This window comes from Sulfitobacter sp. 1A13679 (assembly GCF_043557115.1).
In the GTDB taxonomy this organism is placed as follows: domain Bacteria; phylum Pseudomonadota; class Alphaproteobacteria; order Rhodobacterales; family Rhodobacteraceae; genus Sulfitobacter; species Sulfitobacter faviae.
Window position 1 is genome coordinate 1 of the sequence record NZ_JBIFFO010000027.1, and the last position, 49,498, is coordinate 49,498.

Sequence of the window (49,498 nt, forward strand, 5' to 3'; positions counted from 1 at the left end):
GGAAGTGTGTTCACATGGGTCAATTCTCAGTGACAATTTATGGGGCTACCGGGTCAGTTCTCAGTGACAATCAACACAATTGGGTCAGGATGAAGGCCGGGGTAAGGTTCAGTTTGATCACGCGTGCGAAAGAGAACAGCACGTCATCCACGGTCACCGGGTTGCCGGAGGCGAATGCCGCGCCGTCGCGCAGGGTGAAGGTGATCGTCTTGGCCTCGGCATCGGCTTTCCATTCCGCGGCAAGCCCCGGCGCCAGAACCGTGGTGTCCTCGGCGTCATATTGCACCAGACGGTCATAGAGGTTGGTGACCAATTCACCGGAAGTGAACTCATAGGCCTGCGCGGGGTCAAGCGCCACGATATCGTCGATGTTCTGCGCCACGACAAGCACGCCTTCGGGCGTGTCGGCCAGGGCCAGCGGCGCGGCCAAGGCCAGCGCCAGCGCGCTCGCCAATAGGGTTGATCTAAGTGTTTTCATGGTTGTCTCCTTGTTGGATCGTTGAAGTTGGAATGTCATTTGCCCAGCGCGCCTAGGCTTTCTTGATCAGTTCAGGCAGCTCGATGGCCCCTGCCCGGTTCAGCACCGTCAAGGTGCCGGTCCAGAGGATGCGCGCAGTCGTGTCGGTTCGGTTTGCCCAAGCATGGGGAAGCTGGCCGCTGTAATGCAGACAGTCGCCCGCGCTCATGCGGAATTTCTGCCCGTCGAGGGTCTGCTCGATCTCTCCCTCAAGGACAAAGACCATCTCTTCGCCCTCATGGCTCACCGTCTCGGATTCGTAGCCAGGCGGGACGTGAAGCAGATAGCTCGACAGTTCTGCGCCCGGGAAAGTGGCGGCAAGGCTTTCATAGGTGAGTGATGAATTGGCCAGCGCGAACTGCGTGCGCTCATTGCCACGGGTCAGCCCGTCCGAGGGTTTGGGCGCGGCGATGAAATATTCCAAAGCCACATCCAACCCATCGGCGATCTGCGCCAGCGTGCCGAGCGACGGCGTGGCATTGCCCCGCTCCACCTGACTAAGATAGCCCATCGACACGCCGGATTTGTCGCAGAGCATTTGCAGCGTCATCTGCATCTGCTTACGCCTTTTGCGGATCGCGGCACCGAGGTTCGGCTCGGGCTTGGCTTTGTCGCGCGGCATCTTGGTCATCTCCCCTGTTCTGTGCCGACGTTACAAAAAATTATTTTGTCTGGCAAAAAAATTTTTGCAAATGGCGAAATTTGTTTTATGCACAAAGCATCCAGAACGGTGCCACCGCACCCTGAGGCCGCATGTCGGCGCAGGAAATGGCTTGCTGATCAATGGCACCGGCGAAGGAAGGGAGGGCGTGGCCCGTGAATACGAATATGACAAAAGCCCGCAGGCTGGCGCAGGGGGTCTCCTCTCTCGGCGGTTTTGCGGTGGTGACCCTGCTCACCTTCATCGGGCTGATGGCGATCACATTTTTCATCGGGCGGGTCATTCCGATTGATCCGGTGCTGGCCGTGGTCGGCGACCGTGCGACCCAAGAACAATATGACGCCGCCCGCGTGGCGATGGGGCTGGACCGGCCCCTGATCATGCAATTCTTCTCCTATGTCGGCGATGTGTTCCAAGGCGACCTCGGGCATTCCGTCTCGACCAACCGGCCCGTGGCGCAGGACCTCGCCAAGGTCTTTCCCGCCACGTTGGAGATGGCGACACTGGGCATCCTGATCGGCATCGGCCTTGGCGTGCCCTGCGGTGTCTGGGCCGCCGCGCGACAGGGCACTTGGGTGGATCAGATCATCCGCGTCTTCGCGCTGCTGGGCTACTCGGTGCCCGCCTTCTGGCTGGGGCTTGTCGGACTTGTCATCTTCTACGCCAATCTGGGTTGGGTCGCGGGGCCGGGCCGTGTCGATATCTTTTACGAAGGCATGGTAGCGCCGCGCAGCGGGCTGATGCTGGTGGATTCGGCCCTTGCTGGTGAATGGGACATCTTTTGGAATGCGCTGGATCACCTGATCCTGCCTGCCGCGATCCTCGGGTTTTTCTCGCTCGCCTATATCGCGCGGATGACCCGCAGCTTCATGCTGGATCAACTGGGGCAAGAATTCATCACCACCGCGCGGGTCAAGGGCGTGGCCGAATGGCGGGTGCTTTGGGTGCATGGGTTCCGCCCGATCCGCGTGCCGCTGATCACCGTGATCGGCCTGTCCTATGCCGCCCTGCTCGAAGGGTCGGTGATGATCGAGACGGTCTTTAGCTGGCCGGGCATCGGCAATTACCTGACCGTGGCGCTGCTCAACGCCGATATGAACGCCGTGCTGGGGGCGACGCTGGTGATCGGCGCGGTCTTCATCCTGATCAACAAACTCTCGGATGTGCTCTACCGCATCCTTGACCCCCGCAGCCGCTAGGAGGCCGTCATGACCACCGCAAGAAACTGGCTTTTGGACGACTCCCCCGCCTCGAAATTGCAGGCGAATATGGGCAACGCCTATCGCATGCTGCTGCAATTGCTGCGCAATCCGCTAGCGGTGGTGGGGGCGGTGATCCTGCTGATGCTGATCCTCGCCGCGCTGTTTGCCCCTTGGATCGCGCCGCAGAATCCGCTGGGGCAGAACCTCGACGCCCGCCTGTTGCCCCCTTCGGCGGCGCACTGGATGGGCACGGATGAGTTGGGGCGCGACATTTTCAGCCGCGTGATCTATGGCGCGCGGATCACCCTGATGATCGTGGCCTTGGTCGCCATCATCGCCGCCCCGCTGGGGCTACTGATCGGCGCGATTTCGGGCTATTTCGGCGGCTGGACCGACAGGGTCTTGATGGGGGTGACGGATGTGTTTCTGTCCATGCCCAAGCTGATCCTCGCGCTGGCCTTCGTCGCCGCCCTCGGGCCGGGGATCGAGAATGCCATCATCGCCATCGCCATCACCTCATGGCCCGCCTATGCGCGGATCGCACGGGCCGAGACGCTGACCTTCCGCAATTCCGAGTTCATCTCCGCCATGCGCCTGCTCGGCGCGTCGCACGGGCGGATTATCACGCGGCACGTGCTGCCGCTGTGCACCTCGTCGATGATCGTGCGGGTGACGCTGGACATGGCGGGGATCATCTTGACCGCCGCGGGCCTTGGCTTTCTGGGCCTTGGCGCGCAGCCGCCGCTGCCGGAATGGGGCGCGATGATCTCGCGCGGGCGGGCCTTCATCTTGGATCAATGGTGGGTGGCGACGATGCCCGGCTTTGCGATCATCCTTGTCTCGCTCGGCTTTTGCTTTTTGGGCGACGGGCTGCGCGACGTGCTCGACCCCAAACAAGGAGGCAAATCATGACCGCGCCCCTGCTGGAACTTGAAAACCTCTCCGTCAGCTTCCCTACCCCCAAGGGCCGGGTCGAGGTGGTCAAGGGGCTGTCCTTCACCCTCGGCCGTGAACGGCTTGGCATCGTGGGCGAAAGCGGCTCAGGCAAATCCATGACCGGGCGCGCGATCCTGCGGCTCGTCCGTCACCCGGGGCGGCAGCAAGCCGATGTCATGCGCTTTGACGGGATCGACCTGCAAAGCCAGTCGGAAAGACAAATGCGCCACCTGCGCGGGGCGCGGATTTCGATGATCATGCAGGACCCAAAGTTCTCGCTGAACCCGGTGATGACCGTGGGTGCGCAGATTGCCGAAGCCCTGCTGACCCACGAACGCCTCGCCCGGCGCGATGTGAAAGCGCGGGTGCTGGAGATGCTGGAATCGGTGCGGATCAATGAGCCTGAGCGGGTGATCGACCTCTACCCTCACGAAGTCTCTGGCGGCATGGGCCAGCGCATCATGATCGCCATGATGCTGATCCCGCGCCCCGATCTGCTGATCGCGGATGAGCCGACCTCGGCGCTGGATGTGAGCGTGCAGGCGCAAGTGCTCGACCTCATCGACGAGCTGGTGCGCGACCACGGCATGGGGCTGATCTTGATCTCCCATGACCTCAACCTCGTGGCGCGCTATTGCGACCGGATCCTTGTGATGCACGCAGGTCAGGTGGTGGAAAGCTGCGCCGCCGCCGACCTGCACAAGGCCAGCCATCCCTATACCAAGGGCCTTTTGGCGGCGGTTCCGAAAATGGAAGAGACGCGCGATGAACTGCCCGTCCTCGACCGCAGCGCATGGAGCGGCACATGAGCGCGATTACACTCAAGAACCTCGACATCTCCTATGGGCAAACCAAGGTGGTCAGCGGGGTGAATATCGACGTGGCCGAGGGCGAAAGCTTTGCGCTGGTGGGCGAAAGCGGCTCGGGCAAGTCCACGGTGCTCAAGGCCATCGCGGGGCTAGCCCCCGATTGGACCGGTGAGATTTCCGTGCTCGGCCAGCCGCGCGGTCACAGGGTCGACCGCGCCTTTGCCGGGCAATGCCAGATGGTATTTCAAGACCCCTATGCCTCTCTCCATCCGCGCAAGACGGTGGACGGCGTGCTGTCCGAGCCGCTGATGATCCACGGCCTCGGCAATCGCAGCGCCCGCGTGGTGGAGATGTTGCAGGCCGTCGGCCTCGACAAACGTTTCCGCTTCCGCTTTCCGCATCAGCTCTCCGGCGGGCAGCGACAACGGGTCGCCATCGCGCGCGCGCTAATGCTTGAGCCCAAGGTGATGCTGCTGGATGAGCCGACCTCGGCGCTGGATGTCTCGGTTCAGGCGGAGATCCTCAACCTGCTGAAACGGCTGCGTCGCGAACAGGGGCTGACCTATCTGATGGTCACCCACAATCTCCCCGTCGTCAGTTTCATGTGCGACCGCATGGCGGTGATGAACAAAGGCCGCGTGGTTGAGATCGCCCCGGCCAGCGCGCTGCATGACGGCAGCTTTACCGATCCCTATACCCAAGCCCTCTACGCCGCCTCGGGCGGCAATCCAGACCGCAAGGAAGCCCCATGACCGATACCACCGACGCAATGCAACGCTTTCAGACAGCGCTTGAGCAGGCGACCACCGAAACACAGGCCTTCGACGCGCTCTGCGCGCTGACCAAGGCCACCGTGGGGGCCAAACTCTTTACCGTGATGACCGCGGATATGGACGCGATGCTGGCGCGGCGGGTCTATACCGACGACGCCGAGAATTACCCAACCTCCGGCACCAAAGAGATCACCATCGACACTTGGTTCGAACAGGTCCACGGGCGGCAGGAATGCTTTGTCGCCAACACCTTGGCCGATATCGACGCGGTCTTTCCCGATGCGGAACTGATTGGCCGTTTGGGCTGCGCCTCAGTCGTGAACCTGCCGATCATCATCGGCGGCAAGATGGTCGCCACGGTCAACATCCTGCACGAAGAGGGCTACTACACCCCCACCCGCGTGGAACAGGTCAAAGCGCTGCTGACCCTGCCCGCCATCGCCACCATGGCCGTGGTGCGGCAGATGGGCTGACGCCCGGAGCGGGCACTGCCGAAAGAAGGTCGTCGCAGAAATGCGGCGGCCTTTTTGACTTGCGGCCCCGGCCAAAGGCCGCCACCATCCCGGTCAAGACGGAACCCATCGGGCATAGCTAAGGTTAACCTTATGAACATGCCCTAGGAGGAATGGCTCATGTGGACTTACGAACTCTTGATCCTGATCATGGCCGCAGTGGCGGCACTGGCATTCATGGCCAAGCAACGCCCCCAGCCTCGAAAGGTCCGCGCAATCGCCCCCCGCCCCCGCGCGAACAGATTGCATAACCGCCGGTATTGAGGCGTCAGCGCGGCTAGAAACGCCCCGCTACGGGCACCCCCGCGATTCCGCACTCGGCTTTCGGCCCCCGTCCTTGTCTCCCCGTCGGTTTCCGCCATGATGCTGGCAAAACCGGAGGGAGCCGACCTTGGACACCATTGAATATTTCTATTCCGCCCATTCCGCCTACGCCTATCTGGGGCATCGCAAGCTCTTGGAGATTTGCACGGCCCGCGGTGCGCGGCTGGTGCATCGCCCCTTTGACCTCACCCCCGTGATCGCCTCAGGCCGTGTGGACCACTTCCGCGGCTTCACGCCCCATTACATAGACTATTTCTTCGGCCGAGAGATTGAGCGTTGGGCGCAGTATCGCGGGCTGGAGATTCTCAACCACCGCCCGACCCACCATGACAACCCGCTGAACCTTGCAAACGGCTACCTGATCGCCGCCGCTCAGGCGGGGCGGGATGTCGACGCGCTTTCCTTTGCGATTCTTCAGGCCCATTGGCGCGATGATATCGATCTCGCGAATCCCGAGCATCTGCGCCGCGCGACTGAAACGGTCGATCCCGATTGCGACGGGCTGATCGCACGGGCGATGGAAGAGGATGTGCAGGCAATCCACGCCCAAAACACTGAAGAGGCCATTGCCCGCGGCATCTTTGGCTCGCCCAGCTATTTTCTGAATGGTGACATGTATTACGGCCAAGACCATCTGGAACTAATGGACCACGCCTTTGACCAGCCCTACCGCGACACGGGCTTCTACAACCCGCCGCGAGACGGATAAGACGCCCCAAAAGCGCCGTGCTCTTCAATTTTGGGTAGTGGCGGACCGAGGAGGATTCGAACCCCCGACCCCCTGATTCGTAGTCAGGTACTCTATCCAGCTGAGCTATCGGTCCACTGAGCGGGGGTTTAGTCTTAGCCCCGGGGAGTTGCAAGCCCTCGTTTCAAGGAAATGCAATTTTCTTTGAAATTCTATAGTGCGCCATCCCCCTTGGGCAGCGTTATGTCAAAAACCGTGCCCTCCGGCCCGCTGTTGCGCAGCGCGAGGCTGCCACCGTGGCCGCGCACCAGTTCGGAGGCGATCACCAGCCCCAAACCTGAGCCACCCTTGCGCGCCCCGCCCTGAAAGGCGGTGAAGAGATGCTCCCGCGCCTTGGGCGGCAGGCCGGGGCCGGTATCGCTAACGGTGATGCACCATGCCTCGCCCATATCCTCGGCCCGCAGGTAGACGTCGCCCGGTTTGCCGGTGGCGGTGATCGCCTGCCGGGCGTTACGCATGAGATTTGCCAGCACGCGGTACATTTGTTCAGGATCCGCACGCACGGTGAGATTCGCGGGAATATCAGCGGCAAAGCGCACGATGCTTTCGGGATCGGCCAGACGCTCGCCGTCTATAACCTCTTCCACCAGTTCTTCGAGCGGCATGAGCGTCAGCGTCGGCCCCGGCTCTTCGGCCTTGCCGAAGGCCAGCGTCGATTCGCATAGGTGCACCGCCCGGGTGATCGAGCCGACAAGTTTAGGGGCCATGCGCTTCACGGTCGGGTCTTCGGACATCTCGATCCGGTCGGTGAACAGCTGGGCAGAGGTGAGGATGTTGCGCAAATCGTGGCTGATCTTGCTGACGGCACTGCCCAACTGGGCCAAACGCTCTTTCTGTTTGAGCGCCTGCGTGAGGTCGGTTTGCAACTTCTGAAGCGCCTCTTCGGCCTCGCGCAATTCGGTCACGCTGGCGGAGGGTTCAATGATCCGCCGCGCATCTTCGGGTGCGGCGGCATAGCGCTGCATATGCCCCGCCACCCGTTTGATCGGTTTCAGCAGCAAGGCCCGCATGGCAAAGAACAAAAGCACCGCCGTGATGACCGAGATCACCGCCGAAAGGATGAGGATGCGAATCCCGTAGTCGAGCATGGCGACACGCATGGGCGCTGTCTCCATCGTGACCTCAATCAGCAGCCCCGCTTCGCGCACCGGCGCGCCGATCACGCGGACCACCTCATTCCCCGGGCGGAACAGCCGCAGCATCGCATCGCGGATCAAGGTCGTCGCCGAGGCATCGCGCAAATCATAGGTCTGCGACACCATGCGCGGCATGGGCGACGCCAGCACCAATTGCCGCGCCTCATCCCGGCGCAGCACCACGTTGAACACCTCGGCGTTGCGCAGCAGCTCCTCTTCCAGCTCCGGGTCGAGCATGTCGTCGGCCAAAAGCGCCAGCGAGGCGATCTGCGCCCGCTCCAACCGCGTCAGCATATATTCCTCGCGGAACCGCGCGATGGAGGGGACAAAGATCAGCACTTCGGCCAGCATCACGAAGATGGTGGTGAGGATCAGCAGGCGGCCAGAAAGCGAGTGGATCATGGGCGATCTCAGGGCAAGAGGCGCTGCACGGCGCGCACCACCGTTTTGACCAGAGCGCTTTCGAACAGGCGCGGGCTGAAATAGGCCCCCGCCGCGCGTTTGTTAATCTCCGAGATCGTGGGGTAAGGGGCAACCATAGCAGCAATCTGGCTCATCTTCATCTTATTGACCAGCGCAAGCGACCACAGGGTGATCAATTCGCCCGCCTGATGGCCGACGATACTGGCCCCAACCGGGCGGCCCTTGACCACCATGACTTTGATGAACCCTTTGGTCTGACGCTCGGCAATCGCGCGGTCGTTGTGGTTGTAATGGAACCGCACGACCTCCAGCTTGTCGCCATGCTCTTCGCGCGCCTGCGCTTCGGTCAGCCCCACCTGCGCCAGTTCCGGCGCGGCATAGGTGACCCATGGAATATGGTGTAGCTTCGTCTTGCTCGGCAGGCCAAAGAGGATCGAGCGGATCACCACTCCGGCGTGATAGCCTGCCACATGGGTAAATTGCAGCCCGCCCGCCACATCGCCAATGGCATAGACCCGGCGGTTGCTGCTGCGCAGGCTGTCGTCGACCTTGATGCCTGCCTTGGTGGTCTCCACCCCGGCCTTATCCAGATCGAGCCGGTCGATGTTGCTCTTGCGCCCCACGGCCATCAGCAGATGCGAGCCCTTGATCACGCGGCCATCCTTGGTCTCGACCGTGATCGCCTCCGCCGCACCGCTGACCTTGGCCGCATCGCTGCCTTCCTCGAAAACCACCCCCTCGTCCCGCATGGTCTGCAACACCACCTCGGACAATTCGGGGTCATCCTTGCCAAGCGCGCGGCTGCCTTCGATCACGGTGACCTTGCAGCCCATCCGCACATGGGCCTGCGCCATCTCGATCCCGATCGGGCCGCCACCGATGATGATCAGATGCTCGGGCTTTTCGCGCAGATCAAAGAGGGTCTCATTCGTCTCATAGGGCACATCCTCCAGCCCCGGAATCGGCGGCACCAGCGGGGAGGAGCCGGTGGCCACGACGATGCGCCGCGCGGCGATGATGGTGTCGCCCGCCTGCACCTCTTTATCGGAAATGAAACGCCCGTATTCGCGGATCACCCGCACGCCCAAGCCCTCGAACCGCTCAACCGAATCGACCGGCGCGATTTGCGAGATGACATCGGCCACGTGATCCTTGGCAGCGGCGTAGTCGACCACCCCGGCGGCGGCCTCCACCCCGTATTGCGCGCTGTGTTGCTGGGTATAGGCGGTCTTGCCGGTCTTGATCAGCGCCTTGGAGGGCACGCAGCCATAGTTCAGGCAATCGCCGCCCATCTTGTGCCCTTCCAGCAGGGTCACATCCGCGCCCATCTGCACGGCCCCCGCTGCCACCGATAACCCGCCAGAGCCTGCGCCGATGATCAGAACGTCGGTCTTGATACGGTTGGTCATTTCAGCAGATCCTTCCTACCGGTAAATGTCTTGATCGCCACGGGCAGCAGCGACAGCACGCAAAGGCCCAGAATGGGCAATAGAATATGCGGCTCGAAAATAATCCCAAGGTCGGGCGACTCACCCCGGGCGAAAACCGCACCTAGCCCTGCGCCCACCGAGGTAAAGACCAAGGCCCCCGGCATGATTCCGAAAAACGTCGAGATCACGAAGCGAAACAGCGGCACACCGAGAAAGGCCGGCAGCAGATTCGCGACAAAGAAGGGCACCACCGGCACCAGCCGGATAAAGAAGAGCATCGACCACTGGTTGTCGTCGATCCCCGCCTTGATCTTGCGCACCATGCCCTCAGAGGCGTCCATCCGGTCTTTCAACCGTGCGCCAAGGCCCCATTGCGCGGCCAGAAAGATCACCACCGCGCCCAAGGTCGCAGCACTGACGTTATAAAGCACGCCCGGAAACAGCCCGAAGAGGAAGCCGCCCGTCAAAGTGGCCACCGTGGCCCCCGGCAGGGAAAAGGCCACGATCACCACATAGGCGGCGACAAAGACCAGCGCGGTCAGCAGGTAGTTGCTGTCGCGAAAGGCGATCAGCGCCTCGCGATTGTCACGCAGCGCGTCAAAACTCAGGTAATCGCGCAGGGTAAAGGCCCCGATGGCTGCGATGACGGCGATCAGCGCAAGGGGCAGATAGCGCATCAGCGCGGGTTTACTTTGGTCATTGCGGCTCATTTTCACACTTCCTTGGGCCTACATCAGACCAATTTCGCTTTCCTCAATGATGGCGTGAAGCGGGGCGCGGGAACAGGCTCCTCACGCGCGCTTGATGGGACTTGTGCGGGAAAGGGCGATTTTGCAAAGTTACGGGGTGAACTGAAACAATTCCGTCCCCGCAAACCGGCATTTTGTTGCAAAGCGCGGTTTTTCCCTGTCAGGGGGTTTGACTTGCGCGCCCCGCCGCATTAGAGGACGGGCTTGAATTGACGCTGGCCGCGGTGGAACCTTCAAGTGATTCCGTGCCCAGCCAGCTTTAGATGGAGACGGAGCGATGAAACGCACCTTTCAACCCTCGAACCTCGTGCGCAAGCGGCGCCATGGTTTCCGCGCGCGCATGGCCACCAAAGCCGGCCGTAAGATCATCAATGCACGCCGCGCACAGGGCCGGAAATCGCTGAGCGCATAAGCGCCCTCGATCTTCGGAACCAGAATATGACACCGCCGGAGGCACCCTTGAATGGCACTTGCGCCACGAAGGGGAACCCTGCCCCGGCGGTTTCTCTGCGTCTGGAAACCCTGACCAAACGGGCGGATTTCCAACGCGCCAGCCGCGCCAAACGCGTGGCCACCCCCGGCTTCATTCTGCAAATGCGACACCGCCGGGAGGATGAGCCCAGCGCGGCGCCCATTCGCGTGGGTTTCACCTGTTCCAAGAAGGTCGGCAATGCCGTGGCCCGCAACCGCGCCAAGCGCCGCCTGCGCGAGATCGCGCGGCTCACCCTGCCGCAGGCGGGGCGCGCGGGCATGGACTATGTCTTTGTCGGGCGGCGCGAGGCGACAGCCACCCTGCCCTTTGATCAATTGCTCGCCGATCTGGCCCGCGCGCTGGATATTCTGCACGGGGTCCGAAAATGACTCCCCTGGCCGCGCTTCTTGCCCTGCCGGTGCGCGGCTATCGGCTGATCTTCAGCCCATGGGTCGGGCATAATTGCCGCTATCAGCCCACCTGCAGCGCCTATGCGCTGGAAGCCTTGCAAAAACACGGCGGGCTGCGCGGCGGATGGCTGGCCGCCCGCCGGATCGCGCGCTGCCACCCTTGGGGGCAAAGCGGGATCGACAACGTTCCCGATTAGCGCCGCGCTTGCGGCAAAGGGGCAAAATGCCCTAGGTGAAGCCAAGCTGATAGTGAGAGACCGACGATGCTGGACGAAACCGACGAGATTCACCCCCTCTTTGCCGGTGCACCGCAAAGCACCGAGTTCAAGAAACTGCGCAAACGCATCGTCCGCATGACCCGCGAGGCGATCGATCAATACGGCATGGTTGAGCCGACCGCCCAAGGCGCACCCAAGCCGAAATGGCTGGTCTGCCTGTCAGGCGGCAAAGACAGCTATACCCTGCTTGCGGTTCTGCACGAGCTGCAATGGCGCGGCCTGCTGCCGGTCGAGCTTTTGGCCTGCAACCTCGATCAGGGGCAGCCAAATTTCCCGGCGACCGTGCTGCCGGAATTCCTTGAAAAGATGGGCGTGCCGCATCGCATCGAATATCAAGACACCTATTCGATCGTGATGGACAAGGTCCCCGCCGGGCGCACCTTCTGCGCGCTTTGCTCCCGCCTGCGCCGGGGCAATCTCTACCGGATCGCACGGGAGGAGGGCTGCTCTGCCGTGGTATTGGGGCATCACCGGGATGACATCCTCGAAACCTTTTTCATGAACCTTTTCCACGGCGGACGACTGGCGACCATGCCGCCCAAATTGGTTAACGAGGAAGGCGATCTTTTTGTCTACCGCCCCCTCGCCCATGTCGCGGAAAGCGATTGCGAGCGTTTTGCCACGGCGATGAACTACCCGATCATTCCCTGCGATCTCTGCGGCTCGCAGGACGGGCTTCAGCGGCAGCAGGTGAAAGCGATTCTCGACGGGTGGGAGGCCAATAGCCCCGGTCGTCGGCAGGTCATGTTCCGCGCGCTGATGAACGCCCGCCCCTCGCATCTGCTGGATCCCAAGCTTTTTGACTTCGCCGGGCTCATGCGGAACGTTGAAGGTACGGAGCAAGAACAATTTTAGATAACAATCCGCAAAAAGGCGGGTTCTGTTAACCCACAGCACACCCTAAAGGCGATATCCCTCCCCCGTCAGCGCAGGCATTGCGCGTATTGGGAAGGGATATCGCGATGGCAATTCACCGGCTTTCCGGGCTCACGCAACTGCGCCAGTCGTTCGCCGTTTTGCTCAGCGGTCAGGCCGCTTTGGCCTTCCTCCCCGCGCTGACGTTGCTGGCCTTTTGGATCGGCGGCGAAATGGCTCTGATCGCCGCCTCCGCTGCGCTGCCGCTTCTTTTCCTTGCGGGGCAGCGCTTTGGCGGGAATTCTCAGGCACCCCAAGACGCGCTCGGCGGCATCCTACAACGCAGCGCTTTTGAGGAGTTCGCCGAACAAGTTTTTCAAACCGCCCATTCGCGGGGGCGTTTGTCGGCCACATGTTTCATTGCGCTCGAAGGGCTTGACCAAATCATCGAACGCCACGGTCAAACCGCCGCCGACACGGTCCTGCGGCAAAGCGGCGAACGATTGCAGGGCGCCCTGCGCGACGATGATCTCATCGGCAAGATGGGAGAGGCGCGGTTCGCCGTCTGCACCGCCCCGGTCCGACAACTCGATCTTGAGCTTTGCATTCAACTGGCGGGGCGGCTGCAATCCGCCTTGGAAGAACCGTTTTTCGTCGATGGGGTTACGATCTACCTTACGGCCTCCGTCGGCTTTTGCCTTAACACCCGCACCCCGGGCGGGGATGGCGCCGCATGGCTCGCCGCCGCTGCCACCGCCCTGCGCAGCGCGCAGCGGCGCGGCCCATCCTCCATTCGCGCCTTTTCCGACCAGATGCGCCGGGAAACCGAAAGCCGCGCCGAACTGCGCGAAGAGGTCGCGCAGGCTTTGGACAGCGGCCAAATTCAACCATGGTTCCAGCCGCAAATCTCAACCGACACAGGCCAGATCACCGGTTTTGAAGCCTTGGCGCGCTGGAACCATCCGGTACAGGGCATGATCCCCCCTTCGGATTTCCTGCCCGCCGTCGAAGAGGCAGGCCTGTTGGAGCGTTTGGCCGAAGTCATGATGTACCACGCCTTCGCCGCCCTCAAAGCCTGGGATGGGTCCGGCACCGTGGTGCCGCAGATCGGGGTGAACTTCGCCGGGGGTGAACTTGCCAACCCCCGGCTCATCGACAAAATCACTTGGGAGTTGGACCGGTTCGACCTGTCCCCCGACCGGCTCGCCATCGAAGTGCTGGAAACCGTCGTCGCCTCAACTGCAGACGATGTGATCACCCGCAATATCAACGCCCTGCGCAAACTCGGATGCCGCATTGATCTTGACGACTTCGGCACGGGCCATGCCTCCATCGCATCCATCCGCCGCTTTTCCGTCAGCCGGATCAAGATCGACCGCTCTTTCGTCATGAAAGCCGACCGCGACCCCGACCAACAGCGCATGATCAGCGCCATTCTCACCATGGCCGAACGACTGGGCATTGAGACCCTCGCCGAAGGGGTGGAAACAGTGGGGGAGCATGTCTTGCTCGCCCAACTCGGCTGCGACCATGTGCAGGGATTCGGCATCGCCCGCCCCATGCCGTTTGAGCAAACACTCGATTGGATCGCCCGCCACAACGCGAAACTGCAAGACGTGCCGCGCATCATGAATGGGCGTGCCACCTAGCGGGCTCTGTGCTTAGCACCGGCCCGGGGCATTAAGCGACGGTGGTCGCGACGGCCGAAGGGTCTGAGGCAGAGGAGAACACCCTGCACCCCGAAGTACGGTCACACCCTTCGCGCCCGCCTCGCTCAATGCCGGGGCCGCCGCTCCCCCGCAACCGCCCCCGGCGAAACTTCGCAAAACCCATGCCAGATGGACCAAAACCACCCTGCATCCCCCTTCATCCCGCCCGATTCCACTTGACCTTTGGCCCCGCACTCTGTTGAACCCCCGTGATATTCAAAGACATCAGGTGGCGGTCCCCATGGACGAACAGAACAAGAATCTCATCCTTGCCACGGCGCTCAGCTTTGCCGTCATCCTCGTGTGGTTCCTTCTGTTCCCGCCCCCCGAAGCCGACCCGGCATTGGAACCCGGCAGTGAGATCAGCGAGACTGTCGAAGGCACTTCGGTTCCCGCCTCCACCGCCGATACCGCGGCCGCGCCCGGCACGGAAGATGGCGAAGGCGCCGCCCCCGAAGGCCGCCGCGCGGCACTGGCGGCAGCGCCTCGCGTGGCAATCGCGACAGAGAAGGTCAGCGGCTCCATCTCGCTCATGGGCGGTCGGATCGACGATCTGAAATTGAACGATTACCAAACCACGCTCGACGCGGATGCCGAAATCGTGACCCTGCTCTCCCCCGAAGGGTCGAGCGATGCTTACTATGCGCTGCACGGTTGGGCCGCCGGTTCGGGCCTCGCCCCCGATGCCGTCCCCGGTGTCGACACGCTTTGGACCCTGAGCGAGGGCGAAACGCTGGGCGTCGACAGCCCCGTGACCCTCACTTGGGACAATGGCGCCGGGCAGGTCTTTACCCGCACCATCTCGGTCGATGACCAATATATGTTCGACATCACCCAGAGCGTGACCAACAACGGCGAAGGCGCGGTGAACCTCGCCCCCTTCGGCATGATCGCGCAGCACGGGCTGCCCGAAGACCTGAAAAGCTTCTTCATCCTGCATGAAGGCGCCGTGGCCATGGCCAATGGTGAACTTTCCGAAGTCGATTGGGACGACATCGCCGATGCCGAGGTAAACAGCACCTGGGGCCGCCCCGCCGTGGTCACCGAAGGCGTGACCGAGGGCTGGGTTGGCTTCACCGACCACTACTGGCAGGCGGTGCTGATCCCCGACGCGGGCGAGACCTTTGAACAGGCGCTCACCTATGATCCGCGCGCGGACACCTACCGCGCCTTCACCCGCCAGCCCACCCGCTCGGTCGCGGCAGGCGAAAGCGTAAGCACCTCCAGCAAGTTCTTCGCCGGTGCCAAGGAATGGGAGACCCTTCAGGATTACCAATCCTCCGGTGTTGCCAAATTCATCGACAGCATCGACTGGGGCTGGTTCTTCTTCCTGACCAAGCCGATCTTCTGGCTGCTGCATGAGCTGAACAAACTTATCGGCAACATGGGTGTCGCCATCATCGGCCTGACGCTGCTGATCAAGGCGGTCCTCTTCCCGCTGGCGTACAAATCCTACGTCTCCATGGCGCGGATGAAAGAGCTTCAGCCCGAGATGGAAAAGCTGAAGAAAGAAGCGGGCGACGACCGTCAGAAGATGCAACAGGGCATGATGGAGCTCTATAAGAAGAACAAGGTGAACCCTGCGGCGGGCTGCCTGCCGATCCTGCTGCAAATCCCGATCTTCTTCTCGCTCTACAAGGTGATTTTCGTCACGATCGAGCTGCGCCATGCCCCCTTCTTTGGCCCGTTCCAAGACCTCAGCGCGCCCGATCCCACCTCGATCATGAACCTCTGGGGTCTCTTGCCCTATGCCGCGCCCGAGCCGGGTTCGATGCTGGCGCTGATCTTCATCGGCATCCTGCCGCTGCTCTTGGGTATCTCCATGTTCTTGCAGCAAAAGCTGAACCCGGCGCCCACCGATCCGACACAGCAAATGATCTTTGCGTGGATGCCGTGGGTGTTCATGTTCATGCTGGGCGGTTTCGCGAGCGGCTTGGTGGTGTACTGGATCGCCAACAACACGATCACCTTCACCCAGCAATATTTGATCATGCGCAGCCAGGGGTACAAACCTGACCTCTGGGGCAACATCAAAGGCGGCTTCAAACGCACGCCCAAGAGCGCTGCCGCCAATGCGGATGCCAAACCCAAATCGGGCAAGTCGAAAAAGTGATGCAGGTCACCGCGCTCAACCGGCATCCGCTGAAGGCCCATGGCCGCGAGACGGTTGAGCGTGTGACCCTGCGCGCCGGGCAATCCATGCCCTATGACCGGCTTTGGGCCGTGGCCCATGACGCCTCCAAAGCCGCGCCGGGAGACTGGGCGCGGTGTTTAAATTTCACCCGGGGGGCCTCTTCGCCGCAGTTGCAGGCGATTAGGGCCAAGCTGGATGAGACGACTGAGATGCTCACCCTGCGCCACCCGATGCGTGGGGAAATCACCTTCCACCCGGATCGCGAACAGGCTGCCTTCCTCGACTGGGTGCGCCCGCTGGTGGCCGAAGGCCGCGCTGCCCCGGTGGATATCCTCCGTCTCGATGGCCGCGGCTATACCGACAGCGCAGAGCCGACGCTCTCGCTCAACAGCCTCACCTCCCATCGCGCCGTCGAAGACTTGGCAGCAGCCCCGCTGCAAACCGCCCGCTGGCGCGGCAACATCTGGTTTGACGGCGCCGCCCCTTGGGCCGAGTTCGACTGGCTGGGGCGTGACTTGAAAATCGGCGAAGCACGGCTGCATGTCTCCAAACGCATCACCCGCTGCCTTGCCACCACCGTAAACACCGACACCGGCGCGCGCGACGTGGACACGCTCGCCGCACTCGACCAATTGGGTCACCGGGATTTCGGTGTTACCCTGACCGTCACCAAGGGCGGAGAGATCGCCGTGGGCGACGAACTGGAGCTGATCTGATGCAAGTGAACTACACCATCGCCGAAGAGCCCGACGCCCCGAGCGCCGAGAAGGGCCGGATGCTTTTCGCCGGGGAGACGACATTCGTCAAAGGCGTGGTGGCGATGGATGGGCTGCCGCCCCCAGACCGGATGGAGGTCTGCTTTGCCGGGCGCTCCAACGTCGGGAAATCGACGCTGATCAACGCGCTGACCGGGATGAAAGCGCTGGCGCGGGCGTCGAACACGCCGGGCCGCACGCAAGAGATCAACTTTTTCACCGCCGGGGAAGAGCACTACCTCGTCGACCTGCCGGGCTATGGCTATGCCAATGCGCCGCTGCCGGTGGTCGAGAAGTGGCAGCGTCTGCTGAAACAATACCTCTCGGGCCGCCAGACCCTGCGCCGCGCCTTCGTGCTGATCGACGCGCGCCATGGCGTGAAGAAGGTCGATGATGAGATCATGTCCCTGCTCGACAGTTCCGCCGTCACCTTTCAGGTCGTGCTGACCAAGGCGGATAAGGTCAAAGAAGCCGAGCGCGCGAAAATCCTGTCGCAGGTGAAAGACGCGCTGAGCAAACACCCCGCCGCCTACCCGGAGATTGTCGTGACATCTTCGGAAAAGGGCTGGGGCATCCCTACGCTGCGTGCCATCATCGCCACGCTGGTATAGCACCTCCCGCCGCTATCGGCTTCCCATGGGTCAACAGATGAGAACGCAAGACATGAACCGCGACTGGATCGCCACCGCCCAAACCCTCAGCCAAGCTCTGCCCTTTTTGCAACGCTACGCCGATGCCACAGTGGTCATCAAACTGGGCGGCCATGCGATGGGCAGCGACGAAGCGATGGATGAATTTGCCCGCGATGTCGCGCTGATGCGGCAGGTGGGGGTGAACCCGGTGATCGTCCATGGCGGCGGCCCGATGATCAACGACATGCTGGCGCGGTTGAACATCAAATCCGAATTCGTGAACGGCAAACGGGTGACCGATGCCGCGACCATGGAAGTGGTTGAGATGGTGCTCTCGGGCCTTGTCAACGCGCGGATCGTGCAGGCGATCTCAGAGCAAGGTGGCCGCGCGGTTGGTGTTTCGGGCAAAGACAGCGGGTTGATCGTTTGCGACCCCGAAGACCCCGCTCTGGGCCTCGTGGGCAACCCGACACAGGTCAACCCGCGCATCCTGCGGGACTTTGCCGACAAGGGCATCATTCCCGTCATCGCGCCGCTCGGCATGGGCCACGGGGGGGAGACCTATAATATTAACGGCGACACCGCCGCTGGCGCCATCGCGGGCGCGTTGGAGGCCGACCGCTTGTTGCTGCTGACGGATGTGGCGGGCGTCAAAGACGGCAAGGGCGAGGTTGTGACCGACCTCACAGCGAGCCAAATCAACGAGATGATCGCCGATGGCACCATTGCGGGCGGGATGATTCCCAAGGTGCAAACCGCGCTGGACGCGCTCGAAGGCGGTGTGCGGGCGGCGGTCATCCTCGACGGGCGCGCGCCCAATGCCTGCCTGTTGGAGCTTTTCACCGAACACGGCGCGGGCAGCATCATTCGCAAGGGCTAGGCCCAAAGCGCTTGCCCCCTGCCCCTGCTTCGCGCCTATGATGGGGCGAGCAGTGAAAGGAACGACATGCGCCGCCTGATCCTGATGCGACACGCGAAATCGGACTGGTCCCATGGGACCAGCGATCATGACCGCCCCCTGAATGCCCGCGGGCGCGGGGCGGCCCAAGCCCTCGGCAACTGGCTGCGCGCAGAGGCGCTGCTGCCTGATGCGGTGCTCTGCTCAACGGCGGCCCGCACCCGCGAAACCTGCGCCCGCTTGGCGCTGCCTGAGGGCTGTCAGGTGGAGTACCTTCGCCAACTTTACCTCGCCGAGCCTGATCAGATCATCACCAGCCTGCGCCAGCGCGGCACGGGCAACACCCTGCTGCTGGTGGCGCATAACCCCGGCATCGCCGCTGCCGCCGCAGGGCTATTGCAGCAGCCGCCCGAACAGGAAGCCTTTGATCGCTACCCCTCGGGCGCGACGACGGTGTTGGATTTCGCGGTTGGATGCTGGGCCGAGGTGGCCCCCAGCAGCGGAGTGCTGCACGCCTTCACCGTCCCCAAACAACTGGTTTGAAACGCAAACGCCCCGACCAAATGGCCGGGGCGCAGGTTTTACCTTGGTCCGATTTTCCCGGTTCAGTGCCCGAGGATCTGGCTCAGGAACAGCTGCGTGCGCGGGCTTTGCGGGTTGTTGAAGAACGCCTCAGGCTCGTTCTGTTCAACAATCTGGCCTTCGTCCATGAAGATCACCCGGTTCGCCACCTGACGGGCAAAGCCCATCTCATGGGTCACGCAGAGCATGGTCATGCCCTCTTCGGCAAGCTCGATCATCGTGTCGAGCACCTCTTTGATCATCTCGGGGTCGAGGGCCGATGTCGGCTCGTCGAACAGCATGACCCGCGGGCGCATGCAGAGCGAACGGGCAATTGCCACACGCTGCTGCTGACCGCCCGAAAGCTGGCCGGGATACTTATTGGCCTGATCGGGGATCTTCACCTTTTCAAGGAAATGCATCGCCGTTTCCTCGGCTTCCTTCTTGGGCGTCTTGCGGACCCAGATCGGCGCCAGCGTGCAGTTCTCAAGGATCGTCAGATGCGGGAAGAGGTTGAAGTGCTGGAAGCACATGCCGACCTCGGAGCGGATCTTGTCGATGTTCTTGAGGTCCGAGCTCAGCAGCGTGCCATCGACCTCAATGGTGCCCTTCTGATGCTCTTCCAGTGCGTTGATGCAGCGGATCAGCGTAGACTTGCCCGAGCCCGATGGCCCGCAGATCACGATCCGCTCGCCCCGGTGCACGGTCAGGTTGATGTCGCGCAGCACGTGGAAGGCCCCGTACCACTTGTTCATGTTGTCGATGCGGATCGCGACTTCGTCGGATACTTTCATTTGTGCGGTCTCAGCCATGCGAGAACCCTCCCTTAACGATGGTCAGTCGCAAGACGGCGTTCCAGCCACTGCGAGTATTGAGAAATGCCGTAGCAGACGATGAAGAACAGCACGGAAGCAAAGAGGAAAAGCTCCCAGTAGACGCCGTTCCAGTCGGTCGAGGCGAGGATCGGACCGCGGATCATGCCGATGATGTCGAACAGCGAGATGACCGAGACCAGCGTGGTGTCCTTGAACAGGCCCACCGCGATGTTCACGATGCCCGGGATCGAGATCTTCAGCGCCTGCGGCAGGATGATCAGCCGCATCGCCTGCGGGTAGTCGAGGCCAAGGCTGTCGGCGGCCTCGTACTGGCCCTTCGGCAGCGCGGCGAGGCCGCCGCGGATCACCTCGGCGATATAAGCCGAGGAGAACATGGTGATCATGATCACAACGCGGATGAAGAGGTCCACACCCGAACCCGGCGGGAAGAAATAGGCCAGCATTACGTTCGCCACGAACAAGAGCGTGATCAGCGGCACGCCGCGAACGAATTCGATGAAGACCACGCAGATGCCTTTAACGATCGGCAGATGCGACTGGCGGCCAAGCGCCAGCGCGATGCCGATGGGCAGCGACAGCGACACGCAGGTGATGCCCAGCATCATGTTGAGCATGAAGCCACCAAGGTCACGGCTCGGGATCGCTTGCAGCAGGGGCGATGCGGGGCGCAGCGCCTCGCCAATAAAGCCGCCGATATACCAGACAATCACCGCAGCGACGACGCCGCCCGCCAGCGCCATGGCAAAGCTCTTCTGCACCAGACGGCTATAGACGACATAGCCCGCCACGACGCCCAAAAGCGCGAAGATCGGCCCCCAGATCGGCCCGCCCCAGATCAGCCAGAAGGCAAGGAACGGGTAGACGCCGGTGAAAAGCAGCAGCTTGCGCGGCAGGTCGATGAAGAGCACGGGTGCGGCGGCAAGGAACAGCAGCACCAGCGCGAGGGTGGGACGCCAGTATTGGTCGCTGGGATATTTGAAGCCAAAGAGCAGTTGATGCCAGCGCTCGCTCAGCACCGAGAAACAGGCCCCGGTCGCGCCGTCCAAAATCTCACGACATTCCGACAGGCTGCTCGCCGACCAGACGCCGTTCAACAGCCAGGGCAGAGAGCCCGAGACCAGAAGATAGAGGAAATAGAGCGCTACAATCGTCAGGATCGCATTCGCCCATGTCGGGAAAAGATTGTCCTTCACCCATTTCAGTGGGCCGCCGACCTTATCCGGCGGGGCCGCAGGCGGCAGCGAGGTTTCACGCACGAAGGCGATGGATTCAGCATGTGTGTCTGACATGGCTTAACGCTCCTTCAGCTTCGTTGCGTTGTTGTAGACGTTCATCACCATGGAGATGCCCAGCGAGATGACGAGGTAGAAGAGCATCAGAAGAACGACGCATTCGATCGCCCGCCCGGTCTGGTTCAGGGTGATCCCGCCCAGCGTCGCGGTGATGTCGGCATAGCCCACGAGGATCGCCAGCGAGGAGTTCTTGGTGATGTTGAGGTAGTTCGAAATGAGCGGCGGGATGATGACGCGCAGCGCCTGCGGCAGCACCACAAGGTTCATGATCCGGCCCGACCGGAGGCCCAAGGCTGCGGCGGCTTCGGACTGGCCCTTGCTGACCGCCTGAATGCCCGCGCGGACGTTCTCGGCAATGAAGGCACCGGTATAGATCGACAGGGCGAACCACAGCGCGATCAGCGGCGCGCCGATCTGGATGCCGCCGCGGAAGTTGAAGCCCTTCAGCGCGGGGTAGTCGAGCCCGATCGGCATGCCCATGATGAAGAACATGATGATCGTCGGCAGCAACAGGATCGCGACCGAAGGCCAGAGCATCGGCAGCAGGCGACCGGTGTCATAAAGCAGCTTGGTCGCATAGCGGCGGTAGGCAAAGACGCCGATCACCGAGGCGACAAAGGTCGCCACCACGATCATCGACCCCGGCCCCCAGACCGGCCCGGGAATATAGACGCCCCGGTTAGTAAAGGCGAAAGAGCCCAGCATCATGCTCGACGCCGGATCGTCACCGCGGAAGGCCGACGGCGCGGGCATGGCGGCGGTCATGATGGTGTAGATGATCAGGATCCAGATCAGCACCGGGATGTTGCGGAAAATCTCGACGTAGCCGGCCATCAGCTTGCGCACGAGCCAGTTGTTCGACAGGCGCAGAACCCCGGCGATGACGCCAAAGATCGTGGCCGTGACACAGGCAAGGAAGGACACCAGCAGCGTGTTGATGATCCCGACCCAAGCCGCCTGAAGGTTCGACGATTGGCTGGTATAGGGGATCAGCGTCTGGTTGATGTCATAGCCCGCCGGATTGCCGAGGAACTGGAAAGAGATGTTCAAACCGGCGGCGCGCAGGTTCGCGGCTAGGTTCGATCCCAGATACCAGATCGCCGTGACCAGCAGCACCAGCGCGATCACCTGAAAGGTGATCGACCGATAGCGGGTGTCGCTCAACAGCATAGATGGCCGGAACGACGCCTTGGGAGGGTCGGAGAATGTCGTCATGTATGTATCCCTGTGTTCCGGCTTGTTTTTTATCGGTGCATTTGGCGCACCTTGGCCGAATCATTTTTGGTCGTAGATCGATTTATCTCGATCGTGGGTTTTTATTGTCTCGTTGGGGTTTCGTCAGTCGTTTTTTGACCGTTCTTCTTTTCAGTAGGGAGCTTTTGTTGGCCAGAGGCAGGCAGCCCCACCGGCCAGAGGCGCAAGGGGCGCAGGAATTCCCGCGCCCCTCGCTTCGCTATTTAGCGGAAGGGCGGTGCGTAGAGCAGGCCACCATCTGTCCACTGGGCGTTCAGCCCGCGTGCCAGACCGATCGGGGTCTCTTCGCCGATGTTCTTGGCAAAGATCTCACCGTAGTTGCCTTCGGCCATGATGGCGCGCTTGGCCCAGTCGGCGTCGAGGCCGATCATCTCACCCAATGTGCCCTCGGTGCCCAAGAGGCGGGCGACTTCGGGGTTGTTGGTGTTGCCGGTCATCTCTTCGATGTTGGCCGAGGTGATGCCCAGTTCTTCGGCAGCGATCAGCGCGTTCAGCACCCAGCGGGTGATGTCGCCCCAATCGTTGTCGCCGTGGCGGACCAGCGGGCCCAGCGGCTCTTTCGAGATGATTTCGGGCAGCAGCACGTGCTCATCGGGGTTTTCGAAGGTCGCGCGTGTCGCGGCAAGGCCGGAGGCGTCGGTGGTGTAGGTGTCGCAGGCACCGGCAAGGTACTGCTGCTGGCCTTCGGCGTTGGTTTCAACCGGGACGGGCTCGTAGCTGATGTTGTTCTTGCGGAAGAAGTCCGCGAGGTTCAGCTCGGTGGTGGTGCCGGTCTGGATGCAGACGGTCGCGCCGTCGAGATCCTTGGCCGAGGAGACGCCGAGCGCTTTCGGGACCATGAAGCCCTGACCGTCGTAGTAGTTCACGCCGATGAAATCGAATTTCAGGTCGGTGTCGCGGCTGAAGGTCCATGTGGTGTTGCGTGCGAGGAAGTCGATCTCGCCCGAAGCCAGCGCGGTGAAGCGGGTCTTGCCGGTTGTCGGCACGAATTCCACGGCGTTCTTGTCGCCCAGAACGGCGGCAGCAACGGCACGGCACACGGCCACGTCGAAACCTTCCCATTCGCCGTTGGCGTTCGGCGCGGCAAAGCCTGCAAGGCCTGTGGTCACGCCACAGTTCAGCTTGCCACGGGCCTTGACGTCATCAAGCGTGGCGGCACCAGCAGCGCCGGCCGCAAGGCCAGCAACGGTCAGCGCGCCAAAAATTACGGTTTTTTTCATTTTTACCTCTTCCTGATAGTCCGCCACGTTCACTGGCGGTTAATCCGACGCCAGATGACGCCGAAAGCGATCTTGTGCAGGGTTTCCCTTGCTCAATGAAAAGCAGTGTGGGCGGATTCAGGTTTGAAGGTCAAGGGCGCGATGGGCAAAATCAGAGCGGGTTTTCACATCGCGGCGCAAAGCTTTTATCAAGTTAAGCAGCTTTGCAAAGCACTATTATTGCACATGCATGTAAAAACGCCTGCCGCTTGATTTCGGCCTCTTGCTCGGCCACGTCATCGCGGCCCCATTGCTCGGCCTGCCATGTCTCATCCAGCCGCGACAGGGCCCAAATTTCCTCGGGGTCAAAGGCCTGTTCGAGCGCGGCAAAGCCAAGGATCAGCGAGCCGGTGAGGCTCACAAGGTCATGAAAAGCCGCCAGTTCAAAGGGATCAAGCGCCGCCGTCCGCCGGTGCAATTGGGCCAGGGCTTCGGGCGCTTGCGGCTCATGCATGATGCCCTCCCGCGTCTCCAACCGCACGCCAAGGGTTTGCGCCGCCCAATCCAGCATCGGATCCCACTCAGACGCTTGCCGGGCGACCAAACCTTCGGGGCTGTCGGCGCGGTAGCACAGAAGATCGCTGTCGCCATAGGCCGCGAGCATCTCGACGACCTCGGCCTTTTGCACCGCGACCTTGTCGATCGCGGCATTGGCGGTCTTGGTCACCGGCATGGTGCGCGGGTCGATCTGTTTCTCCTGCGCCTGCCATTCGGCGGCCACGGCCTCGGCCATGGCGCGGGTCGGCAGGGTCAGCGGGCGCTTGGCCGGGGTTTTCACCCGGCGGCCGTCCAACTCGACGGTGAAACCGTCTTCGACCGCGACCACGGCGGCGTCTTTCCAAAAGCGTTTGGCTTTCCAGTCACTCATGCGGGAATGCTCCAGATTTGTTCCAGTAGGGCGGGCAGCGCCGCGAAATCCTCGACCAGATGCGCGGCGGCGGCCAGCCGTTCCGGGCCGTGATAGCCCCATTTGACGCCGATCCCGGTCACCCCGGCAGCGGCGGCCATGTCCATGTCGAAAGAGGTGTCGCCGATCATCACCGTGGCCTCAGGCCCCACCCCGGCATCGGCCATCGCCTGATGGATCATCGACGGATGCGGCTTGGAGGGATGGAAATCCGCCACCTGCTGCGTGATGAAAAGACCCTCCAGCCCGTGACCGGCGATCAACTTGTCCAACCCGCGTTTCGACTTTCCCGTGGCGACGCCCAACAGCACCTCCGGCTCTGCGTGAAGACGCCGCAACGTCTCAACCGCGCCGGGGTAAAGCGGCGAAGATTGCGCCACGCCTGCCTCAGCCCGCAGTGTCATATAGGCAGCCTTATAGGCTTCAACCATCGCAAGGTGATCCCCCGCCGGGCGCGTGGGGGCCAGCACCGTCATCGCCACATCCAGCGATAGGCCGACGATCGACAGGATCTCGGCCCGCGTTGGCGCGGGCGCCTCCACAGCCGCAAAGGCCGACGTCATCGCCGCGACGATATCGCCTTGGCTGTCGACCAGCGTGCCGTCGACGTCAAAGATCACCAAACGGAGCGGTTTGCTCATTGCAGCGACTCGAAAGGGTCTTCTTCGGCGAGATCCTCGGTCCAACCGAAGGTGTCCCAGCTATGCGCCATGTGGTCGGGCAGTTCAGCGGTGATGGTGACCACCTTGCGCGTGTGCGGATGCTCGAAACGCATCATCCGCGCATGCAGATGCAGCTTCTTCGAGATGATCCCGCCCAGTTGCGCGCCCCAGCCATCGCCGAGGTTCTCCTGCCCCGAGCCGCCGTATTTGCCGTCACCGACGATCGGATGCCCGATCTCAGCCATATGCGCTCGCAGCTGGTGGGTGCGGCCCGTGACCGGCTCCATCGCCACCCAAGACGCGCGCGAGCCGACGCGGAAGAGCGTGGCATAAAGCGTATGCGCGCGTTTCGCGCCCGGCGTGTCGTCCATGTCGCGCGGGTGCACGGCGATCATCTTCTCGCCCTCGCCCTTGCGGCCATGGCCGCCGGCCTTGACCAGACCGTATTTGATCTCGCCCAAGTACGGTGTCGGCACGCCCGCGACGATGGCCCAATAGATCTTGCGGGTTTCGCGGTGCCGCATCGCCGCCGTCAGCGATTTGGCCGCCGCGCGGGTCCGCGCCAGCAGCAGCACGCCCGAGGTGTCGCGGTCGAGCCGGTGCACGAGGCGCGGCTTCTCCTCGGCGTCGAAGGTCAGCGCCTCGGACAGAGCATCGACATGCCGATCCGCCTGCCCCGAACCGCCCTGCACCGCCAGACCGGCGGGCTTGTTGAGCGCGATGACATGGTCGTCGCGGTAGATCACGCAGTTGCGGATCATCTTGGCATCCGCCTCGGTGATGCGTGTCCGCTTGGGCGGCGGGGGCGGCGCGGCATCGGGCAGCGGCGGCACGCGCACCTGCTGGCCCGCCTCGAGCCGGGTGTTAGCCTTGACACGGCCCCCATCGACACGGATCTCGCCCTTGCGGCACATCTTCTCGATGAGGCCTTGATTGATCTGCGGAAACATCCGCTTGAACCAGCGGTCGAGCCGCTGGTCGCCATCACCCTCGGCGACGGTCACTGTCTGTACGCGGCTCATGCCAATACCTCTCGGGCCAACCAGAGGCCCAGCAAACAGGCGGCCAGCGACAAGATCACCGAGGCCCCCACATATGAAAATGCAACAGCGGCGCGGCCTGCCTCAAGCAGGCGCAGCGTGTCGAGTGAAAACGCCGAAAAGGTCGTGAAGCCGCCCAGAAGACCAGTCATCAAGAAGGGCAGCAGCAGCGTCTTGTCGGCCAAGGATACCCAAACGACGCCGATCGCCAGCGACCCTGCGACGTTCACCGCCAGCGTGCCCAAAGGGAAGCCGACGGCGAGACCGACAAGGTAGCGCAGACACGCGCCCAAAGCGCCGCCGAGCGCCACCATGATCAGTGTTTTCATCATCGACACCCCATCGCGCTTGCGCGGGCCGGAGTCAAGTTTTCCGCTTTGCCCGCAGCCCGGCAAAGTAGTCCTGCCGCTTTTTCAACTCCCGCTCGAAACCGCGCTCGACCGGCTCATAGAGGTTCGGCCGTTCCATCGTGTCGGGAAAGTAGTTCTGCCCCGAAAACCCGTCTTCGGCATCATGGTCGTAGGCATAGCCGCTGCCGTAGCCTTGCTCCTTCATCAGCTTGGTCGGCGCGTTAAGAATGTGCTTGGGCGGCGGCTCTGACCCGGTGCTACGCGCCAGCCGTCGCGCGCCCTTGTAAGCCTTGTAGACGGCGTTGGATTTCGGCGCGAGGCAGATGTAGGTCAGCGCCTGCGCGATCGCGAGTTCGCCCTCCGGGCTGCCAAGCCGCTCGTAGGTCTCCCAGGCCTGAAGGCAGAAGGCCTGTGCCTGTGGATCTGCCAGACCGACATCTTCAACCGCCATCCGTGTGATCCGCCGCATCAGGTAGCGCGGGTCCTCCCCGCCCTCGAGCATTCGGCCCAGCCAGTAGAGCGCCGCGTCTGGGTCCGATCCACGCATGGATTTATGCAGCGCCGAGATGAGGTTGTAATGCGAATCCCCCGATTTGTCGTATTGCGCGGCACGGCGCATGAGGCGCTTTGACAGCCCCGCCTTGTCGAGCGGGCCGTCGTCCTTCCAGGCGGTCACCTGTTCGATCAGGTTCAGAAGCGCCCGCCCGTCGCCGTCGGCCATCTCCAAAAGCGCCTCGCGCGCCTCGGGTTGCAGCGGCAGGGGTTTGCCCTGCTCGCGTTCCGCCCGCTGCGCCAGACGCTCCAGATCCTCATGCGGCAGGCGTTCCAGCACCAGCACCTGTGCGCGGCTCAGCACGGCGGCGTTTAACTCGAAACTGGGATTCTCGGTGGTGGCGCCGACCAGAAGGATGGTGCCATCCTCCATATGCGGCAGGAAGCCGTCCTGCTGGGCCTTGTTGAAACGGTGAATCTCGTCGACGAAAAGAAGCGTCCCCTGCCCCTGACGGCGGCGCATCTTGGCGGCCTCGAAGACCTTGCGCAGTTCCGGCACGCCCGAGAAGATCGCGCTGATCTGCACGAAATGCAGATCGGTCTCATCCGCCAAAAGCCGCGCGATGGTGGTCTTGCCCACGCCGGGCGGGCCCCAGAAGATCAACGAAGACAACGCGCCGGCTGCCAGCATCACCGTCAGCGGCGCGTCGGGCCCCAGCACTTTTTCCTGCCCGATCACCTCGGCAAGGGATTTCGGCCGCAGCCGGTCGGCAAGAGGGCGGTGGCCGCCCTCTTCCGCTTTTCCCGTCTCTCCGAACAGATCCGCCACGCTACCCCCTGAACCGCAGCGCCATGCGCCGGTCGCCCCGTTGTATCACCATCTGGATGCGGCGCACCTGCCCCGAGAGCAGCGCCGCGAGGGCGGCGGTATCTTCCACCGCCACGCCGTTGACCGAGAGTATCACGTCGCCATCGCTGAGCCCCACGCGCGGGCCGAAGCGTCCGGCGTCGAGCACCACGACGCCCGCGCTTTCCAAGGGCAGGTTCATCTCGGCAATGACCGCCGGGTTGATCCGCGCCGCTTTGAGGCCCGGCAGCAGGCTGCGCGCGCCCAAGGTGACCTCGGCACGGTCCGGCACGTCGGGCGCGGCGATCAGAGCCACGGTCACCTCTTGCAGCCGCCCCTCGCGCATGACACCCACGCGCGCAGAATGGCCCAGCCCCGCCACCGACATGCGGTAGATCATCTCGGCGGGCGTATTCACCGGCTGGTCGTCGACGCTGACGATCACGTCGCCAACCTTCAACCCCGCGCCGTTGAAGGGGCTGGCGGGATGCAGCCCGGAAACGATGATCCCGCCCGGACGGTCCAGCCCCAAGGGCCCCGCCATGTCGGCATCGACTGGCTGGCCTGAAAGCCCCGCCCAGGGGCGCTGGAAAGCGGTCTCCCCGGCGCGGGCCTGTGCGACGAAGGCGGCGACCAGATCGGCGGGAATGGCGAAACCGATGCCGTTGCTGCCGCCCGAGCGGGTCAGGATCGAGGTGTTCACTCCGATGAGCCTTCCGCCCATGTCAATGAGCGCCCCGCCGGAATTGCCCGGGTTGATCGGCGCGTCGGTCTGGATGAAATAGCCCTGACCTCCCCCGCCCGCGGCGCCAGAGCGGGCCAGCCCCGAGACGATCCCGCTCGACACGGTCTGGCCCACGCCGAAGGGGTTGCCGATGGCCAGCGTCAACTCGCCCACCTCTACCGCGTCGCTGTCGCGCAGCTTGAGAAAGGGCAGGTCCTCCGCGCCTTCGAGTTTGAGGATCGCAAGATCGCTGTCGGCATCGCCCAGAAGCACCCGGGCGCTGTACTCGCGCCGGTCGTTCAGCACGACGCGGATGTCGGTGGCGGTGCCGACGACGTGGTAGTTCGACACGACGATCCCGTCAGCAGAGAGGATCACGCCCGAGCCGAGCGAGTTCTGCACCCGGGGCCGCTCGGAGAAAGGATCGCGAAAGAACCTTTCGAAGAAAGGGTCGGCCTGCAGCGGCGTGCGGCGCGCTTCGGTGATGGTGCGGGCGTAGATGTTCACGACCGCCGGCGCGACCTCTTTGACCAGCGGCACGAAACTCAACTGCATCTGCGCGGCCGAGCTTGGCACCTGCTGCGCCGCCAGGGGGGCGGCGAGCAACATCAGGATCAGCAGGAGGTATCTCATACCCCCAGATATGCGCAGGGTCCCGGCCCGGTGCAACTGCGATTTCTCTGCGCGAGGGCCCGGAAAAGAAAAAGCCCCGCCGAATGGCAGGGCTTTCCGATCCGCGATAGGCGGGGATCTTATTCTGCCGCTTCTTCCTCGGCCAGACGCGCCTTGTCAGCAGCGCCCTTGGCGTCGCGGTCGCGGTCGACGAATTCGATGATCGCCATCGGCGCCATGTCACCATAGCGGAAGCCGGCCTTCAGAACACGGACGTAGCCACCCTGACGGTCCTTGTAGCGCGGGCCCAGCACGTCGAACAGCTTGGCGACATACTGGTCTTCTTTCAGCTTCGACGCGGCCTGACGGCGGGCGTGCAGGTCGCCGCGCTTGGCCAGCGTGATCATCTTTTCGATGATCGGCTTCAGTTCCTTGGCTTTCGGCAAGGTGGTCTTAATCTGCTCATGCTCGATGAGCGAGCCTGCCATGTTCGAGAACAGCGCCTTGCGGTGTTCATGTGTACGGTTCAGGCGGCGGTATCCACGTGCGTGACGCATTGTCTTACTCCAATCGTGATGCCCTCTACGGGCGGTTTTGCTTTGTCTGGCCCGCGATGCGTGTCACGAGCTCACCTTGGGGCGTGTGCCCGGTCTTCACGGCACCCGATTTCTTTGAAAGAAATCGGCCCCGGAAACTTTGAAAGTTTCCGGGCACCGTATCTTAGAACGAATCCTCGAACTTCTTGGCGAGGTCTTCGATGTTCTCTGGCGGCCAGTCCTCGACGTCCATGCCAAGGTGCAGACCCATGCCCGACAGCACTTCCTTGATCTCGTTCAAGGACTTGCGGCCGAAGTTCGGGGTGCGCAGCATCTCGGCTTCGGTCTTCTGGATCAGGTCGCCGATGTAGACGATGTTGTCGTTCTTCAGGCAGTTCGCCGAACGGACCGAGAGCTCCAGTTCGTCGACCTTCTTCAGCAGCAGCGGGTTGAACTCGAGACCGTCGTCGTCGTCCTGACGGGACGCCGATTCCGGCTCGTCGAAGTTGACGAAGATGCCAAGCTGGTCCTGCAGGATGCGCGCGGCGAAGGCCACGGCGTCGTCCGGCGTGATGGAGCCGTCTGTTTCGACCTTCATGGTCAGCTTGTCATAGTCCAGCACCTGGCCCTCACGGGTGGGCTGCACGTCATAGGAGACCTTCTTGACCGGCGAATAGATCGCGTCGATCGGAATGAGACCGATAGGCGCATCTTCGGGCTTGTTCTTGTCGGCAGAGACATAGCCCTTGCCGGTGTTAACGGTCAGCTCCATGTAGACATCTGCACCATCGTCGAGGTGGCAGATCACATGCTCGCGGTTCAGAATCTCGATACCGGCGGATTCGGAGATGTCACCGGCGGTGACGACGCCCGGGCCCTTGGCGGAGATCGACAGGCGCTTCGGCCCTTCGACTTCCATGCGCAGGCTGACGCCCTTGAGGTTCAGGATGATGTCGGTCACGTCTTCGCGCACACCGGCGACGGAGGAGAACTCGTGCAGCACGTTGTCGATCTGCACGGAGGTGATTGCCGCGCCCTGCAGCGAGGACATCAGCACGCGGCGCAGCGCGTTGCCGAGGGTCAGACCGAAGCCCCGCTCCAGCGGTTCGGCCATGACGGTTGCCTGACGTGCGGGGTCGTTGCCCGGCTTGACGTCAAGCTGTTGCGGCTTGATCAATTCAGCCCAATTCTTGTGGATCATGCGTCCCTCCATCCTTGTTTGTGCCTCATGTCCAAATGACACAAACGCTCGAGGTTTCTGAAAAGCGGTATGGGGCCGCACGCAAGGCGCGACCCCATGTAAAACAATCCCGGCTTAAACGCGGCGGCGTTTGGGCGGGCGGCAGCCGTTGTGGGCCATCGGGGTCACATCACGGATCGAGGTGATGTTGAAACCGGCGGCAGCAAGGGCGCGCAGGGCGCTCTCGCGGCCCGAACCGGGGCCCTGCACTTCGACTTCCAGCGTCTTGACGCCGTGATCCTGTGCCTTGCGGCCCGCGTCTTCGGCGGCCATCTGGGCGGCATAGGGTGTCGACTTGCGCGAACCCTTGAAGCCCATGGTGCCAGCAGACGACCAGGAGATCGCGTTGCCCTGCACGTCCGAGATCAGGATCTTGGTGTTGTTGAAGCTCGAGTTCACATGCGCCACGCCTGCGGCGATGTTCTTGGAGACCTTACGCTTGGTGCGTGTCTTATCGCGTGCCATTGATCGGACCCTCCCTTATTTCTTCTTGCCAGCAATGGCCTTTGCGGGGCCTTTGCGTGTGCGTGCGTTGGTATGGGTGCGCTGGCCGCGAACCGGCAGGTTGCGACGGTGGCGCAGGCCACGGTAGCAGCCGAGGTCCATCAGGCGCTTGATGTTCATCTGCGTGTCACGACGCAGGTCGCCTTCGACGGTGTAGTTGGCGTCGATGTGCTCACGCACGGCCAGAACTTCGGCGTCGGACAGCTCGTTGACCCGGCGGGTCTCGTCGATGCCGACAGCTTCGCAGATGGCCTTGGCGGAGGAGCTGCCAATACCGGTGATATAGGTGAGGGCGATGGGAACCCGCTTTGCAGTCGGGATGTTTACGCCGGCAATACGTGCCACGTTAGCTATTCCTTTTCGTTGCGGGTCCGTGATTCCAGACCCTTTTTTCACAACACAAGCCCGAGGCGGTAAGACCATCGGGCTAAGGCTGATCAGGTGATCTTGCGGGGTCGGGCGGAACCCTTGCCGCAGTTTGATTCTCTTACGAGATAGGGGTGACTATGAGGTTTTGCGCAGGGCGTCAAGGCCCGCACAAAACTCTACGCTGCTCCGCCGCGCGAAGGCAAAGGACAGCGCCCCCTGCCCCGCGCGGCCGGGAAATCACTTGTCGAGAACCTGCGCGATCGCGCCGCGCACTTCTTCGATCTGGCCCAGACCGTTCACGCCGCTGAGCATGTCTTTGGCATAGTAGTAGCCGATCAGCGGAGAGGTCTGTTTGTAATAGGCCATCAGACGGGTTTTGAGGCTTTCCTCATTGTCGTCTGCGCGGCGCTTGAACTCGGTCTCGCCGCAGTTGGTGCACTTACCATCTTCGGGGATCGGTTTGGTCAGGTCGTTATAAACCTCGCCACAGCTTGCGCAGGTGGAACGGGCGGTGATGCGCGCCACCAGCGCCTCATCGTCGACCTTCATCTCGATCACAGCGTCGAGGGTCTGGCCCTCTTGCGCCATCAAATCGGCCAGCGCATCAGCTTGCGCCAGCGTGCGGGGGAAACCGTCAAAGATGAAGCCGCCATGCTCGGCCTTGTCGGTCAACTTTTCGCGGATCAGGCCGATGACAATTTCGTCGGTGACCAGCGCGCCGCGGTCCATGACGTCAGCCACGATCTTGCCCATCTCCGTGCCGCTGTCCTTGGCTTCACGCAGCATGTCGCCGGTGGAGAGCTGAACCATGTTGCGGGTCTCGACCAGATGACGTGCTTGGGTGCCTTTGCCTGCGCCCGGAGGCCCGAGTAGGATAATATTCATCGACGTACGGGGCTCCGTTTCTTGCGTGTACCTTTGCCTTTGCCCGCGCCCTTGCCGCGCAGCTGAGACTTCTCAAGCAGACCTTCATACTGGTGCGCCAGCAGATGGCTTTGAACCTGTTGGATCGTGTCCATGGTGACCGAGACGACGATCAGCACCGATGTGCCACCAAAGTAGAAGGGAATGGCGAACTGGCCGCGCAGAATCTCGGGCAGAACACAGACCGCCGCCAGATAGGCCGACCCGAGGACAAGGATGCGGTTGACCACATACTCCAGATACTCAGCCGTGCGCTTGCCGGGACGAATGCCGGGAACAAAGCCGTTCTGGTTCTTCAGGTTGTCGGCCACATCATCAGGTTTGAAGCTGACGTTGAAGGTGTAGAAATAGGCGAAGAAGACGATCATGCCAACGAAGAACAGCAGGTAAAGCGGCTGACCGGGGCCGAAGTTCGCCAAGAGCCAAGACATCACTGGGCTGGTAGAATTGCCCGAGAAGGTGCTAACCGTGACCGGCAGCAGCAGCAGCGAGGAGGCGAAGATCGCCGGGATCACGCCCGCCGGGTTCACCTTCACCGGCAGGTGGCTGGTGCCGCCGTCGTACATCTTCATGCCGACCTGGCGGCGGGGGTATTGAATGTGGATCTTGCGCAGGGCCCGCTCCATGAAGACCACGAACATGATCGTCGCGATCACCATGACCAAGACGCCCACGATGACGGCGGGGCTGATGGCGCCCGAACGGCCCGAGGCGAAGAACTGCGCAATGGCGGCGGGAACCTCGGCGATGATGCCGACGAAGATGATGAGCGAGATGCCGTTGCCGATGCCGCGTGCGGTGATCTGCTCACCCAGCCACATCAGGAACATGGTGCCGCCCACGAGGGTAATCATACAGGCCGCGATAAAGCCGAAACCCATCTGGCCATCGGCCACGATGTCACCGGCCTGAAGGCTCACGGCAAGGCCATAGGACTGCAAAGTCGCCAGCGCCACGGTACCGTAGCGTGTATACTGGTTGATCTTCTTGCGCCCCTGCTCGCCCTCTTTCTTGAGCTGTTCCAGCGCAGGCACCATGGAGGTCAGCAGCTGAACGATGATCGAGGCCGAGATATAGGGCATGATGCCCAGAGCGAAGATACCCATCCGGCCAAGCGCGCCGCCGGTGAACATCGACACCATGCCGCCGATGCCTTGGCCTGCGCTCTCCATAAAGTCACGCAGTGCGCCACCGTCGATGCCGGGAACCGGAATGAAGGTGCCAAGGCGGTAAACGATAAGCAGCCCGAGCGTGAACAGAATCCGGTTGCGCAGGTCTGTTGCCTTGCCCAATGCGGACCAGCTCGTGTTCGCGGCCATGTTTTCGACGGCAGATACCATGAGGGGTCTCTTCTCTTGTTGCGAAAACGCCGCCCGGGCCGTTTTCCGGCGGGCGGCGTTCGGGAAAACTTGAGGTTATGTAAGCGGCTGGCGCGCCGCTCACAAGCCTTAAGGCCGCTTTACTCGGATGCCTCGGCCGCCTTGGGGGCGGTCACGGTCACCTTGCCGCCTGCCTTCTCGACCGCCTCGATGGCGGACTTGGAAGCGCCCGCGACATTCAGGTCGATCTTGGAGGTGATGTCACCCTTGGCCAGAACGCGGATACCGTCCAGCTCACGACGGACCAGACCGGAAGCGACCAGCGCTGCGGCGTCGATTGTGTTGCCCGCGTCGAGTTTCTTCGCGTCGATGAATTTCTGGATCAGGCCCAGGTTAACGACAGCGAAGGATTTGCGGTTCGGCTTGTTGAAGCCGCGCTTGGGCAGACGCTGGTAGATGGGCATCTGGCCGCCTTCGTAGCCGTTGATGCTCACACCCGAGCGGGACTTCTGACCCTTGATACCACGGCCACCCATTTTACCCTTGCCAGAGCCGGGACCACGGCCAACGCGCATACGCTTCTTGGCTGCGCCTTCGTTGTCGGAAAGTTCGTGCAGTTTCATGTCGCTTCTCCTTATGCCGGAAATGGCCCCCAGCGACGGGAGTGGCCAAACGCGGCGTTGCGATTCCATTGCGACCCAACACGGGCCACCGGGGGCGTATAGGGGATGGCGGGGGGCGTGACAAGGGGGGCGTGGCGACTACCTCCAGCGCCTCACCCCTGTCGACCTAATCCCACCGGCTAGTGGCAATGATATGGCTTTGATCCGGCATGGCAACATCGCCCCGGCGGTGAGGATTTTCTACATCCGCCCCCATGGGCGGGGCCGTCGGGGGTACTTAGTTGGCTGGTTTGCATCTGAACCGACGCGAAGGACGGCCCACCAGCCGCCACAAATATAACGGCGAGTATAGCAAAGGGTTTCATCGTTAATCCTATCCGTTTACGCCCCGAAAAAATGCGTGAGGCCATTCAACGGTAAATGTTAACGAAATATTAACAAGTGTTGAAAACGAGTGGGCGAAGGAACCGACCTCTCGAATCCCCCCAGTAAGCGGACCGAACGCGTACCAAGCGCGCCTCAGCATTCGCCTGCCAAACCCGCAAATCCCACAACGCAAAACGCCCCGCAGTTCCCTGCGAGGCGTCTTCGTAGGACGGTCCCCCGCCCTACCGCTGAACCCTAGGTTCAGCCTTTCTCTTCAACGATCTCGACCATATGCGAGACCTTGTTGATCATGCCGCGCACGGAAGGTGTATCTTCCAGCTCACGGGTGCGACCCATTTTGTTGAGGCCGAGGCCGACCAGCGTTGCGCGCTGTTTGGCGGGGCGGCGGATCGGCGAACCGACCTGCTTGATTACGAGTGTCTTGGCCATGCTTATGCCTCCTCAGCCACTTGTGCGGAGGACTCTACGTTGTCTTCACGCTTGGGCAGAATGTCAGCCACTTTCTTGCCGCGACGCTGCGCGACGGAACGGGGCGATTGCTCTTTCTTCAGACCGTCCAAAGTGGCGCGGATCATGTTGTAGGGGTTCTGCGAACCGACCGATTTGGACACAACGTCTTTCACGCCCAGCATCTCGAACACGGCACGCATCGGACCACCGGCGATGATACCGGTACCTTCAGGTGCTGTGCGCATGATGACGCGGCCTGCGCCGTGACGACCATGCATGTCGTGGTGCAGAGTGCGGCCTTCGCGCAGCTGAACGCGGATCATCTGACGCTTGGCTTGCTCGGTCGCCTTGCGGATGGCCTCGGGCACTTCTTTCGCTTTACCCTTACCAAAGCCGACGCGGCCTTTCTGATCGCCCACGACCACGAGTGCGGCGAAGCCGAAACGCTTACCACCCTTAACGGTCTTGGACACGCGGTTGATCGCGACCAGACGGTCAGCGAATTCCGGGGTCTCGTCGCGTTGGTTGCGGCGGTTGCCCCCACGGTTGTCATCTCTTGCCATCTGGCACCTTCCTTTTTCTGTGGCCTTATGCGGCCCTTAGGATCAATCCTGGTGGGCCGATGGCCCCCGGATCATCGAGAGGGCCAACCGGGCCCTCTTCGCAGGAAAGCTATGCGCGGGGCATAGCCTTCGTATGAGAGCGGGTGCGTGGTTGCCCACGCACCGCACAATCAGATCTTCAAACCGCCTTCACGCGCGGCGTCGGCCAGAGCCTTCACCTTGCCGTGGAAGAGGAAGCCGCCACGGTCGAAGTAAGCTTCTTCGACGCCGGCTTTCTTGGCACGTTCGGCAATCGCGGCACCGACTTTGGTCGCTGCTTCGATGTTGTTCTTGCCGACAACGCCCAGATCCTTCTCCATGGAGGAGGCGGAAGCCAGTGTCACGCCGTTCACATCGTCGATCAGCTGGGCCGAGATGTTCTTGGACGAACGGTGTACCGACAGGCGAAGACGCCCGGCGTTGACTTTGCGGAGTTTGTTCCGAACGCGCATGCGGCGCTTCAGGAACAGCTGTCGTTTGGTATTTGCCATCAATCCGTTCCTTACTTCTTCTTGCCTTCTTTGCGGAAGATGAACTCGCCCTTATAGCGGATGCCTTTGCCCTTATAGGGCTCGGGCTTGCGCCATGCGCGGATGTTCGCGGCAACCTGACCAACGAGCTGTTCGTCGATGCCTTCCACAACGATTTCGGTCTGCTTGGGTGCCGTCACGGTCACGCCCTCGGGCGCAACGTAGTCGACATCGTGGCTCAGGCCGAGGTTCAGTTTCAGCGTGTTGCCATTCATGGCCGCACGATAACCAACACCTTGGATTTCAAGCTCTTTCTTGAAGCCCGTGGTGACGCCGGTCACCAGGTTTTCGATCATGGTGCGGGACATGCCCCACTGCTGACGGGCGCGCTTGGACTTGCCGCGCGGTGTCACAGTGATTGCGTTGTCTTCGACCGCGAGGCTCACGTCATCAGTGGCACGGAAGCTGCGGGTGCCCTTGGGGCCCTTCACTTCGATGGTCTGACCGCTCACCTCTGCCGAGACACCCGAAGGCATAGCGACTGGTTTCTTACCGATACGAGACATTGTCTTCTCCTTAGAATACGGTGCAGAGCACTTCGCCGCCAACATTGGCAGACCGTGCAGATGCGTCCGACATCACACCTTTGGAGGTGGAGACAATCGACACGCCGAGGCCCTGACGGACGACGGGGATGTCATTGACGGCCATGTAGACGCGGCGACCGGGCTTGGAAACCCGCTTCAGCTCGCGAATAACAGGTTCGCCTTCGTAGTACTTGAGGCTGATCTCGATGGCGGGGTGGCCATCGGCGCCCGTGACTTTTTCATAGCCGCGGATGTAGCCTTCGTCGGCCAGCACGTCCAGAACCCATGCACGCAGCTTGGAAGCCGGTGTCATGACGGTGGATTTGCCGCGCAGCGAAGAGTTACGGATGCGTGTCAGCATATCTGCGATAGGATCGTTCATCTGATGCGCTCCTTACCAGCTCGACTTGACCATGCCGGGAATCTGGCCGGAAGAGCCAAGGTCCCGCAGCGCGATCCGCGAAATTTTCAGTTTACGATAGTAGGCGTGCGGGCGGCCCGTCAGCTGGCAGCGGTTGTGCAGACGCACAGCAGAGCTGTTGCGCGGCAGTTTCGCCAGTTTCAGGGAAGCGCGGAAACGCTCTTCCATCGGTTTGCTTTCGTCGCTCACGATCTCTTTCAGAGCCGCGCGCTTGTCAGCGTACTTCTTAACCAGTGCTTCGCGCTTCTTCTCGCGCTCAATCATGGATTTCTTAGCCATTTCTAATCCTTCCCGCGCTTATGAATTGAAGGGCATGTTGAATGCTTTCAACAGCGCCTTGGCTTCAGCGTCGGTTTTCGCCGTGGTGGCGATCACGATGTCCATACCCCAAGTCTCATCAACTTTGTCGAAGTCGATTTCGGGGAACACGATATGCTCTTTCAAGCCCATGGCGTAGTTGCCACGGCCGTCAAAGCTCTTGCCCGGGATGCCGCGGAAGTCGCGGATACGGGGCATTGCGATCGTGATCAGACGATCAAGGAATTCGTACATACGGTCGCCACGCAGGGTCACTTTCGCACCCAAAGGCATGTCCTCACGCACGCGGAAACCAGCGATGGATTTCTTGGCCACGGTTGTCAGAGCCTTCTGGCCTGCAATCGCGGTCAGGTCTTCCTGAGCCGACTTGGCTTTTTTGCTGTCGCGCACGGCTTCGGCACCGCAGCCGATGTTCAGAACGATCTTGTCCAGCTTGGGGATCATCATGTCGTTCTTGTAGCCGAATTCCTCTTTCAGGGCGGCGCGGATCTTCTCGCGGTATTCGGCCTGAAGGCGGGGTGTGTAGGTTGCGGTATCAAGCATCGATCACGTCCCCCGTGGTCTTGGCAAAGCGCACTTTCTTGTCGCCTTCGATTTTGAAACCCACGCGGGTGGCTTTGCCATTGGCATCCACCAGTGCGAGGTTGCTCAGGTCGATCGGCATCGCCTTGGGGATGCGGCCGCCTTGAGATGTCTGTGTCTGGCGCGTGGCGCGGATGGCGATTTTCACGCCGTCAACGATGGCCTTGTTCGACTTGGGGTCAACCGACGAGATGGTGCCCGTCTTGCCTTTGTCCTTGCCGGACAGGACGATGACCTTGTCACCTTTGCGAAGTTTAGCAGCCATGATTACAGCACCTCCGGAGCGAGCGAGATGATTTTCATGAAGTTCTTCGCGCGCAGCTCACGAACGACTGGCCCGAAGATACGGGTGCCGACGGGTTCGTTGTTGTTATTCAGGATAACAGCGGCGTTGCGGTCGAAGCGGATGGCGGTGCCATCTTCACGACGAACTTCTTTGGCGGTGCGAACGACGACGGCCTTGCGGACGTCGCCCTTTTTCACACGACCACGCGGGATGGCTTCCTTGACCGACACGACGATGATGTCGCCGACGGACGCGTATTTACGCTTGGAACCACCCAGGACCTTGATGCACTGAACACGGCGCGCGCCGCTGTTGTCAGCAACATCCAGGTTGGTCTGCATCTGGATCATTTGGTTTCTCCCGACCTTCTGGGGGGCGATGCGGCCCTCATCCCAGGGTTTCGTTTAAGGGGCTCAGGCCTCGGCTTTGTCCGAAGTCAGAACTTCCCAACGTTTGGTTTTCGACTTGGGGGCACATTCGATGATGCGCACAGTGTCGCCCACCTTGAACGTGTTGTTCTCATCGTGAGCCCGGTACTTTTTGGACTTACGGATGGTCTTTTTCAGAACCGGATGCGTAAAGCGGCGCTCTACGGAAACGGAAACTGTTTGTGCGTTGGCGTCCGATGTCACGGTGCCTGTAAGGATACGCTTGGGCATGTTTCAGGCTCCTATTATTCGGCTGCCGCAGCAGCGGCTTTCTGGTTCAGCACGGTGTGGACACGGGCCACGTCACGCTTAACAGTCTTCAGACGTGCGGAGTTCTCCAGCTGGCCGGTGGCCTGCTGGAAACGCAAGTTGAAGGATTCTTTTTTCAGGTTCACAAGCTCGTCGCGGAGCTGGTCCGGCGTCTTGTCGTGCAGTTCGCTGGCTTTCACGGCCTCTTCCTTTCAACATCACCAGTAGGCCCCTGTCAGGGTGACCATGATTCTGGTGGAGTTCATGATGAAAGGTGCCAATACGCGTTGAGGTCGCACATGGCAACCCCCGTTGGCTCGGATCTGCGCTTTTGGCGCAAATAGGCTGGCGATAGGGGTATGTTCGGCGTAAGGAGGAGCCATGTCAAACATCAAATCGCTTTTCGCCACCCGCCTCTATCACGCCGCCCTGTCGGACCACGGCAAGCCTATCGACACCGATGAACTGGCCGCCTCCTGCTTCTCGATTGCCGAGGATGATGAGGCCGGTCAGGACTGGTGCGAAGAGAACGGCTATGCGGGCTACACCTCTTATGCCTCGCTGGATGACCTGCCCTACCGCTTTCCGATCTTTAAGGATTTGGTCAAATCGCTCGACAAACATGTCGCGGCCTTTGCCAAGGACCTCGAATTCGATCTTGGTGAGCGTAAATTGGTGCTCGACTCGCTTTGGCTGAACATCCTGCCCGAGGGCGGCATCCACACCTCGCATATCCACCCGCATTCGGTGATCTCGGGCACGACCTATGTGACCATGCCCGAGGGCGCCAGCGCGATCCGTTTCGAAGACCCGCGCCTGCCGATGATGATGGCCGCGCCCGGTCGGGTGCAAGATGCACGCGAGGAACTGCGCCCCTTCATCTATGTGGCACCCAAAGCGGGCGACGTGCTGCTGTGGGAAAGCTGGCTGCGGCACGAGGTGCCGATGAACATGATCGAGGAAGATCGGGTTTCGGTGAGTTTTAACTACAATTGGGAGAGCTGAGGTTCGGCACCTGCGGCCTGAGTCCGGGCCGGGGTGGCCATGACATGCTTCTTGCTCTGATGGAAAACTTGCCCGACAGTTGATCGCATTTAAAAGGTCATTCGCGTCGCCATGTTTCTCCGCACCCTTCTCCTCGCCTCTTCCGCCGCCACGGCTGCTGCTTTCATAAACCCCACATTCCGCGACCTGCTGCTCATCGCCCTGCCCTGCGCCATCGCCAGCGCGATCCTCCTCCTGCGATCGCTCCGCCGGGGGCGCAAAGACTGGGTCATCGTCGACGGCTCCAACGTCATGTTCTGGAAAACCGGAGCACCTGACATCCGCGCCGTCCGCGAGGTGGTGGACGAACTCCGCGCGCGCGGACAATCACCTTGCGTGGTCTTCGACGCCAACGCAGGATACCGCCTCATTGGCCGGTATCAACATGACAAGGCGTTGAGCAGCCAGCTTGACCTGCCCGCAAGCCGCGTGATGGTCGTCCCGAAAGGCACGCCCGCCGATCCCTACATTTTGAAAGCGGCCCGCGATCACCGCGGCCGGATCGTCAGCAGGGACCAGTTCCGGGATTGGAGCGAGGCCCACCCCGAGATCGCCACCCCGGGCCATCTGGTGAAAGGTGGCTACCGGGGCGGGAAACTCTGGCTCGCACTGGACCGCGAAGACTGACAATGCAAAACCCCCGCCGATCGCTCGACGGGGGTTCTTTTCTCTCAACACCCCTTGCGGGGCTACGGGCTTACCAGTCCTCGCGGACCACGACCCGGGTCTTGATCGGCAGCTTCATGGCTGCCAGACGCAGGGCTTCGCGCGCCACGTCTTCACCGACACCGTCGATCTCGAACATGATGCGGCCCGGCTTGACCTTGGCGGCCCAGAAGTCAACGGAACCTTTACCTTTACCCATACGAACTTCGACGGGCTTGGAGGTTACCGGAACGTCCGGGAAGATGCGGATCCAGACACGGCCCTGACGCTTCATGTGACGCGTCATGGCGCGGCGTGCCGCTTCGATTTGACGGGCTGTAACCCGCTCCGGCTGCAGTGCTTTCAGGCCGTAGGTGCCGAAGTTCAGGTCAGACCCGCCCTTCGCCAGACCCTTGATCGAGCCTTTGAACTGCTTGCGGAATTTAGTACGCTTTGGTTGAAGCATTTCTCATTCCCCCTTAGCGACGACCGCCGGCACCGCGAGGTGCTGGGCCGTCTTGGAGTTCCTGTGCCTTGCGGTCACGCGCGGCGGGGTCGTGTTCCATGATCTCGCCTTTGAAGATCCAGGTCTTGATCCCGATGATGCCGTAGGCGGTGGACGCCTCGACATGCGCGTAATCGATGTCGGCACGCAATGTGTGCAGCGGCACGCGACCTTCGCGGTACCATTCGGTACGCGCGATCTCGGCACCACCCAGACGACCCGCGAGGTTCACGCGGATGCCCAGTGCGCCCATGCGCATGGCGTTCTGCACGGCACGTTTCATGGCGCGGCGGAAGGACACCCGGCGCTCCAGCTGCTGTGCAATGCTCTCACCAACCAGATGTGCGTCCAACTCGGGCTTGCGGACCTCAACGATGTTGAGGTGCAGTTCCGAGTTGGTCATCTTGGCAATCTTCTGGCGCAGCGTCTCGATGTCCGCGCCTTTCTTGCCGATGATGACACCGGGGCGTGCTGTGTGGATCGTGACGCGGCACTTCTTGTGCGGACGCTCGATGATCACACGGGCAACACCGGCCTGGTGGCACTCTTTCTTGATGAAGTCGCGGATTGCGAGGTCTTCGAGCAGAAGATCACCGTAATCTTTGGTGTCGGCGTACCAACGGCTGTCCCAGGTGCGGTTCACCTGAAGGCGCATACCGATCGGATTGACTTTGTTACCCATCAGGCTTGCTCCTCAACTTGACGCACTTTGATCGTGATCTCGGCAAACGGCTTGATGATCTTGCCGAACCGGCCACGGGCCCGCGGGCGACCGCGCTTCATGGTCAGGTTCTTGCCGACATAGGCCTCGGCCACGATCAGCTCATCGACGTCCAGGTTGTGGTTGTTTTCCGCGTTGGCGATGGCGGACTGAAGGCATTTCTTCACGTCCTGCGCGACCCGCTTCTTGGAGAAGGTCAGGTCGGTCAGCGCCTTGTCCACGGACTTGCCACGGATGAGGGCAGCAACCAGGTTCAGTTTCTGCGGGCTGGTGCGAAGCATGCGCAGTTTTGCCATTGCTTCGTTGTCTGCCACGCGGCGGGGATTCTTATCCTTGCTCATGGCTTATTTCCGCTTCGCTTTTTTGTCGGCGGCATGACCGTAATAGGTCCGAGTCGGGGAGTATTCACCGAACTTCTGACCGATCATTTCTTCGCTGACGTTGACAGGAATGTGCTTGTGACCGTTGTAGACGCCGAACGTCAGACCCACGAACTGGGGCAGGATCGTGCTGCGGCGCGACCAGATCTTGATCACTTCGTTACGACCGCCCTCACGGGAAGCCTCTGCCTTTTTGAGGACATAAGAGTCAACAAAAGGACCTTTCCATACTGAACGAGCCATTGATTAACGCCCCTTCTTCTTGGCGTGACGCGAGCGGATGATAAGCTTGCTGGACGCTTTGTTCTTGTTGCGGGTCTTGGCACCCTTCGTCGGCTTACCCCAAGGAGTAACCGGGTGACGACCACCAGAGGTCCGGCCTTCACCACCGCCGTGCGGGTGGTCGATCGGGTTCATCACCACACCACGCACAGAGGGACGGATGCCCTTGTGACGCATGCGGCCCGCTTTACCGTAGTTCTGGTTGGAGTTGTCGGGGTTGCTGACGGCACCAACGGTGGCCATGCATTCCTGACGCACGAGACGCAGCTCGCCGGAGCTCAGACGGATCTGAGCGTAGCCACCGTCACGACCCACGAACTGGGCGTAGGTGCCGGCGGCACGGGCGATCTGACCACCTTTGCCGGGCTTCATCTCGATGTTGTGGACGATCGTACCGATCGGCATGCCCGAGAAAGGCATCGCGTTGCCGGGCTTGATGTCCACTTTGGCGCCGGCGATGATCTTGTCGCCGATGGCCAAACGCTGCGGGGCCAGGATGTAGGCCTGCTCGCCGTCTTCGTACTGGATCAGTGCGATGAAGGCTGTGCGGTTGGGGTCATATTCGATCCGCGCGACAACAGCGGACATGTCCAGCTTGTTACGCTTGAAATCAACGATACGGTAGAGGCGCTTTGCACCACCACCTGTACGACGCATTGTGATTCGTCCGGTGTTGTTCCGGCCACCGGATTTGGTCAGACCCTGAGTAAGGGCTTTGACCGGGCGGCCTTTCCACAGCTCCGAACGGTCGATCAGTACCAGTCCACGCTGGCCTGGCGTCGTCGGTTTGTACGACTTGAGTGCCATGTTCTCTGTCTTCCGTTTGCTAGGCACGCTCGCACCGAGGTGAAAGCGCGTTGGTTATAGGGCCCCGAAGGTCCCCTGTGGGAGTGGTGGATAGGTTTAAATCTCTTGCGAGGCAGGCATCCCAACCACCGGGATCGTTCAAATAGCCAAACCCCGGACGAATCCGGGGTCTGAGCCGATGTGGCGACCTAACAGGTTCGCAACAGCCCGTCCAGTGGCCATGGCGAAAATCCTCTCCCCTGCCCGCACAAAAGGAAAGAAGGCGCCGAAGCACCTTCTTCTATTGGTTTAGCAGTTGCCCAAGGTGGGTATTAGTCAAGGCCAACGCTCTCGGCCAGACGCATACCGGGGTCGAGGATTTCAACTTCGGCTTCGTTGAATTCCGGCATGCTTTCCAGACGCTCCTCGGTCACGCCGGGGACGATGACTTCGTCTTCACGCATGATCAGCTTTTCAACCGGAATGGCGACTTCGTTTTCGCCCATACCAAGGAAACCACCAACGCCGATGATCGCAACAACGGTGTCGCCACGGACGCCAATGAAGTCGATTTCGCCAACATCTTCACCGGTCTCGGTGGCAACGCTGCGGCCAGTCAGTTCTTCGGCGGTCAGGTTGAAGATCGGCAGACGCTGCACGTTCTCCTGATAGCGGGCACGGTCTTCTTCGGCCATATTGCCCTGCTCATCCGCGTTGAAGTCTTCCATCAGCACGCGCGCTTGCTCTTGCTCGACGTCGATCTCGGCGCCTTCGGCGCCTTCAACGTTAACCTGCGGCGCTTCGGCTTCTTCGACGACAACATTCGCGTCTTCGCCCTGCTGCACGTTCACGTTGGCTTCTTGCTGCTCAACGTCGACGCGGGCTTCTTCGGATTCGGCCACGTTCACATCGGCTTCGGCCTGCTCAACGGTCACGCGCGGCTCGGCTTCCTCAATGGTGACTTTCGGCTCGGGGCGCACGAACTTCACGACGGGTTCGGGCTGCTCAAGATCAACGATCGGCTCGCCTGTATCCACGTCAACCTGCGGCTTCGGCACCTGCACGGTCACGACCGGCTCGGGGATGCGCACGGTGACCTGCGGCTGCGCCTGCTCTACGGTGATGATCGGGGCCTGCTGCTGCACGCGAACGGTCGGCTCGGGAACGGCGACGTTCACTTCGGGCTGGCCCTGCTCAACGGTCACAACGGGCGCGTCCTGCGAGACGTTCACATCGGGCTCGGGAACGGTCACGTCAACTTCGGCGTCTTCCTGCTCGACAACCACTTGGCCACCGGCGACGTTCGCGGTCGCGGCTGCGCCACCTTCGACTTCGGCTTCCATCTCGGCTTCGGCTTCGGCATTGCGCTCGATGGTCTCTTCGACGTTCTCTGTCGCATCCTGCGCCAGAACCGGAGCGGCCGCGAAAAGGGCAACGGCGGATACGCCAGCCATGAGTGTTTTGGTATAGATCATTAGGTCTCTCCCGTGTTCGTTTACGATAAGTGAGGCGCGCAGCACCCCGTCTTCCACGGTGAGACAACCGGCAGCTTTCTGCTCTGTTCCAAGAAAATCGAAGGCTTTTTTTCGGAACTTTTCAGGGGTCGCCGCATGATTGAGCCCGGCGGCAGCGGGATCGCGTATAAGTAATGAAATGACCTCAAAACGCAAAAACCCCCGCCGAGGCGGGGGCTTTTTTCATCAGTAGCGAAGGCCTCAAGCGGCGCGACGTGCCTGCGCGAAGGACAGCAGACGTTTGCTTTTCTCGTCCCAGAGATGCAGCCGCGCGTTGGCGAGGCTTTCGCGAATGGTCATGCGATTGCCTTCGGCCAAGGCCACATGATCCCGCAGCACCTCTGGCAGACGATAGAACGGAATGCGGCTGTAAAGATGATGCACATGGTGAATGCCGATATTCGCGCTCAGCCATTGCAGTGGTCGTGGCAGGATATAATGCGAAGAGCCGTGAAAGGCCGCATCATGCAGGTCCCAAGCGTCGTTCTCTTCCCAATGGGTCGTCTCGAACTGGTGCTGCACATAGAACAACCACATGCCCGCCGTGGCCGCCAGAAGGGTGCTGGGTACGAAGATCAGCAGAATGGGCATGATCCCCCCGAAATAGAAGATCACCGCAAGTGCTGCGAGGATCGTCAGATTGGTGCCCATCGCGCTCAGCCAATAGCGGGTCTGCGCCATCAGTCCCAGTGGCACGCGGTTCTGAACGAAGAAGAGATAGGTCGGCCCAAGACCAAAAAGCACGATCGGGTTCCGATACAGGCGGTAATGCAGCCGCCCGAACAGCCCAAGCGCGCGATACTCCGCAACCGTGAGCGTGTGGATATCGCCAATGCCACGACGGCCAAGGTTCCCAGCTGAAGAGTGGTGAATCGAATGGGTGCGCCGCCACACGTCATAGGGCGTCAGCGTCAGCACGCCGAGCACGCGGCCCACCCAATCGCTGGTGCGGCGGCTGCTGAAAAAGGCCGCATGGCCGCAGTCGTGTTGGATCGCGAAGAGCCGCAGCAAGAAGCCCGCGTTCATCAGCGAGATCGCGAGTGCCAACCAGCCGCTGACTGAGAGCGCCCACCAAGCCAGCGCCCAAAGGAGGATAAAGGGACCGAGCGTGATCGCCAGTTCAAAACTGCTGCGCCAAGTGCTCGGCTCGCGGTAACGGGCCAGCACGCGCACCCAGTCGCGCGCGTTCGACACGTCCGCAGACGCGCCAGAGGTAGATTTTTCGTGGGACATGGACCTGCTTTTTGTCGTTATCCGAGGTCTTGTAGAGGAAAGCACGCCGCAAGCAACGCCCGCGTCACCCTTTGCCGTTACGTCGCGGCATTTAGGCTGGAAACAGCCTGCTTTGGGGGGAGGGTTGAGCCTGTGGCTAGTCCATGGCCGGGGTGGCATTCATGCTCCGAGGGCCAGCGCCTGCCCGCGGGTCGGCGATCTGACGGACCTTGGTGCCACTTTATGGTTCAACCGAGATGTGCTTTTGCGAGGTCACGTCCAGCCTCACCAAATCGCCTACCCGTCCGGGCTGGCAGGCGATGGCCCGGCGCCTGCGGCTTGTCCCGGGCCCCGGCGCATCCCCGAAACGAAAAAGGCCCCCGCAATGCGGAGGCCTTTTCCAAATGTCTAACCGGAAATCAGAGCCCGGTGGAGACGTCGATCGTGTTGCCCTCTTCGAGCGTCACATAAGCCTTTTTCACGTCTTTGCGGCGGCCCATCTGGCCCCGGAAACGCTTGACCTTGCCTTTGGTGATGGTCGTGTTCACGGCCTTCACCTTGACGTTGAAGAGCGCCTCGACGGCCTCTTTGATCATCGGCTTGCTGCTGTCGATCGCGACTTCGAAGACGACGGCGTTCTGTTCGGACGCCATGGTTGCCTTCTCGGTGATGACCGGCTTGCGGATCACGTCGTAGTGTTGATGCTTGGCGCTCATTTCAGGCGTGCCTCCAATGCTTCGATCCCCGCTTTGGTGATCACCAGAGTGTCACGCTTGAGGATGTCATAGACGTTTGCGCCCATCGACGGCAGGATGTCCAACCCATCGATGTTGCGCGCGGCCTGTGCGAAGTTCTCGTTGACCGAAGCGCCATCGATGACCAGCGCGCGTTTCCAGCCCAGGTTCGAGACCTGCTTGGCCAGAGCGGCGGTTTTGCCCTCGGAAGTTGCTTCGTCGATGATGACCAGCGAACCGGCTTTTGCTTTGGCGGACAGCGCGTGGCGCAGGCCCAGCTTGCGGAACTTCTTGGTCAGCTCGTGGCCGTGGCTGCGCGGGGTCGGACCTTTGTAGATACCACCCTTGCGGAAGATCGGCGCGTTGCGGTCACCGTGGCGTGCGCCGCCGGTGCCCTTCTGGCGATAGATCTTCTTGGTCGAGTAGCTGGTCTCGGACCGGGTCTTGACCTTGTGCGTCCCCTGCTGCGCGTTGTTGCGCTGCCAGCGCACGACGCGGTGCAGGATGTCGGCACGCGGCTCCAAGCCGAACAGGGCTTCATCCAAGTCTACGGACCCGGCTTTGCCACCGTCGAGTTTGATGACATCGAGTTTCATGCGTCACCTTCTTTCTTGTCAGCGTCGACATCGGAATTGTCGGCATCCGAACCTTCAGCTGCGATTTCGGCTTCTGCGGCTTTCAACGCTTCAGCTTCCTGTGCGGCTTGCTCTTCGGCCAAACGCTTGGCTTCGGCTTCTGCCTCTGCGGCGGCTGCGGCGGCAGCCTCTTCGGCGGCTTTCGCGGCTTCGTCAGCGGCAGATTTCAGAGCGGCGGGCAGGATTGCGTCTTCGGGGAACGGCTTTTTGACCGCGTCCTTGACGGTGACCCAGCCACCTTTGGAACCGGGAACGGCGCCTTTGACCATGATCAGGCCACGCGCGCTGTCGGTCTTGACGACTTCGAGGTTCTGCGTGGTGACACGGGCAGCACCCATGTGACCGGCCATTTTCTTGCCTTTGAAAACCTTGCCGGGATCCTGACACTGGCCTGTGGAGCCGTGCGAACGGTGGGAGATCGACACACCGTGCGAGGCGCGCAGACCGCCGAAGTTGTGGCGCTTCATCGCACCGGCAAAACCTTTACCGATGGAGGTGCCCGCAACGTCGACATACTGACCGGCGAAGTAATGGTCAGCGGTGATTTCCTCGCCGACGTTGATCATCGCGTCTGCGTCGACGCGGAACTCGGCAAGCTTGCGCTTGGGTTCCACTTTCGCCGCGGCGAAGTGACCACGCATGGCTTGGCTTGTACGTTTGGCTTTCGCCGAACCGGCACCGAGCTGAACGGCGGTGTAGCCGTCACGGTCCGCGGTGCGCTGTGCGACAACCTGAAGCTTGTCCAACTGAAGAACGGTCACAGGGATCTGCTTGCCGTCTTCCATGAACAGCCGGGTCATGCCGACTTTTTTTGCAATAACGCCTGAGCGCAACATATGATTACCCTCCCGGCTTTACGATTGCAGCTTGATCTCGACGTCCACGCCAGCGGCGAGGTCGAGCTTCATCAGCGCGTCCACGGTCTGGGGGGTCGGATCGATGATATCCAGCAGACGCTTGTGCGTGCGGATTTCAAACTGGTCACGGGATTTCTTGTCGACGTGGGGGCCACGAAGAACGGTGAATTTCTCGATCTTGTTCGGCAGCGGAATGGGACCGCGAACCGAAGCGCCTGTGCGCTTGGCGGTGCTGACGATTTCCTGAGTGGAGGCATCGAGCACCCGGTAGTCAAACGCCTTCAGGCGAATGCGGATGTTCTGGCTTTGAACGGCCATATGCATATCCCTTGTTTTGGGATTCTAACGGATTGGAGGAAGCAGGCTCATCCGGCCCCCTCTTCGCGCCTTGGTAATAAATCAAACGGGGCGCGTCTAACGCACCCCGGTTCGATGCGCGTCCTATAGGGGGAATCAAAGCAAGTGGCAAGAGGGTTCTAAAAACCCCCGTGTTTTTAGAACCGGTGCGCAAAGTCACGCCGCCCCGGCGTGACCGCGCACCCCGTCAGCGTTCAATCACAACCGAGAAATGCACCGTCTCCCCAGTATCACGCGCACGCTAAAGGCCCCTCTCCTGCCAAAGCAAAAGGCCGCAGCAAACGCTGCGGCCTTTCGAATATCTGAACCGTGGTCCCCGGTCAGGACGGGGG

At 61.6% G+C, this 49,498-nt stretch carries 61 protein-coding genes, 1 tRNA gene and 1 pseudogene; 18 read left to right on the forward strand and 45 right to left on the reverse strand.

All coding sequences use genetic code 11. From position 1 onward, the window contains the following. Positions 1–76: 76 nt before the first annotated feature. Both ACGYLA_RS17265 and ACGYLA_RS17270 read right to left on the reverse strand, forming a co-directional pair. A pseudogene (locus ACGYLA_RS17265) lies at positions 77–478 on the reverse strand (ABC transporter substrate-binding protein); the annotation flags it as partial. Between the two features lie 52 nt (positions 479–530). Then, positions 531–1,139: a helix-turn-helix domain-containing protein gene (locus tag ACGYLA_RS17270; RefSeq protein WP_394411791.1), complete on the reverse strand. Its 609-nt coding sequence runs from the start codon at positions 1,137–1,139 to the stop codon at positions 531–533. A 206-nt stretch (positions 1,140–1,345) separates the two neighbouring features. Between ACGYLA_RS17270 and ACGYLA_RS17275 the strand changes: the two genes are divergently transcribed. The 6 genes from ACGYLA_RS17275 to ACGYLA_RS17300 all read left to right on the forward strand — a co-directional run bounded on the left by ACGYLA_RS17275 (position 1,346) and on the right by ACGYLA_RS17300 (position 6,443). Continuing rightward, positions 1,346–2,377 carry an ABC transporter permease gene (locus ACGYLA_RS17275; protein ID WP_394410689.1) on the forward strand — a complete coding sequence of 344 codons (1,032 nt, stop codon included), beginning with the start codon at positions 1,346–1,348 and terminating at the stop codon, positions 2,375–2,377. 9 nt (positions 2,378–2,386) lie between these two features. Next, entirely contained in the window at positions 2,387–3,292 is a 906-nt protein-coding gene (locus tag ACGYLA_RS17280) for an ABC transporter permease (protein WP_209218357.1), read from the forward strand. Further along, positions 3,286–4,125, forward strand: coding sequence for an ABC transporter ATP-binding protein (locus ACGYLA_RS17285; protein ID WP_394434179.1), 840 nt, complete (start codon positions 3,286–3,288; stop codon positions 4,123–4,125). Before ACGYLA_RS17280 ends, ACGYLA_RS17285 begins: the two co-directional genes overlap by 7 nt. After that, the gene (locus ACGYLA_RS17290; RefSeq protein WP_394403201.1) at positions 4,122–4,877 is read left to right on the forward strand and encodes an ABC transporter ATP-binding protein; all 756 of its coding nucleotides are present in this window, start codon (positions 4,122–4,124) and stop codon (positions 4,875–4,877) included. The genes ACGYLA_RS17285 and ACGYLA_RS17290 overlap by 4 nt, the downstream gene beginning before the upstream one ends. Next, the gene (locus ACGYLA_RS17295; protein WP_322328370.1) at positions 4,874–5,371 is read left to right on the forward strand and encodes a GAF domain-containing protein; all 498 of its coding nucleotides are present in this window, start codon (positions 4,874–4,876) and stop codon (positions 5,369–5,371) included. Before ACGYLA_RS17290 ends, ACGYLA_RS17295 begins: the two co-directional genes overlap by 4 nt. Before the next feature lie 430 nt (positions 5,372–5,801). Then, positions 5,802–6,443 (forward strand): 2-hydroxychromene-2-carboxylate isomerase, encoded by a 642-nt coding sequence (locus ACGYLA_RS17300; protein ID WP_394434126.1) that lies wholly within the window; start codon positions 5,802–5,804, stop codon positions 6,441–6,443. A gap of 38 nt (positions 6,444–6,481) precedes the next feature. On the opposite strand, the gene ACGYLA_RS17305 is transcribed toward ACGYLA_RS17300, so the two are convergent. The 4 genes from ACGYLA_RS17305 to ACGYLA_RS17320 form a co-directional block, all read right to left on the reverse strand. Further along, positions 6,482–6,558: transfer RNA gene (locus ACGYLA_RS17305), tRNA-Arg, on the reverse strand. 76 nt (positions 6,559–6,634) lie between these two features. Continuing rightward, a complete protein-coding gene (locus ACGYLA_RS17310; RefSeq protein WP_394434128.1) occupies positions 6,635–8,020 on the reverse strand; it encodes a sensor histidine kinase in 1,386 nt (461 codons plus the stop codon). Between the two features lie 8 nt (positions 8,021–8,028). Further along, positions 8,029–9,450: a dihydrolipoyl dehydrogenase family protein gene (locus ACGYLA_RS17315; protein ID WP_394434130.1), complete on the reverse strand. Its 1,422-nt coding sequence runs from the start codon at positions 9,448–9,450 to the stop codon at positions 8,029–8,031. Then, positions 9,447–10,181, reverse strand: coding sequence for a TVP38/TMEM64 family protein (locus tag ACGYLA_RS17320; RefSeq protein ID WP_394434132.1), 735 nt, complete (start codon positions 10,179–10,181; stop codon positions 9,447–9,449). Before ACGYLA_RS17320 ends, ACGYLA_RS17315 begins: the two co-directional genes overlap by 4 nt. 316 nt (positions 10,182–10,497) lie before the next feature. Between ACGYLA_RS17320 and rpmH the strand changes: the two genes are divergently transcribed. From rpmH to ACGYLA_RS17370, 10 genes are all read left to right on the forward strand, one after another. Continuing rightward, on the forward strand, positions 10,498–10,632 hold the full coding sequence (rpmH, locus tag ACGYLA_RS17325; RefSeq protein WP_007118882.1) for a 50S ribosomal protein L34: 135 nt from the start codon (positions 10,498–10,500) through the stop codon (positions 10,630–10,632). 26 nt (positions 10,633–10,658) lie between these two features. Further along, positions 10,659–11,081, forward strand: a complete 423-nt coding sequence (rnpA, locus tag ACGYLA_RS17330) for a ribonuclease P protein component (RefSeq protein ID WP_394434135.1) — start codon at positions 10,659–10,661, stop codon at positions 11,079–11,081. Beyond that, the gene (gene yidD, locus ACGYLA_RS17335) at positions 11,078–11,299 is read left to right on the forward strand and encodes a membrane protein insertion efficiency factor YidD (RefSeq protein ID WP_067267460.1); all 222 of its coding nucleotides are present in this window, start codon (positions 11,078–11,080) and stop codon (positions 11,297–11,299) included. The genes rnpA and yidD overlap by 4 nt, the downstream gene beginning before the upstream one ends. A gap of 66 nt (positions 11,300–11,365) precedes the next feature. After that, entirely contained in the window at positions 11,366–12,235 is an 870-nt protein-coding gene (ttcA, locus tag ACGYLA_RS17340) for a tRNA 2-thiocytidine(32) synthetase TtcA (protein WP_067267458.1), read from the forward strand. A 107-nt stretch (positions 12,236–12,342) separates the two neighbouring features. After that, entirely contained in the window at positions 12,343–13,884 is a 1,542-nt protein-coding gene (locus tag ACGYLA_RS17345; RefSeq protein WP_394434138.1) for a putative bifunctional diguanylate cyclase/phosphodiesterase, read from the forward strand. A 301-nt stretch (positions 13,885–14,185) separates the two neighbouring features. Then, on the forward strand, positions 14,186–16,057 hold the full coding sequence (gene yidC, locus ACGYLA_RS17350) for a membrane protein insertase YidC (RefSeq protein WP_394434140.1): 1,872 nt from the start codon (positions 14,186–14,188) through the stop codon (positions 16,055–16,057). Then, a complete protein-coding gene (locus ACGYLA_RS17355; protein WP_394434181.1) occupies positions 16,057–16,794 on the forward strand; it encodes an MOSC domain-containing protein in 738 nt (245 codons plus the stop codon). The genes yidC and ACGYLA_RS17355 overlap by 1 nt, the downstream gene beginning before the upstream one ends. Further along, positions 16,794–17,444 (forward strand): ribosome biogenesis GTP-binding protein YihA/YsxC, encoded by a 651-nt coding sequence (gene yihA / locus ACGYLA_RS17360; RefSeq protein WP_067263087.1) that lies wholly within the window; start codon positions 16,794–16,796, stop codon positions 17,442–17,444. The genes ACGYLA_RS17355 and yihA overlap by 1 nt, the downstream gene beginning before the upstream one ends. 37 nt (positions 17,445–17,481) lie before the next feature. Then, positions 17,482–18,345: an acetylglutamate kinase gene (argB, locus tag ACGYLA_RS17365; RefSeq protein ID WP_394434142.1), complete on the forward strand. Its 864-nt coding sequence runs from the start codon at positions 17,482–17,484 to the stop codon at positions 18,343–18,345. 66 nt (positions 18,346–18,411) lie between these two features. Then, positions 18,412–18,906 (forward strand): SixA phosphatase family protein, encoded by a 495-nt coding sequence (locus ACGYLA_RS17370; protein WP_394434144.1) that lies wholly within the window; start codon positions 18,412–18,414, stop codon positions 18,904–18,906. A 62-nt stretch (positions 18,907–18,968) separates the two neighbouring features. On the opposite strand, the gene ACGYLA_RS17375 is transcribed toward ACGYLA_RS17370, so the two are convergent. From ACGYLA_RS17375 to rpmC, 28 genes are all read right to left on the reverse strand, one after another. Beyond that, positions 18,969–19,736 carry an amino acid ABC transporter ATP-binding protein gene (locus ACGYLA_RS17375; RefSeq protein WP_067263096.1) on the reverse strand — a complete coding sequence of 256 codons (768 nt, stop codon included), beginning with the start codon at positions 19,734–19,736 and terminating at the stop codon, positions 18,969–18,971. A gap of 14 nt (positions 19,737–19,750) precedes the next feature. Next, on the reverse strand, positions 19,751–21,049 hold the full coding sequence (locus ACGYLA_RS17380) for an amino acid ABC transporter permease (protein ID WP_271692981.1): 1,299 nt from the start codon (positions 21,047–21,049) through the stop codon (positions 19,751–19,753). A gap of 3 nt (positions 21,050–21,052) precedes the next feature. Beyond that, positions 21,053–22,267 (reverse strand): amino acid ABC transporter permease, encoded by a 1,215-nt coding sequence (locus tag ACGYLA_RS17385; RefSeq protein ID WP_394434146.1) that lies wholly within the window; start codon positions 22,265–22,267, stop codon positions 21,053–21,055. 242 nt (positions 22,268–22,509) lie between these two features. Further along, on the reverse strand, positions 22,510–23,526 hold the full coding sequence (locus ACGYLA_RS17390) for an amino acid ABC transporter substrate-binding protein (RefSeq protein WP_209218372.1): 1,017 nt from the start codon (positions 23,524–23,526) through the stop codon (positions 22,510–22,512). A gap of 193 nt (positions 23,527–23,719) precedes the next feature. After that, positions 23,720–24,433 carry an ATP12 family chaperone protein gene (locus tag ACGYLA_RS17395; protein WP_394434148.1) on the reverse strand — a complete coding sequence of 238 codons (714 nt, stop codon included), beginning with the start codon at positions 24,431–24,433 and terminating at the stop codon, positions 23,720–23,722. Then, positions 24,430–25,113, reverse strand: a complete 684-nt coding sequence (locus ACGYLA_RS17400) for an HAD-IA family hydrolase (protein ID WP_394434150.1) — start codon at positions 25,111–25,113, stop codon at positions 24,430–24,432. The genes ACGYLA_RS17395 and ACGYLA_RS17400 overlap by 4 nt, the downstream gene beginning before the upstream one ends. Continuing rightward, positions 25,110–26,156, reverse strand: coding sequence for an RluA family pseudouridine synthase (locus tag ACGYLA_RS17405; protein ID WP_394434152.1), 1,047 nt, complete (start codon positions 26,154–26,156; stop codon positions 25,110–25,112). Before ACGYLA_RS17405 ends, ACGYLA_RS17400 begins: the two co-directional genes overlap by 4 nt. Continuing rightward, complete coding sequence (locus ACGYLA_RS17410) at positions 26,153–26,506, reverse strand: fluoride efflux transporter FluC (protein WP_394434154.1); 354 nt, start codon at positions 26,504–26,506, stop codon at positions 26,153–26,155. Before ACGYLA_RS17410 ends, ACGYLA_RS17405 begins: the two co-directional genes overlap by 4 nt. Positions 26,507–26,537: 31 nt before the next feature. Next, positions 26,538–27,845: a replication-associated recombination protein A gene (locus ACGYLA_RS17415; RefSeq protein ID WP_394434156.1), complete on the reverse strand. Its 1,308-nt coding sequence runs from the start codon at positions 27,843–27,845 to the stop codon at positions 26,538–26,540. Position 27,846: 1 nt separating this feature from the next. Then, positions 27,847–29,220 carry a trypsin-like peptidase domain-containing protein gene (locus ACGYLA_RS17420; RefSeq protein ID WP_394434158.1) on the reverse strand — a complete coding sequence of 458 codons (1,374 nt, stop codon included), beginning with the start codon at positions 29,218–29,220 and terminating at the stop codon, positions 27,847–27,849. Between the two features lie 119 nt (positions 29,221–29,339). Further along, entirely contained in the window at positions 29,340–29,756 is a 417-nt protein-coding gene (gene rplQ, locus ACGYLA_RS17425) for a 50S ribosomal protein L17 (RefSeq protein ID WP_067263154.1), read from the reverse strand. Positions 29,757–29,919: 163 nt separating this feature from the next. Then, a complete protein-coding gene (locus tag ACGYLA_RS17430) occupies positions 29,920–30,936 on the reverse strand; it encodes a DNA-directed RNA polymerase subunit alpha (protein ID WP_007118862.1) in 1,017 nt (338 codons plus the stop codon). Positions 30,937–31,050: 114 nt separating this feature from the next. Beyond that, positions 31,051–31,440, reverse strand: a complete 390-nt coding sequence (rpsK, locus tag ACGYLA_RS17435; RefSeq protein ID WP_067263152.1) for a 30S ribosomal protein S11 — start codon at positions 31,438–31,440, stop codon at positions 31,051–31,053. A 15-nt stretch (positions 31,441–31,455) separates the two neighbouring features. Then, positions 31,456–31,824: a 30S ribosomal protein S13 gene (rpsM, locus tag ACGYLA_RS17440; protein ID WP_067263150.1), complete on the reverse strand. Its 369-nt coding sequence runs from the start codon at positions 31,822–31,824 to the stop codon at positions 31,456–31,458. Positions 31,825–32,085: 261 nt separating this feature from the next. Next, a complete protein-coding gene (locus tag ACGYLA_RS17445; RefSeq protein ID WP_394434160.1) occupies positions 32,086–32,733 on the reverse strand; it encodes an adenylate kinase in 648 nt (215 codons plus the stop codon). Then, positions 32,730–34,112 carry a preprotein translocase subunit SecY gene (secY, locus tag ACGYLA_RS17450; RefSeq protein ID WP_209218380.1) on the reverse strand — a complete coding sequence of 461 codons (1,383 nt, stop codon included), beginning with the start codon at positions 34,110–34,112 and terminating at the stop codon, positions 32,730–32,732. The genes ACGYLA_RS17445 and secY overlap by 4 nt, the downstream gene beginning before the upstream one ends. A gap of 119 nt (positions 34,113–34,231) precedes the next feature. Then, positions 34,232–34,714, reverse strand: coding sequence for a 50S ribosomal protein L15 (gene rplO, locus ACGYLA_RS17455; RefSeq protein ID WP_067263142.1), 483 nt, complete (start codon positions 34,712–34,714; stop codon positions 34,232–34,234). Positions 34,715–35,341: 627 nt separating this feature from the next. Beyond that, positions 35,342–35,530 (reverse strand): 50S ribosomal protein L30, encoded by a 189-nt coding sequence (gene rpmD / locus ACGYLA_RS17460; protein ID WP_067267994.1) that lies wholly within the window; start codon positions 35,528–35,530, stop codon positions 35,342–35,344. A 2-nt stretch (positions 35,531–35,532) separates the two neighbouring features. Then, positions 35,533–36,114: a 30S ribosomal protein S5 gene (rpsE, locus tag ACGYLA_RS17465; RefSeq protein ID WP_067267992.1), complete on the reverse strand. Its 582-nt coding sequence runs from the start codon at positions 36,112–36,114 to the stop codon at positions 35,533–35,535. Positions 36,115–36,284: 170 nt separating this feature from the next. Continuing rightward, the gene (gene rplR / locus ACGYLA_RS17470; RefSeq protein ID WP_271692971.1) at positions 36,285–36,644 is read right to left on the reverse strand and encodes a 50S ribosomal protein L18; all 360 of its coding nucleotides are present in this window, start codon (positions 36,642–36,644) and stop codon (positions 36,285–36,287) included. 11 nt (positions 36,645–36,655) lie between these two features. Next, positions 36,656–37,189: a 50S ribosomal protein L6 gene (rplF, locus tag ACGYLA_RS17475; protein WP_067267988.1), complete on the reverse strand. Its 534-nt coding sequence runs from the start codon at positions 37,187–37,189 to the stop codon at positions 36,656–36,658. Between the two features lie 10 nt (positions 37,190–37,199). After that, the gene (rpsH, locus tag ACGYLA_RS17480; RefSeq protein WP_067267987.1) at positions 37,200–37,592 is read right to left on the reverse strand and encodes a 30S ribosomal protein S8; all 393 of its coding nucleotides are present in this window, start codon (positions 37,590–37,592) and stop codon (positions 37,200–37,202) included. A gap of 12 nt (positions 37,593–37,604) precedes the next feature. Then, a complete protein-coding gene (gene rpsN, locus ACGYLA_RS17485) occupies positions 37,605–37,910 on the reverse strand; it encodes a 30S ribosomal protein S14 (protein ID WP_136720403.1) in 306 nt (101 codons plus the stop codon). A gap of 18 nt (positions 37,911–37,928) precedes the next feature. Continuing rightward, positions 37,929–38,492, reverse strand: a complete 564-nt coding sequence (gene rplE, locus ACGYLA_RS17490) for a 50S ribosomal protein L5 (protein WP_394434162.1) — start codon at positions 38,490–38,492, stop codon at positions 37,929–37,931. Next, complete coding sequence (gene rplX, locus ACGYLA_RS17495) at positions 38,485–38,796, reverse strand: 50S ribosomal protein L24 (RefSeq protein ID WP_067267981.1); 312 nt, start codon at positions 38,794–38,796, stop codon at positions 38,485–38,487. The genes rplE and rplX overlap by 8 nt, the downstream gene beginning before the upstream one ends. A 2-nt stretch (positions 38,797–38,798) precedes the next feature. Continuing rightward, positions 38,799–39,167: a 50S ribosomal protein L14 gene (rplN, locus tag ACGYLA_RS17500; protein ID WP_005621870.1), complete on the reverse strand. Its 369-nt coding sequence runs from the start codon at positions 39,165–39,167 to the stop codon at positions 38,799–38,801. A 63-nt stretch (positions 39,168–39,230) separates the two neighbouring features. Next, positions 39,231–39,476, reverse strand: coding sequence for a 30S ribosomal protein S17 (gene rpsQ / locus ACGYLA_RS17505; protein ID WP_067267977.1), 246 nt, complete (start codon positions 39,474–39,476; stop codon positions 39,231–39,233). 14 nt (positions 39,477–39,490) lie between these two features. After that, positions 39,491–39,694 carry a 50S ribosomal protein L29 gene (rpmC, locus tag ACGYLA_RS17510; protein WP_209218384.1) on the reverse strand — a complete coding sequence of 68 codons (204 nt, stop codon included), beginning with the start codon at positions 39,692–39,694 and terminating at the stop codon, positions 39,491–39,493. 181 nt (positions 39,695–39,875) lie between these two features. Between rpmC and ACGYLA_RS17515 the strand changes: the two genes are divergently transcribed. Beyond that, a complete protein-coding gene (locus tag ACGYLA_RS17515) occupies positions 39,876–40,499 on the forward strand; it encodes a TIGR02466 family protein (protein WP_394434164.1) in 624 nt (207 codons plus the stop codon). A 111-nt stretch (positions 40,500–40,610) separates the two neighbouring features. After that, complete coding sequence (locus ACGYLA_RS17520) at positions 40,611–41,165, forward strand: hypothetical protein (protein ID WP_394434167.1); 555 nt, start codon at positions 40,611–40,613, stop codon at positions 41,163–41,165. A gap of 70 nt (positions 41,166–41,235) precedes the next feature. On the opposite strand, the gene rplP is transcribed toward ACGYLA_RS17520, so the two are convergent. The 11 genes from rplP to rpsJ all read right to left on the reverse strand — a co-directional run bounded on the left by rplP (position 41,236) and on the right by rpsJ (position 49,127). Then, on the reverse strand, positions 41,236–41,649 hold the full coding sequence (rplP, locus tag ACGYLA_RS17525) for a 50S ribosomal protein L16 (protein ID WP_007118841.1): 414 nt from the start codon (positions 41,647–41,649) through the stop codon (positions 41,236–41,238). A 13-nt stretch (positions 41,650–41,662) separates the two neighbouring features. Continuing rightward, entirely contained in the window at positions 41,663–42,370 is a 708-nt protein-coding gene (gene rpsC, locus ACGYLA_RS17530) for a 30S ribosomal protein S3 (protein WP_067267970.1), read from the reverse strand. Next, the gene (rplV, locus tag ACGYLA_RS17535) at positions 42,370–42,750 is read right to left on the reverse strand and encodes a 50S ribosomal protein L22 (protein ID WP_067267968.1); all 381 of its coding nucleotides are present in this window, start codon (positions 42,748–42,750) and stop codon (positions 42,370–42,372) included. The genes rpsC and rplV overlap by 1 nt, the downstream gene beginning before the upstream one ends. 3 nt (positions 42,751–42,753) lie before the next feature. Beyond that, complete coding sequence (gene rpsS / locus ACGYLA_RS17540; RefSeq protein WP_067267967.1) at positions 42,754–43,032, reverse strand: 30S ribosomal protein S19; 279 nt, start codon at positions 43,030–43,032, stop codon at positions 42,754–42,756. 3 nt (positions 43,033–43,035) lie between these two features. After that, positions 43,036–43,878 carry a 50S ribosomal protein L2 gene (gene rplB / locus ACGYLA_RS17545; RefSeq protein ID WP_067267965.1) on the reverse strand — a complete coding sequence of 281 codons (843 nt, stop codon included), beginning with the start codon at positions 43,876–43,878 and terminating at the stop codon, positions 43,036–43,038. A gap of 311 nt (positions 43,879–44,189) precedes the next feature. After that, positions 44,190–45,332, reverse strand: coding sequence for a PRC-barrel domain-containing protein (locus ACGYLA_RS17550; RefSeq protein ID WP_394434169.1), 1,143 nt, complete (start codon positions 45,330–45,332; stop codon positions 44,190–44,192). A 240-nt stretch (positions 45,333–45,572) separates the two neighbouring features. Further along, positions 45,573–46,604: a fatty acid desaturase family protein gene (locus tag ACGYLA_RS17555; RefSeq protein ID WP_394434171.1), complete on the reverse strand. Its 1,032-nt coding sequence runs from the start codon at positions 46,602–46,604 to the stop codon at positions 45,573–45,575. A gap of 398 nt (positions 46,605–47,002) precedes the next feature. Next, positions 47,003–47,299 (reverse strand): 50S ribosomal protein L23, encoded by a 297-nt coding sequence (locus tag ACGYLA_RS17560; RefSeq protein WP_394434173.1) that lies wholly within the window; start codon positions 47,297–47,299, stop codon positions 47,003–47,005. Then, the gene (rplD, locus tag ACGYLA_RS17565) at positions 47,296–47,913 is read right to left on the reverse strand and encodes a 50S ribosomal protein L4 (RefSeq protein WP_067267960.1); all 618 of its coding nucleotides are present in this window, start codon (positions 47,911–47,913) and stop codon (positions 47,296–47,298) included. Before rplD ends, ACGYLA_RS17560 begins: the two co-directional genes overlap by 4 nt. Beyond that, positions 47,910–48,788, reverse strand: coding sequence for a 50S ribosomal protein L3 (rplC, locus tag ACGYLA_RS17570; protein WP_394434176.1), 879 nt, complete (start codon positions 48,786–48,788; stop codon positions 47,910–47,912). Before rplC ends, rplD begins: the two co-directional genes overlap by 4 nt. An 18-nt stretch (positions 48,789–48,806) precedes the next feature. Then, positions 48,807–49,127, reverse strand: a complete 321-nt coding sequence (gene rpsJ / locus ACGYLA_RS17575) for a 30S ribosomal protein S10 (RefSeq protein ID WP_067267998.1) — start codon at positions 49,125–49,127, stop codon at positions 48,807–48,809. Positions 49,128–49,498: the final 371 nt, after the last annotated feature.

What these genes read in the sequence shown, in the direction of transcription:
- rpsJ (WP_067267998.1), bottom strand. Translation starts at nt 49,127, where the DNA reads ATGGCCGTTCAAAGCCAGAACATCCGCATTCGCCTGAAGGCGTTTGAC.
- ACGYLA_RS17520 (WP_394434167.1), top strand. Translation starts at nt 40,611, where the DNA reads ATGTTTCTCCGCACCCTTCTCCTCGCCTCTTCCGCCGCCACGGCTGCT.
- rplV (WP_067267968.1), bottom strand. Translation starts at nt 42,750, where the DNA reads ATGAGCAAGGATAAGAATCCCCGCCGCGTGGCAGACAACGAAGCAATG.
- ACGYLA_RS17405 (WP_394434152.1), bottom strand. Translation starts at nt 26,156, where the DNA reads ATGAGCCGCGTACAGACAGTGACCGTCGCCGAGGGTGATGGCGACCAG.
- rpsQ (WP_067267977.1), bottom strand. Translation starts at nt 39,476, where the DNA reads ATGCCCAAGCGTATCCTTACAGGCACCGTGACATCGGACGCCAACGCA.
- rpsK (WP_067263152.1), bottom strand. Translation starts at nt 31,440, where the DNA reads ATGGCACGCGATAAGACACGCACCAAGCGTAAGGTCTCCAAGAACATC.
- ACGYLA_RS17550 (WP_394434169.1), bottom strand. Translation starts at nt 45,332, where the DNA reads ATGATCTATACCAAAACACTCATGGCTGGCGTATCCGCCGTTGCCCTT.
- ACGYLA_RS17400 (WP_394434150.1), bottom strand. Translation starts at nt 25,113, where the DNA reads ATGAGCAAACCGCTCCGTTTGGTGATCTTTGACGTCGACGGCACGCTG.
- rpmD (WP_067267994.1), bottom strand. Translation starts at nt 35,530, where the DNA reads ATGGCCAAGACACTCGTAATCAAGCAGGTCGGTTCGCCGATCCGCCGC.
- argB (WP_394434142.1), top strand. Translation starts at nt 17,482, where the DNA reads ATGAGAACGCAAGACATGAACCGCGACTGGATCGCCACCGCCCAAACC.
- ACGYLA_RS17295 (WP_322328370.1), top strand. Translation starts at nt 4,874, where the DNA reads ATGACCGATACCACCGACGCAATGCAACGCTTTCAGACAGCGCTTGAG.
- rpsH (WP_067267987.1), bottom strand. Translation starts at nt 37,592, where the DNA reads ATGAACGATCCTATCGCAGATATGCTGACACGCATCCGTAACTCTTCG.
- ACGYLA_RS17515 (WP_394434164.1), top strand. Translation starts at nt 39,876, where the DNA reads ATGTCAAACATCAAATCGCTTTTCGCCACCCGCCTCTATCACGCCGCC.
- rplC (WP_394434176.1), bottom strand. Translation starts at nt 48,788, where the DNA reads ATGTTGCGCTCAGGCGTTATTGCAAAAAAAGTCGGCATGACCCGGCTG.
- ACGYLA_RS17560 (WP_394434173.1), bottom strand. Translation starts at nt 47,299, where the DNA reads ATGAGCGCCAAGCATCAACACTACGACGTGATCCGCAAGCCGGTCATC.
- ACGYLA_RS17395 (WP_394434148.1), bottom strand. Translation starts at nt 24,433, where the DNA reads ATGAGTGACTGGAAAGCCAAACGCTTTTGGAAAGACGCCGCCGTGGTC.
- ACGYLA_RS17315 (WP_394434130.1), bottom strand. Translation starts at nt 9,450, where the DNA reads ATGACCAACCGTATCAAGACCGACGTTCTGATCATCGGCGCAGGCTCT.
- secY (WP_209218380.1), bottom strand. Translation starts at nt 34,112, where the DNA reads ATGGTATCTGCCGTCGAAAACATGGCCGCGAACACGAGCTGGTCCGCA.
- rplQ (WP_067263154.1), bottom strand. Translation starts at nt 29,756, where the DNA reads ATGCGTCACGCACGTGGATACCGCCGCCTGAACCGTACACATGAACAC.
- rpsE (WP_067267992.1), bottom strand. Translation starts at nt 36,114, where the DNA reads ATGGCAAGAGATGACAACCGTGGGGGCAACCGCCGCAACCAACGCGAC.
- ACGYLA_RS17345 (WP_394434138.1), top strand. Translation starts at nt 12,343, where the DNA reads ATGGCAATTCACCGGCTTTCCGGGCTCACGCAACTGCGCCAGTCGTTC.
- rpsS (WP_067267967.1), bottom strand. Translation starts at nt 43,032, where the DNA reads ATGGCTCGTTCAGTATGGAAAGGTCCTTTTGTTGACTCTTATGTCCTC.
- rplR (WP_271692971.1), bottom strand. Translation starts at nt 36,644, where the DNA reads ATGGCAAATACCAAACGACAGCTGTTCCTGAAGCGCCGCATGCGCGTT.
- rplF (WP_067267988.1), bottom strand. Translation starts at nt 37,189, where the DNA reads ATGTCTCGTATCGGTAAGAAACCAGTCGCTATGCCTTCGGGTGTCTCG.
- ACGYLA_RS17420 (WP_394434158.1), bottom strand. Translation starts at nt 29,220, where the DNA reads ATGAGATACCTCCTGCTGATCCTGATGTTGCTCGCCGCCCCCCTGGCG.
- ttcA (WP_067267458.1), top strand. Translation starts at nt 11,366, where the DNA reads ATGCTGGACGAAACCGACGAGATTCACCCCCTCTTTGCCGGTGCACCG.
- ACGYLA_RS17280 (WP_209218357.1), top strand. Translation starts at nt 2,387, where the DNA reads ATGACCACCGCAAGAAACTGGCTTTTGGACGACTCCCCCGCCTCGAAA.
- ACGYLA_RS17380 (WP_271692981.1), bottom strand. Translation starts at nt 21,049, where the DNA reads ATGTCAGACACACATGCTGAATCCATCGCCTTCGTGCGTGAAACCTCG.
- ACGYLA_RS17355 (WP_394434181.1), top strand. Translation starts at nt 16,057, where the DNA reads ATGCAGGTCACCGCGCTCAACCGGCATCCGCTGAAGGCCCATGGCCGC.
- ACGYLA_RS17375 (WP_067263096.1), bottom strand. Translation starts at nt 19,736, where the DNA reads ATGGCTGAGACCGCACAAATGAAAGTATCCGACGAAGTCGCGATCCGC.
- yidD (WP_067267460.1), top strand. Translation starts at nt 11,078, where the DNA reads ATGACTCCCCTGGCCGCGCTTCTTGCCCTGCCGGTGCGCGGCTATCGG.
- yihA (WP_067263087.1), top strand. Translation starts at nt 16,794, where the DNA reads ATGCAAGTGAACTACACCATCGCCGAAGAGCCCGACGCCCCGAGCGCC.
- ACGYLA_RS17310 (WP_394434128.1), bottom strand. Translation starts at nt 8,020, where the DNA reads ATGATCCACTCGCTTTCTGGCCGCCTGCTGATCCTCACCACCATCTTC.
- ACGYLA_RS17410 (WP_394434154.1), bottom strand. Translation starts at nt 26,506, where the DNA reads ATGATGAAAACACTGATCATGGTGGCGCTCGGCGGCGCTTTGGGCGCG.
- ACGYLA_RS17290 (WP_394403201.1), top strand. Translation starts at nt 4,122, where the DNA reads ATGAGCGCGATTACACTCAAGAACCTCGACATCTCCTATGGGCAAACC.
- ACGYLA_RS17390 (WP_209218372.1), bottom strand. Translation starts at nt 23,526, where the DNA reads ATGAAAAAAACCGTAATTTTTGGCGCGCTGACCGTTGCTGGCCTTGCG.
- yidC (WP_394434140.1), top strand. Translation starts at nt 14,186, where the DNA reads ATGGACGAACAGAACAAGAATCTCATCCTTGCCACGGCGCTCAGCTTT.
- ACGYLA_RS17445 (WP_394434160.1), bottom strand. Translation starts at nt 32,733, where the DNA reads ATGAATATTATCCTACTCGGGCCTCCGGGCGCAGGCAAAGGCACCCAA.
- rplX (WP_067267981.1), bottom strand. Translation starts at nt 38,796, where the DNA reads ATGGCTGCTAAACTTCGCAAAGGTGACAAGGTCATCGTCCTGTCCGGC.
- rplO (WP_067263142.1), bottom strand. Translation starts at nt 34,714, where the DNA reads ATGAAACTGCACGAACTTTCCGACAACGAAGGCGCAGCCAAGAAGCGT.
- ACGYLA_RS17270 (WP_394411791.1), bottom strand. Translation starts at nt 1,139, where the DNA reads ATGCCGCGCGACAAAGCCAAGCCCGAGCCGAACCTCGGTGCCGCGATC.
- rplE (WP_394434162.1), bottom strand. Translation starts at nt 38,492, where the DNA reads ATGCTTGATACCGCAACCTACACACCCCGCCTTCAGGCCGAATACCGC.
- rplD (WP_067267960.1), bottom strand. Translation starts at nt 47,913, where the DNA reads ATGAAACTCGATGTCATCAAACTCGACGGTGGCAAAGCCGGGTCCGTA.
- rplN (WP_005621870.1), bottom strand. Translation starts at nt 39,167, where the DNA reads ATGATCCAGATGCAGACCAACCTGGATGTTGCTGACAACAGCGGCGCG.
- rpsC (WP_067267970.1), bottom strand. Translation starts at nt 42,370, where the DNA reads ATGGGTAACAAAGTCAATCCGATCGGTATGCGCCTTCAGGTGAACCGC.
- rplB (WP_067267965.1), bottom strand. Translation starts at nt 43,878, where the DNA reads ATGGCACTCAAGTCGTACAAACCGACGACGCCAGGCCAGCGTGGACTG.
- ACGYLA_RS17320 (WP_394434132.1), bottom strand. Translation starts at nt 10,181, where the DNA reads ATGAGCCGCAATGACCAAAGTAAACCCGCGCTGATGCGCTATCTGCCC.
- ACGYLA_RS17370 (WP_394434144.1), top strand. Translation starts at nt 18,412, where the DNA reads ATGCGCCGCCTGATCCTGATGCGACACGCGAAATCGGACTGGTCCCAT.
- rpmH (WP_007118882.1), top strand. Translation starts at nt 10,498, where the DNA reads ATGAAACGCACCTTTCAACCCTCGAACCTCGTGCGCAAGCGGCGCCAT.
- ACGYLA_RS17430 (WP_007118862.1), bottom strand. Translation starts at nt 30,936, where the DNA reads ATGATCCACAAGAATTGGGCTGAATTGATCAAGCCGCAACAGCTTGAC.
- ACGYLA_RS17275 (WP_394410689.1), top strand. Translation starts at nt 1,346, where the DNA reads ATGACAAAAGCCCGCAGGCTGGCGCAGGGGGTCTCCTCTCTCGGCGGT.
- ACGYLA_RS17385 (WP_394434146.1), bottom strand. Translation starts at nt 22,267, where the DNA reads ATGACGACATTCTCCGACCCTCCCAAGGCGTCGTTCCGGCCATCTATG.
- rpsN (WP_136720403.1), bottom strand. Translation starts at nt 37,910, where the DNA reads ATGGCTAAGAAATCCATGATTGAGCGCGAGAAGAAGCGCGAAGCACTG.
- rnpA (WP_394434135.1), top strand. Translation starts at nt 10,659, where the DNA reads ATGACACCGCCGGAGGCACCCTTGAATGGCACTTGCGCCACGAAGGGG.
- ACGYLA_RS17555 (WP_394434171.1), bottom strand. Translation starts at nt 46,604, where the DNA reads ATGTCCCACGAAAAATCTACCTCTGGCGCGTCTGCGGACGTGTCGAAC.
- rplP (WP_007118841.1), bottom strand. Translation starts at nt 41,649, where the DNA reads ATGCTTCAACCAAAGCGTACTAAATTCCGCAAGCAGTTCAAAGGCTCG.